The organism is Catalinimonas alkaloidigena (assembly GCF_900100765.1).
GTDB lineage: Bacteria > Bacteroidota > Bacteroidia > Cytophagales > Flexibacteraceae > Mooreia > Mooreia alkaloidigena.
This window is the reverse complement of sequence record NZ_FNFO01000018.1, coordinates 1-57671: the sequence shown is the minus strand read 5'-3', so window position 1 is coordinate 57671 and position 57671 is coordinate 1. Positions and strand designations below refer to the sequence as shown.

Annotated in this window: 31 protein-coding genes, 1 pseudogene and 1 CRISPR repeat array; of the genes and pseudogenes, 13 read left to right on the top strand and 19 right to left on the bottom strand. The window is 54.5% G+C overall.

The genetic code is table 11. The features are described 5' to 3' along the window. Window positions 1–142 precede the first annotated feature (142 nt). Complete coding sequence (locus BLR44_RS27365) at window positions 143–565, bottom strand: hypothetical protein (protein WP_089688506.1); 423 nt, start codon at window positions 563–565, stop codon at window positions 143–145. Between the two features lie 669 nt (window positions 566–1234). Between BLR44_RS27365 and BLR44_RS27360 the strand changes: the two genes are divergently transcribed. Then, the gene (locus tag BLR44_RS27360; protein ID WP_143017509.1) at window positions 1235–1651 is read left to right on the top strand and encodes a hypothetical protein; all 417 of its coding nucleotides are present in this window, start codon (window positions 1235–1237) and stop codon (window positions 1649–1651) included. Here the strand turns inward: BLR44_RS27360 and BLR44_RS27355 are convergent. Continuing rightward, window positions 1648–2070: a hypothetical protein gene (locus BLR44_RS27355; RefSeq protein WP_089688502.1), complete on the bottom strand. Its 423-nt coding sequence runs from the start codon at window positions 2068–2070 to the stop codon at window positions 1648–1650. The two genes, BLR44_RS27360 and BLR44_RS27355, sit on opposite strands and share 4 nt — an antisense overlap. A gap of 721 nt (window positions 2071–2791) precedes the next feature. On the opposite strand from BLR44_RS27355, the gene BLR44_RS27350 reads away from it, so the two are divergent. Beyond that, window positions 2792–4072: a T9SS type A sorting domain-containing protein gene (locus BLR44_RS27350; RefSeq protein ID WP_176956241.1), complete on the top strand. Its 1281-nt coding sequence runs from the start codon at window positions 2792–2794 to the stop codon at window positions 4070–4072. A gap of 3110 nt (window positions 4073–7182) precedes the next feature. Here BLR44_RS27350 and BLR44_RS27345 read toward each other — a convergent pair. Continuing rightward, entirely contained in the window at window positions 7183–8328 is a 1146-nt protein-coding gene (locus BLR44_RS27345) for a tail fiber domain-containing protein (RefSeq protein WP_176956240.1), read from the bottom strand. 986 nt (window positions 8329–9314) lie between these two features. Here BLR44_RS27345 and BLR44_RS29460 point away from each other — a divergent pair. Together BLR44_RS29460 and BLR44_RS27335 are read left to right on the top strand one after the other, a co-directional pair. Next, window positions 9315–9725 carry a transposase gene (locus BLR44_RS29460; RefSeq protein WP_089688496.1) on the top strand — a complete coding sequence of 137 codons (411 nt, stop codon included), beginning with the start codon at window positions 9315–9317 and terminating at the stop codon, window positions 9723–9725. Window positions 9726–9758: 33 nt separating this feature from the next. After that, window positions 9759–11429 (top strand): sulfatase family protein, encoded by a 1671-nt coding sequence (locus tag BLR44_RS27335; RefSeq protein ID WP_089688494.1) that lies wholly within the window; start codon window positions 9759–9761, stop codon window positions 11427–11429. A 144-nt stretch (window positions 11430–11573) separates the two neighbouring features. Here the strand turns inward: BLR44_RS27335 and BLR44_RS27330 are convergent, their stop codons facing one another. The 12 genes and pseudogenes from BLR44_RS27330 to BLR44_RS27275 all read right to left on the bottom strand — a co-directional run bounded on the left by BLR44_RS27330 (window position 11574) and on the right by BLR44_RS27275 (window position 32247). Further along, window positions 11574–14012, bottom strand: a complete 2439-nt coding sequence (locus BLR44_RS27330) for an ABC transporter permease (RefSeq protein ID WP_089688492.1) — start codon at window positions 14010–14012, stop codon at window positions 11574–11576. A gap of 381 nt (window positions 14013–14393) precedes the next feature. After that, entirely contained in the window at window positions 14394–14666 is a 273-nt protein-coding gene (locus BLR44_RS27325; protein WP_089688489.1) for a hypothetical protein, read from the bottom strand. Continuing rightward, window positions 14653–15507, bottom strand: a complete 855-nt coding sequence (locus BLR44_RS27320; protein WP_089688488.1) for a ParA family protein — start codon at window positions 15505–15507, stop codon at window positions 14653–14655. The genes BLR44_RS27325 and BLR44_RS27320 overlap by 14 nt, the downstream gene beginning before the upstream one ends. A gap of 547 nt (window positions 15508–16054) precedes the next feature. Further along, window positions 16055–17137 carry a replication initiation protein gene (locus BLR44_RS27315; RefSeq protein WP_143017508.1) on the bottom strand — a complete coding sequence of 361 codons (1083 nt, stop codon included), beginning with the start codon at window positions 17135–17137 and terminating at the stop codon, window positions 16055–16057. A 3624-nt stretch (window positions 17138–20761) separates the two neighbouring features. After that, entirely contained in the window at window positions 20762–21565 is an 804-nt protein-coding gene (locus BLR44_RS27310) for an oxygenase MpaB family protein (protein ID WP_089688484.1), read from the bottom strand. 1 nt (window position 21566) lies between these two features. Then, window positions 21567–21797 (bottom strand): hypothetical protein, encoded by a 231-nt coding sequence (locus BLR44_RS27305; protein WP_089688482.1) that lies wholly within the window; start codon window positions 21795–21797, stop codon window positions 21567–21569. Then, entirely contained in the window at window positions 21794–25414 is a 3621-nt protein-coding gene (locus BLR44_RS27300; RefSeq protein ID WP_089688480.1) for an ABC transporter permease/M1 family aminopeptidase, read from the bottom strand. Before BLR44_RS27300 ends, BLR44_RS27305 begins: the two co-directional genes overlap by 4 nt. Beyond that, window positions 25411–26241: pseudogene (locus BLR44_RS27295) on the bottom strand (ABC transporter ATP-binding protein); the annotation flags it as partial. The pseudogene BLR44_RS27295 and the gene BLR44_RS27300, both read right to left, overlap by 4 nt. A gap of 300 nt (window positions 26242–26541) precedes the next feature. After that, entirely contained in the window at window positions 26542–26790 is a 249-nt protein-coding gene (locus BLR44_RS27290; RefSeq protein ID WP_089688531.1) for a winged helix-turn-helix domain-containing protein, read from the bottom strand. A gap of 84 nt (window positions 26791–26874) precedes the next feature. Next, window positions 26875–27531, bottom strand: coding sequence for a hypothetical protein (locus BLR44_RS27285; protein ID WP_218127209.1), 657 nt, complete (start codon window positions 27529–27531; stop codon window positions 26875–26877). A gap of 112 nt (window positions 27532–27643) precedes the next feature. Beyond that, a complete protein-coding gene (locus BLR44_RS27280; RefSeq protein WP_089688473.1) occupies window positions 27644–31261 on the bottom strand; it encodes an ABC transporter permease/M1 family aminopeptidase in 3618 nt (1205 codons plus the stop codon). Continuing rightward, window positions 31258–32247: an ABC transporter ATP-binding protein gene (locus BLR44_RS27275; protein WP_089688471.1), complete on the bottom strand. Its 990-nt coding sequence runs from the start codon at window positions 32245–32247 to the stop codon at window positions 31258–31260. Before BLR44_RS27275 ends, BLR44_RS27280 begins: the two co-directional genes overlap by 4 nt. Window positions 32248–32510: 263 nt before the next feature. On the opposite strand from BLR44_RS27275, the gene BLR44_RS27270 reads away from it, so the two are divergent. The 3 genes from BLR44_RS27270 to BLR44_RS27260 all read left to right on the top strand — a co-directional run bounded on the left by BLR44_RS27270 (window position 32511) and on the right by BLR44_RS27260 (window position 37073). After that, on the top strand, window positions 32511–33551 hold the full coding sequence (locus tag BLR44_RS27270) for a sensor histidine kinase (protein WP_089688470.1): 1041 nt from the start codon (window positions 32511–32513) through the stop codon (window positions 33549–33551). Then, window positions 33520–34248 carry a LytR/AlgR family response regulator transcription factor gene (locus BLR44_RS27265; protein ID WP_089688468.1) on the top strand — a complete coding sequence of 243 codons (729 nt, stop codon included), beginning with the start codon at window positions 33520–33522 and terminating at the stop codon, window positions 34246–34248. Before BLR44_RS27270 ends, BLR44_RS27265 begins: the two co-directional genes overlap by 32 nt. 410 nt (window positions 34249–34658) lie before the next feature. Next, window positions 34659–37073, top strand: coding sequence for an ABC transporter permease (locus BLR44_RS27260; RefSeq protein WP_089688467.1), 2415 nt, complete (start codon window positions 34659–34661; stop codon window positions 37071–37073). 1133 nt (window positions 37074–38206) lie between these two features. On the opposite strand, the gene BLR44_RS27255 is transcribed toward BLR44_RS27260, so the two are convergent. Beyond that, window positions 38207–38764, bottom strand: coding sequence for a hypothetical protein (locus tag BLR44_RS27255; protein WP_089688465.1), 558 nt, complete (start codon window positions 38762–38764; stop codon window positions 38207–38209). 667 nt (window positions 38765–39431) lie between these two features. Here BLR44_RS27255 and BLR44_RS27250 point away from each other — a divergent pair. After that, complete coding sequence (locus tag BLR44_RS27250; protein ID WP_089688464.1) at window positions 39432–39791, top strand: DUF4010 domain-containing protein; 360 nt, start codon at window positions 39432–39434, stop codon at window positions 39789–39791. 403 nt (window positions 39792–40194) lie between these two features. On the opposite strand, the gene BLR44_RS27245 is transcribed toward BLR44_RS27250, so the two are convergent. The 3 genes from BLR44_RS27245 to BLR44_RS27235 all read right to left on the bottom strand — a co-directional run bounded on the left by BLR44_RS27245 (window position 40195) and on the right by BLR44_RS27235 (window position 46420). Continuing rightward, complete coding sequence (locus BLR44_RS27245; RefSeq protein ID WP_089688462.1) at window positions 40195–42303, bottom strand: T9SS type A sorting domain-containing protein; 2109 nt, start codon at window positions 42301–42303, stop codon at window positions 40195–40197. A gap of 1046 nt (window positions 42304–43349) precedes the next feature. Continuing rightward, window positions 43350–44618, bottom strand: a complete 1269-nt coding sequence (locus BLR44_RS27240) for an alginate export family protein (protein ID WP_089688460.1) — start codon at window positions 44616–44618, stop codon at window positions 43350–43352. Beyond that, window positions 44615–46420 carry a cache domain-containing protein gene (locus tag BLR44_RS27235; protein ID WP_089688459.1) on the bottom strand — a complete coding sequence of 602 codons (1806 nt, stop codon included), beginning with the start codon at window positions 46418–46420 and terminating at the stop codon, window positions 44615–44617. Before BLR44_RS27235 ends, BLR44_RS27240 begins: the two co-directional genes overlap by 4 nt. 819 nt (window positions 46421–47239) lie before the next feature. Between BLR44_RS27235 and BLR44_RS27230 the strand changes: the two genes are divergently transcribed. The 5 genes from BLR44_RS27230 (at window position 47240) to BLR44_RS27210 (ending at window position 55031) form a co-directional block, all read left to right on the top strand. Beyond that, window positions 47240–48115: a hypothetical protein gene (locus BLR44_RS27230; protein WP_089688457.1), complete on the top strand. Its 876-nt coding sequence runs from the start codon at window positions 47240–47242 to the stop codon at window positions 48113–48115. 214 nt (window positions 48116–48329) lie between these two features. After that, window positions 48330–50885 carry a PAS domain S-box protein gene (locus BLR44_RS27225; protein WP_089688455.1) on the top strand — a complete coding sequence of 852 codons (2556 nt, stop codon included), beginning with the start codon at window positions 48330–48332 and terminating at the stop codon, window positions 50883–50885. Between the two features lie 149 nt (window positions 50886–51034). Further along, window positions 51035–51595 (top strand): HPP family protein, encoded by a 561-nt coding sequence (locus tag BLR44_RS27220; protein WP_089688453.1) that lies wholly within the window; start codon window positions 51035–51037, stop codon window positions 51593–51595. A 1045-nt stretch (window positions 51596–52640) separates the two neighbouring features. Beyond that, a complete protein-coding gene (locus tag BLR44_RS27215; protein WP_089688451.1) occupies window positions 52641–53057 on the top strand; it encodes a hypothetical protein in 417 nt (138 codons plus the stop codon). A gap of 1407 nt (window positions 53058–54464) precedes the next feature. Continuing rightward, a complete protein-coding gene (locus tag BLR44_RS27210; RefSeq protein WP_089688449.1) occupies window positions 54465–55031 on the top strand; it encodes a recombinase family protein in 567 nt (188 codons plus the stop codon). A gap of 76 nt (window positions 55032–55107) precedes the next feature. Further along, window positions 55108–57426: direct repeats of the CRISPR family, unit length 29 nt; unit sequence CTTTCAATACCAACAGGTGCGATTAATGC. Between the last annotated feature and the right edge of the window lie 245 nt (window positions 57427–57671).

The following is a 57671-nucleotide window of genomic DNA, read 5'->3' as shown; positions in this document are numbered from 1 at the left end:
CCCTGGCAGGTGGATAGTCCAGCCGCAGATCGTCTATACAGAAATCAGCTACATACAACGCCCCCGGATCCACCTCGTAGAACCGGAACAGAATCCGGTCGATCACTTCCTCATCGCTCATCTTTTCTCCCCCTTGGCAAGGTCACCAACGTGATGGTGACTCTTTCTCCGCTTCTATTCTTTGTTTGGCGGCCAGGTACAACTGCCCTGCCCACATTTTGGCTTCGATCAATCGATACTGAATGCGGCCAAGCTCATCGAGCTGGTCAGCGCGTAGGTCATGAACTAGCCCCGTGTGGGTTACCAACACAAAAAGGTCATTGCAATAGCCTACCAAATCGACCGGCGAGGCCACGGCTAAGGCCTGACCCTGCAGGGTATACCAGCGCACCTCTTCGGCGTAAAGCCGAATCTCAAAGTCTTCTACATCGAGGTCTCCCCAGATGAGAGGGCGATTTCCGGGCGAGACGACAAAGGGGCCCACCGCCTGGTAAGCATCCCGATCTTCGCTGAACAGCGCCTTGCGGTTCTGCTCGATTTCTGCCTTCATTTCCAGGAATAGCATAGGTCACATTGCTTACACAGAAGGGGCTCAATAGCCCTAGTTAGTATATCCGATACGTGGAAAAGTGTATAGAGACGGACAGTCCCGTTTTCAGCTTTTTCTTATCGCTTATCCTAGTCATCCGGAGGCTCAGAAGCAAGTCTCTCTTTTGACGTACGGCGCTGTTAGTGTACGTCAGGTACCAAATCTAAAAATCTTTCACTTGGAAATCCAAGCAACCAAGCGCTAAACTTCACCAAGGCTACAGAGAAGAACCAAGTGGCCGGAGTCAGCGAAGGACGGCGGACATAGAAGCATCCCAAACAAAACGTCTGAAGGAACTGGAAGCGGAGAATACCCAAATCTAGAAGGTTTTTGCCAACTTGAGTCAAACCCTAGCGTGCAGAGCCTTTTCACAACCCGGAAGAAGTACTGCTCGGGCGGAGATCCTCCAGTCCGAGCGATTTCCGCTGGGCGGCTTCCGCGTCCCACCTCCAGAAATGCCGAAGGGCGGCAGATTTCCCGCTTGCTTCAAGCCGCAGGCACGGGCTCGCTCCAGCAAGCCGCCCGCGTGCGGACGTCCGGTCATTTTTTACCCTCACTTCCGCAACTTCTGCCTCCGGAGCGAGTTGCCTCCTAGCCAGGACTCCCTTATTTTAGGGCGTCGCGCTACCTCCTCCCGACCTGATGATGCCTCCCCGCCACTGCCTCCACCTCCGCCATGCCCACGTCTACCACGCCGGCGTCCTGTGTGAAATTATCGACGTGCAGGGCGATCGCCTCCTGGCCCGTGACGGGACCGGGCGGCGCTACACCCTCAGCCGCTTCCTGCTGGAAGGCATTCCCCTCACCACCGCCTGGCTGCACCGGCTCGGCCTGCAGGAAGGCGAACGCCTCCGCAACTGGCGGAGCGGCATCGCCTGGGTACTTCGCCGCACTCCACAGGGCTACTGCCTCGTGCCGGAAGGGGACGCCGGAGCGGTGCGGGTGCAAGGGGCCTTGCCCTATGTGCATGACCTGCAGCGCTGGCACCGCGGGCTGACCGGCCGCTACCTCACCCTGATTAATGACCCTGGGCCGGAAACGCCCCCGCCGCCGACCCCTTAGGGCAGGCTTTCTACGACCCGGGACGGGTCTAGGGTCATGTACACCACCCGCCCCAGCGTATCGATGTCCACATAAAAGGTGCTCTTGACCGTTTCCCCGGAGGCCAGCCGGTGGCGGGCCACGTGCTGGTAGTGCACCAGCAACACCCGGGGGTCGCGTTGCTGGCCAACGTAGTGCTGGCGGCGGTGCCCCAGCCCGGCGGGCAGCTGCGCCAGCTGCCGCCGGGCATTTTCGCCGACGGTGAGCGTGTCGACCACCGCCGTGCTCAGGGGCTCGTAGACGCTCGTGTCGCCGGCCGACCGGCAAAAGGCCCGATAGAGGCTGTCGGCCAACTGCGTGGTCGCCCGCTCCTGGGGGGAGGCGCACGCCCCTGCCAGCAGCAGGCACCCCCCGATGATCAGGCTAGAAGTCTTACGCATCCTGCGAAGAAACAAAAGCGGAAGGCCGTTTCCAAGCCCTGTACGGCAGCGACGTGCCCTCTTAGGCTGACCCTCTTTGCGACTAGCTTCTTTTCTCGTGGGTAACGTTACCCCGAACGCCTGCCTCCGTTTCGTCGGATCCTGGGTCAGCGTAGTTCTACGCCCGGGGCGCAGGGATTTTTCACCGGCCCATCTGTTTGCTTTTTGTCCTAAATACCAGGTTCTTGGTGGAACCAAACCTACTCCTTATGGATACACCACCCCTTTCGTAATCTCTTCTCTCGTCTGAGCAAGCCTCTTTGCTCAGACACTTTGCTTCTGATGACGCGCCCCGCGCACTTTCTAGCCCAGAAGCGGTCAAGGCTAAGAAGCGATATCCTCTTAGCATGCTTGCTTTGCTAGGGAGTGTCATCCCAGGCGCTGTATACTGTCCCTTACCCCAGGGAGTCGGCTCCGAAGACAACGTGCACCCGCGCGTTCAAGGAGCTCCTTTTGGGGTCTGCAACGGCCCGGTATGCCATGGCAAACCGGAGGACGCTCTTTTTGGCTGCTTTTTTCCTCGTTTCTGCGGCACCGTGGTCCCAGTCGGACCTTCTGGTGACTCAGGCGGGGCTAGAGCCGCCTGCACAACGAGCCGTATCCCTTTCTTCTAGTTTCTCACGCTTCTTGATTGCGCTTTATGAAACATCTTGTATCCTTCTTCTTCTTGATCTGCTTTCTTTTGGCAGGATCCCTTCTGGCAGCCCGGGGCATCAACGGCCCGGCGACCACGTGTCCGGGCACGCCTTCCACCTACGCTTATGATGATGACAATCCCGACTGCAGCTATGTTGAGTGGCAGGTGAAAGAAAACGGGAACGCCAAAAGTTATACGGTGAATCCCGACGGCACCATCACGGTGAACTGGTCTACCGGCTTCACCAGCGGGGAGGTCAAAGCCCGGGGCAAGTATGCCAATCTGGTCTACAATTCCGGCTGTGCTTGCTATCTCTACGAGGGATGTGCCGCGCTGACCGGATGGTCAACCCGAAGCGTAGCACTAGGCTCGGCCACGCCCTTCTTTACGGCCCCGGTCTACGTGTTTTGCACCAGTGATCGGGTCCTTTCCGTCACCGTTTCTGCCTGTGCCCAGACCCGGTTTTTATGGGCCGTACCCTCGGGGTGGGAGATTGAAACCTCCCCCGGCGTGTGGCAATCCCGCACGACGAGTAACCCCTTTGAAAAGACCGGCCTCAACACTTCGACGGTCAATGTCCGCGCTCCTAGCACCGGGCAGGGGGCGGCCACGCTGTCGGTGAAAGCCAAAACCACCTCAGGCACCTACCCCACGGCCTGGACGACCCGCACCGTGCAATTGGGCACGCCCGCCTCGGCGCAGTTGAACATGTACCGTGGCGATGCGGGCAGCAACTGGTATTACCTCTGTCCGGGCAGTTCCTACTTCATCCTGGTCAGTGGCCCTCCCGGCACCTGGTGGGACAACTGGTCCTTTATGGGCAACTTTTCCTCGGCCACCGGTTATAACGGAAGTGCCGGCATTACGACGGCCTCTACGTTTAACGGCGGGTCGATTAACGTGCAGTCCTTTAACCGCTGCGGGACGGGGGCCAGCATCGGCCGCACGCTGATCAGTTGTTGCAACTGTACAAGCGGATACGCCGCCCGCCACGCCACTGACGCGGCGGACAGTTTACACGCAGCCACGATGCACGCCGCCTATGAGACGCTTGCGCGTCGCGAGACGCTACGTACGGATGCCGAGGGGAAAGTGAGTCTATATCCGAACCCTGCGCTCACCGATGAAGTGGTCCTGGAATGGGACGCTTCGTTAGGGGTCACAGCCATTGAGGTGATTACCCTGCAGGGCGAAGTGCTCACCACCCTGGTTCCCGCTACGCCCACCCGCACGACCTTCTCCTCCTCCTCGCTGCCGGTCGGCCAGTATGTCCTGCATCTGAAGACGGCGTCGGGGAGCGTGCAGAAACGACTCCTCAAACTGTAACCGCCAACCGGCACGCGCCTCAAGGTAGCCCGCGGGCTTGTCTGCCGAGTCGTGGTGTAAAGGTTAAGAAAGCCCGGTCGAAACGCCGGGCTTTTGTGCGTCCGGAGGGGAGAGGGCTGTGCAAAACGGGCGCGCTAGAAGCCTTGTCTCAACGGGGTGTAACCTGCCAACAGGGAGTAGATAAGGGCAGGGTGCTCTAGCCTCATGATGGGATAGATGCTCGAACATGACGGTGCTTTACCGAAAGGCCCTTATGGAATAAACTTCTGTCGATAAAACGGCTCGTGCCGGAACTGCTCGAAAAGCTACAGTTCCACCCGCTCAGCCCTGACAGAGCGCGACAGGGCCCTCCCTGTTCTTCCCAGGCGCCTGTGCTGCCCCCCCTCTACCGGGGAACTGACGCGTTGCTGTCAGGCACTGATCCGGACCGCCCTTGCAGGATTCCTCGGAATAGAGGATCTGTGGACAGAACGGGGGTTGCCGTGCATTGTTCCCACATCATGTTCCTTAGAGACACACTCCCTAGGTTGCGTCGATCTTGCAGTTCTCTTTCGCTCGCCACAGCGGAGGGTGACGCAGAACCAACCCGACGGGGACCGTTCCCGTGCCAGCATGGTCCTATTTCGCTCAGTTCCGTGCCAAGCCCTGTACTGGAAGGGTCGGCCTCTGCGCCGTTCCGCCTCTCCCCCGCCTGGAATCCCGGACGCCTGGGGAGAAAGGTCATGGGCGGTAACCTAGAGCTCTCTCTGGCCATAGCCCGCTCACACGCTGCTTTGCCGAGTGCAGGGGGCCACCCGGTAGCACGCACGCCTCTGTCAGCCGTGCTAAGCCCTGTACTACGCGTGTTCTGGCCTGCCTTGTGAACTAGGGTGTTTTCAGCTTACGCGGCGGAGGCGTCAAGGGAACAGTCCCTGACGAGCAGTTCCCTCGACCTCCAAATCCGTACTCCTAGCTACCGCTACTGGGCCACCGACGAGTTCCTGCTTATAGCCAACCGACGTTAAAGGAAGGAAAGCACCCGACTGACACGTGGAACGGATGTAACACGTTAATCTCGCCCCCTTGCTGCGTTGCTTCCCTTGCCACCGCCCAGGCGCCGAACGGAACGGAACAAAGGGACACTGTTCCGGGGGAGGACCTGCCCCCTCCTTCCGCGTTTCTGCCGTGGCGGCATCGGTCCGCGTAGGTGTTGAGCACGGTTCCTGCGCTGGACGGCTCCTGCCCATTCAGCAACACGGCGGTGCATTTCTGTGCGGACTCCCTACGAGCCGAGTACGACTCGTAGGGAGTCCACACGGAACCCCTGCTTTTGCGCAGTTCCGCCACCGACTAAGCGTAAATCCGATGGTTTTCCAGTATTTTATTTCGCCGGGTTGATCGACCTAGAGGCCTGGGCAACTCGACCTTCTTCGCAAGGCCTCTAGGACCGAAGGCCTCCCGGCATTCGTGTAGGACTTAGACCCGTGGCTTTCCCGTAGGCGAGGTGGCTACCTCACGTTAGGCCGCAGCCGAAAATAGTTGCGGTAGGAAGACTCCTGAACCTGGCGACGTCAACCTCCAAGTAGCAGTTCCTCCCGTCAGAAGACCGCGCTTACGTTCCGATCAGGCCATGAGGATGACCGTTCCCTCCTATCGTGGCGTAGACCTGTACACCCCGAACCATACGGTGTGTCTCTACAGGATATAGGTTATCTGCTTAGGGTTGTATCAGAGGTGCCCCCTAGGAACGGTCCGTTTGCGACAGTTCCCCCACGCTTTGCTTGAGGCACTTTGGTAACGGGAAGCGGACCAGAACGAACAAACTCTACCGCTGCATCTCGCTTTTTCGCAGGCCCTTTCCCCCCTTACTAACAGGGTTATGGCCGGTCATCATTCCTGCAGGGGGCACACGACACCCCGACCGGCGGTACAGGCTCACGAACCATGGAGTGCGGTGTCCCCTAGAAACGGTTCGGCAAGCTCAGTTCCGCCGCAGTTGGCTCCTCTCCTGTACGTACTCCTTCTAGCAGGAGGTGGGCCTGAGTCGGACCGCCCGGTTTAACTCCGGTCTGGTACCTGGCGCAACCCTTCCGCAGCGGCGCGACAGCAGGCTTTACTGCGGAACGGTGAAAAAACCGCAGTTCCGCAACCAAACTTAACAGCACGGGTTTATGCGTAGCAGGGGAGACGCCACCGGTCTGGACCGCTGTAGGCCGGGGGGCGGCGCAAACCCTCGACGCGCGCGTTCCTCATGAGGCATATCGTCTTGCCTGCAGGCTTCAGCGAAGTGTACCCTGAACCCCGAAGGCAGGGCCAGCGGCAAAAGGTTGGTCCTCCCTCCGTTGCGGTACAGTTCCGCCGGCTCCGACCCATAATGAAGCAGGGAGAAAGGAGCCGGCCCTGTCTCTGAAGCAAGGGGCCGCGGGCTTGCCTCGCTGGAAATGACCCGCCGCCGGGTACGGCCCTGTTCTAGCGGCTTCGTTCCCCTCCGCAAGAAGGCTGGCTTGACTCCCCGACGCCAGCTCGGGCGGCCGGTCGCCAGGCGGAACTGGACGCACCCTGGCGTTCCCTACCACGTTTCGTCCGGTCGGTCTGGTTCCGCTGACTCATCACCCTCCTACCGCAGACGGCAGCGTTTCGGCATTAGCATTTGCCGTTCGTTCCTCGGCGGGAACTGACGGTTTAGGACAGGGCTGGACGCGCAAGCGAGAAACCGATCCCGCTCCGTACGGGAAAGACTGAAGGCCCTGGTTCAGCCCCCAGTTGTAGACTTATTGCTCAGCGAGCGAAGGGAACTGATCGGCTTGTGACAATTCCTCTTGCCGACGGTACTCACCCGAGGGGCTCTGTGTCGCGTTACTGGTGCCGGAAGTGAAGCGATTACCCAGGAACTCCCGCCTGCAGCGCTGGCGAAGAATCCATGGATCTAGCGAGGAACCGACGTCTCTCGTCAAGCGCAATCCCCCTTGAATCAGCACGCTCGATTCGCCGTTTTTACGCCGAGCGGAACGGAGCGGAATCCTTGGACTTCCCTCGTTTCAGTGGGGAAACCCAAACTCATGCAAGCACCTTGAAAAGGGTCACTCAACAAAGTAGGGGCTAAGACAACATAACGTGCGCTAAAGATCGTGCTAACGCTCCAAGATCATTTTTTGCGACGCCACCGCTTTGCCATCGACTTTCAAGGTATAAAAGTAGATGCCACTCGGCAGACTGCCGGCGGTGAGTTCGACGAGCCCTTCTCCGGCCGGAAGGTGATCAAAGCGTTGTAGCTCCCTGCCTTGCAGGTTGGTAATCAACAACTCGACGTGTTGCGCCTGAACCGGTGCTTGATACCCAATGAAGGTGCTTTGACGAAAAGGATTGGGATAATTGGGCTCCAGCCAGATCCCGATGTTTCCTTTCGGAGTGGGCGTCGGATACCGGCCTGTTCCCTCCAGGGCGGCTTCTAACGTCACGATGCGGTTTTCTAAGGTCGTGATGTACGCTTGCAGCTCCTGGATGGCTTTGATGGCAATCACGCCAAAGCCACTGTAATCCAGGGTATAAGCATCCAGGCCTCGCGTGGCATCGACCTGATGGAAAACCAGGTGCGGAAAAACGTCCATCACTTCCTGGGCCACGAAACCATACGAAGCAGTGCTCGCCTTTGCAGCGGCATTTTTCTCGTGGAAATGATACGTGGACGGCTTGAGCTGATTCACCTTCTCCAACACCGAAGGCATGGGCTGAATCTCCGTTTTGAATCGCCGGTCTGATGCCGACGCGTAGACCCCGTTGGTAGGATTAAAAATGCCTCTAAAACTGCCATTGGCATACAAGGCCAATCCATCGGCGCTAGACCAGAACTCCCAGTCATCCAACGTAGCGGCGTTTTCGATGTCCAAGCCAAAGGTAGAATGCGTTATTTTCATTTTATACGCGCCAGGAACGGACCCAATGCCGGTGCTCCCGGAAACAAAGAGACCGTTGGCGGAAGGGATGATCGTTGGGGTACCGATCGCCACACCACCACCTGCATGCACCCTGAATCTAACGTCGCTATCGATTTGTACATTTAAGGCATCCTGGCCCGCGATACTTTTAATGTGCACGCGGGCAGTAGGTGCATTGGTGCCAAATCCCCATAAACCTCCTTTGGTTAAACGCCCGCGCTCCCTATTATTGGTCTCAAAAACAAGCGGGTGGAAATTGTTGGTACCCAGGCGACCGTCGCCCGACAGGGTGTTGCCTCCCAGTATCCAGCTTTGTGCCTGAAGCGTAAGGTTGCTGACCATCAGCCATCCTAAAGCAAAATAGTGTAGCCTTTTCATGGGTGTAGTAGGTAGAAGGATTTTAGTTGAGTGTAGGACTATTTTTGCGAGCATCGCCTTTTGAGCGATTTCCTGAGAAGACTTGAATTTTCAGCTTGTACAGCCCAAAGACTAGGAGCTGTTTCTATAGGAGCATGCGCTCACACCACATCCTATGCCGTGTGGGGTGAAACCGCTACCTGACTTGGCTCTTCTTTCTAGGGTACTTTTCTTTTTTGCAGGGCTGGATAAGCTCTGAAATGAGTCAGATCGCTAGCAGGCAAAGGAGGGCGGCATGAACCTGTACACCTGTACAACCGTTGCCCTCGGCCCTAGAGACTTGGTTTCGTTACCAGGCTAGAAGAGTACGAGAGAAATGTATGGATATTCGTGGGTGAGCAGGGAAAGCCAGGAAATGAGTAGAGTCAACCCTGCCATTAAAGCTTTCCCGCGTATACCATCTGCAAGTCATGGCTCGTAGGCCTTCCAACGCGTGCCGTTTAGCGGAGCCTTTTCACGGTAAGGGTACTTGGCAAGCGTGCTGCCTGCGGGTGTATAAATGCTACGCCCAAGGGTCGGGCGCAGATAACCTTTTATCACCAACCTATATACACCGATAAGGTAAGAAACATTTTATAAATCTATGCAGCCAAGACCTGGTTCTAAGAAAAAAATATATGTGCCGTAAAAACTACTACTCTCTCTACTAGCCTTTGTCGCGAAAGTTCATAATCGCGTCTTTTGTAGGCTTTATGAGAGGTGAAAGAAGCGTCCCCGAATTGCTTACTTTCCCCTTTAGGTAAGATACATACTCTAAACCACGGCGGGCGTTGCCTAGAAACCTATGACGTAAAGTGGTCTTCCCCTCAGAAGATAGCTCTTTTCTAACTATCTTCTGAGGGGAAGACTACTCTAATGCTATGGTGATGTAGGTGAGCCGCTAAATCGCGCTTTAGCCGGGCCGCCCGGCGGTGCGTATTTCGCAATCCAGCGGCCGCCCCAGAACACGACCAGAGCAAGTGGTGGCCGACCGGAGTTTTGATGCTGATCGGGTACGGAAGGCCCTACGGCGACGCAAGCATCCGGGGCATGAGTCCAAAAAAGCGTTTACCCAAGGGACGAAAACGCAGGAAAAGCGATCCGTGATACGGTGGCCTCATCACCGTTTTGACCGACAAGTCTACCGGAAAAGAGGCGGCATTGAACAGAACATGGGATGCTTGAAAGAGAACCGACCCCTAGCCACCCGGTACGAGAAAACCGCTAGTAGTTGCAATGCTATGATCCTGTTAGGGAGTATCACGTTGTGCCTTAAAAAGTCTAGCTGTCCCGTAGGTAGCCATTGTGCATACGTCATTGCTAGGTGCCACAGAAGTTCATAATCTTCTTACCTTGGCTTTGCCAAAAGTAAATCTATGAAGTCAACCCCTACTCTCACCCATTTTTTGATTCTCTTCGCTGGCCTTTCAATGGTTTTGAGCTCCTGTAAAAAAGATGCCGATCAGCAGGAAACCCCCACAAGGCCGAACATCATTTTCATCATGAGCGATGACCATGCCTATCAGGCGATTAGTGCCTATGGCGGCAGGCTGGCCGAATTGGCGCCCACCCCTAACATAGACCGCATTGCGGAAGCTGGCATGCGCTTTACCAATTGCCTGGTGACCAACTCCATCTGTGGACCTTCCCGGGCCACCATCCTTACCGGAAAATACAGCCACTTGAATGGGTTTGTGGACAACACCATCGGCTCCGAATTCGATTTCGCGCAACAGTCGTACGCCAAGGTTCTTCAACAAGCCGGCTATAAAACCGCGACCATCGGGAAGTTACACCTGGGCGGGACCCCCACCGGCTTCGACTACTACGATATCTTACCGGGACAAGGCAAGTATTACAACCCTGTGTTTATCAACCAGGAGGGAGAATACACCGAGCAAGGATATGCTACGGAAATTATCACCGAAAAATCGCTGGCCTGGCTGGATTCGGTCAAGGACGGTGAACAGCCTTTCATGCTGATGATGTGGCACAAAGCCCCACACCGGGGATGGCAACCTGGTCCGAATGAACTTGGGCTGTACGAAAACGTGACCTTCCCTGAACCGGAGACCCTCTTCGATGACTACGGAGGCCATCGGGAAGCGGCCGCCGCGAATTACATGTCGATTGCCGAGGCGATGCGGCTGGAGGACGATCTGAAGCTTAGTGAAGAGGCACCCGCAGACCTGACCGAAGCGCAGAAGGCCCGGTGGAAAGAGGTCTATGACCCGATCCTCGAAGACTTCCGCAAAACCAATCCGCAGGGAAAAGACTTGGTCCGTTACAAGTACCAGCGGTACATGCGGGATTATCTGGCCTGTGTCGCGGCGGTGGACAAGAGTGTGGGCGCCTTGCTCGACTATTTGAAAGAATCCGGACTGGATAAAAATACCCTTGTTATGTACTCTTCGGATCAGGGATTTTATTTAGGCGAACATGGCTGGTTTGACAAACGCTGGATGTACGATCAGTCCTTAAAAACGCCCCTCCTGGTGAGTTGGCCAGGGGTGACCAAATCCGGATCCGTGAATACTGAATTGGTCTCGAATCTGGATTTTGCGGAAACGTTCATTGACATCGCCGGGGGACAGATTCCGGCCGAGATGCAGGGGAAAAGTCTTGTGCCAATTCTGAAGGGAGAAACCCCTGAGGACTGGAGGAAAGCCCACTATTACCATTATTACGAGCATCCCTCAGAGCATGTGGTGCAACGACATTACGGCATCACCACCGACCAGTATAAACTGATCCATTTCTATTTCGAGATGAATACTTGGGAACTTTACGACCTAACAAAGGACCCGCAGGAAATCAACAATGTGTACGGCGATCCGGCCTATGCGGAGGTGCAGGCCCAATTGCATCAAGAATTGGAAGCCCTGCGAAAACAATACGGGGACACGGATGCACTTAATCAGCATTTCATAGACGAGTACAACGAGAAAGTGAAAAAAAATCCCTACGTCGAATACTGGAAATTTCCCAGGGCAGAATTGATGAAAATATTCGGAACGCAATCGGAAGCAAACGATTCAACCCCATGATGATGGATATTTTCAATGTGAAATACACGGCCAGGTGCGACTCTTGAGCGTTTATGGTTGATAGCGCTTGACTTGACGCAAGGGGGTTTGCCCCTTGCGTCAAGTCAAGCGCCCTGCACCAGACGCCATGCCCTCTTGCGTTGCTCATTCTTGTCGCAGGGTTTCGACTGGATTCAGGTACGCGGCCCGCATCGATTGAGCACTGACGGTCAGCAGTGCCACCAGCAATACGCCGAAGCCCGGCAGGGCGAACAGCCACCCGCTGCGCGGAACCTGGTAAGGATAGCCCTGCAGCCACTCGGTGATACAATAGTTGGCGACGGGCACCGCCATCACGAAGGCGATGAGCAGCAGGCGCAGATAATCTCTGGACAGCATTATTAGGATGCCCGTAACGGAAGCGCCCAACACCTTGCGAATGCCGATTTCCTTGGTGCGTTGCAGCGCCGTGTAGGAGGCCAGCCCTAACAGTCCTAGGCAGGCGATGAACAAGGCTACGCCCGTGAACAGGTTGAATAGGATCGACAAGCGGGTTTCTTCCTGGTAGTAAGCTTCGATGGTTTCATCAAGAAACGAAAAATCGAACACAGCTTCGGGAAAGGCCTCTGTCCAGGTCGATTTGACCTGCGCAACCGTCTCCTGGATCGTCTCATAACGACTGCCCGGGGCGAGCTTCAGGCTGGCGGTGTGAAAGCGGGGATCCGGGGCCAGGGCCAACAAAGGCGCTTCCTCGTGCAGAGAGGCACTCTGGTAATTCTGCATCACGCCGATGATCGTCGCGCGCTGCGGACCTACGCCATGCAGCACGGTCTGCCCTACCGCCTCGGTCAGTGAGCGGAAGCCCAGTGATTGAGCCAGCGACTCGCTGACCAGGAGCTTATCGCTAGAATCGGTCGGGAGCAAGTTGCGACCGGCCCGTAACGGAATCTGGTAAAGCGAAAGATACTGGTCGTCGACGTAGTTGATCTGAAAGACGAGGGGTTCTTCTGGCTCGGCTTCCGGGCGACGCATGTCTTCCCAGTTTCCGATGCCTCCCACCCCGGCAGGCGAACTCAGCGAAAAGCTGACCGCTTCCACCGACGCTAGTGCTTCCCATTGGTTGCGCAAGGTGGTTAGCGTCTCGGGTGTACTGGTGGGGAGAGGAATCAATAAAACTGACTCCTGGTCGAATCCCAGGTCGTAGTCTCGCAGGTAGTGCCGCTGTTGAACGACGGCCCCTGTGCCCATGACCAATACCAATGCCAGAAAAAACTGAAGCACCACCAGGCTGCGGCGCAGGGTAATTTCTTCAGGGTGGGTTGCAACCCGCTGTTTTTTCAATGCCCGCAGAGGCGAGAATCCCGACAGCACCAGCGCCGGATAAAAACCAGCCAGCAGGGTGACACCCACGACCAGTCCGACCAAAACCATCCAGGTTGCCGGTTCCAGGAACAGCGAGCGTGTGTCTTCGACATGCGTCAGGTCGCCTGCTTGCTGAAGAAAGAACGCGCTGGACAGAATCGCCAGCAGGGCGGCCGGGAGCACCAGCAGAAAGGTTTCCCCCAGAAGCTGCTCCACCAACTGCAGCTGGGCGCTGCCCAGCACTTTACGCAACCCGACTTCACGGGCGCGGGTAAGCGCCCGCGCGGTGGAGAGGTTGATGAAGTTGATGCAAGCCATCAGCAAAATGAATCCGCCGACGAGGGTGAGCGTCCCCAGCATCTCGGGCGAAATGGTGCGGTGGTGGTAGTTGCCGAAGCGCCGGTCGGTATGCAGTTCCGCCAGCGGCTGCAGTCGGTACGTGCGACGCTGGGCCAACTCGGCGGGGACATGGGCCGTATGTGCGGCCTGGATCTGTGCCTCGGCCATCGCAGGCATAGTGCCTTCCCGCAGACGCACGAAACAGGTGTATTCGTCGTCAACCGCTACCCAGTTTGTTTTGTATTCTTGCACAAAGTTATCCAAGGTAGCGTGTGAAACCAGGAGCGTGAAGGGTAGGTCGGTGTGGGCCGGAAAATCCGTCACGATACCCGTAACCGTCGCGTCGAAGGTACGACCGTAGATGACCAAGTGCAGCGATTGGCCCAGGGCGTCCCGCTCGGAAAAATACTTGGCCGCCATCGTCTGCGTCAGGACGACCGTGTAGGGCTCCTGCAGCGCGGTAGCTGAATCCCCGGCAAGCCAGTACATGCCGGTTCCCGCAAAATCAAACAGGTGAAAAAAGGCCGTATCGACGTAGGCGCAGCCCATTTCCTGAAACCGCTGAGTAATGGTGCCCGCCGGACCGTACACCCCGACTTGTGCTTCGCTCACGCCATCAATCGCCGTGACCGCTTCCAGCGCCGGTACTTCCCGGGACAGGGTAGCGGGCATAGAAAACGGAACGCCTGGATGGAACGCGGTGGCGTCAGACGCTACCCGTACGACCCGATAGATCCGATCGGCATGCGTGTGAAACCGGTCAAAGCTCCGCTCGTAGCGGACTACCATGCCAATCACCAGTGCGAAGGTCAGCCCCAGCGTCAGGCCCACCAGAAGGATGAGCGAGAACGACGGGTGTTTGCACAGGGTGCGAAAGGCGACTTTCAGGGAATGGCGGAGCATCGGGAAGCAGAAATGGTGTGTGCGGAAGATCCTTAGTTTTTGACAAAGATCCCAGCGTTTTGCAGCGAAGCGAGTCGTAGGTGCAGGCAGTCGGTAGGCCGCCTCTGTAGAAAGGAGAGCGGGGCGTACGCTTCAACCGCGACGCGTACGCCCCGTCCCTAGACGAGAAAACCGGGCAGACGGTGCGGCCATCGTGTGTCGGCTACGCATTGAGGCAACAACCGCTTCTTTTATGACTTCTTCCCTTTGGATGCTAAGCCGGAAGTTTACGAGGAGATTAATCCAGCCTTTGGCTTCTTCCGTTTCTACTTAACAGTCAGGAAGTTATTGAACATGCTGCATTTGTGTACAGCGAGATGTAACCGACTTTGTAGAAAAAACTCACTGGTTGTATTCCTTCCCTCGAAAATACTGTTCAAAAATATGCTCGACAAACTCCGCCTGACTGTCAAATTTCTCCTCTCGCTTTCCTATTTTAATTAGTTGTTTGTAGCGGGCATGTAGAAATAAGTTCACTTTCACCCTTTCTGATGATGCCGCCGCCCGTGCAGATACCACGGGGCTTTCTTTTTGCTTCTCTTCATCAGCCTTATCGGTTTGTTTGTCAGGCGTATAGAGCTCATTAAGTGCGAATGCTTTCTTAACTTTCTTCATTTTCAAGAATTTCTTTACAGATTTTCATATAGTCCTTTGCCCCTGCACTTTCGCCATCGTATTCGAAAATGGTTTGATGTGCGGAAACACATTCCACCAGCGCCACATTGTCACGGATGACATTTTGAAAAACATGGTCTTTAATTGCCTGTCGTGTGCTTTCCACAATCTGACGTCCAATCAAGGTACGTCCTGCCTTACTATGCCGCGTGAAAAGGACCCCCGCTAGTTGCAAGTCTGGATTTGCTCCTCGACTTCTTAACTTATCTACTGAACGAATCATTTTATCAAGTGCCAAATGACTATAAAACTCTGCCATCATTGGTACAATATAGGCGTCAGCAGCGGTCAATGCGTTCAGTGTCAAGATATCTAGTGAAGGCGGACAGTCGATCAGAATTCGATCGTAACGTTTTCGCATGGGTTTCAACGCATTATCCAGCAAAAGATTAGCTCCTACTTCATTCTTTATCCGGTCTACCTGATTGACTAATTCAAAAGCTGATGGCAAAATATCGACACTACCTCTGGTCTGTATCACATCTTGAATTCGTGCTTCTTCTAGCATAACATGGCCTACATGAGGATGCAGATCAGGGGGAACCCCTAATGAAGATGACAAATTTGCCTGGCCGTCTAGATCGATCAAAAGCACTTTTAATCCCAAATGCGCGAATCCACCACCAATGTTAAGCGCTGTGGTGGTCTTCCCTACCCCTCCCTTATTATTTGAAATAGCGATAACTTGATTTTTACGCATAGCCACTTTTTCAACGTTTTTCAGATTGATACTGTCTCTGTTCGAAACAATATTACCTTCATTTTCTTTAATATCAACCATTTCATCACTTTCTTCATTAGCTTCATAATCAAGAAATTCTTCTTTTTCAAGAACATAAAGAAATTCAGTAAACTGAATTCAAACACTCATGTAGAGTAAAGAGCTCATATTGACATAGAATAATCTCCTTACTTTCTTCTACATCTTGATATTCATCACTTTCTTGAAAATGATGAATATCAAGATGTACATACAGGGCTCACATCATGTAAGCAAGAGGAGGGAAGTTTGCCGATAAGTCAATCGTACGCAAACTTCCTTGTATTGATAATTACGACCGACTTGTCAGATTAGCCCTATGCGCATGGAAATGACTAATCAGAACCACACCCTATTTAGTTATCCAAAGCGTAATACAGCATTGTTCTAGTCTTACAACGCTTAGTTCAAAGACTCCTTGCGTACATTCTTTATTTTCTTTAAAGTCAAGAAAATAAAGAATGTACGTCAGTTAAGAATCCCTAGGCTCTTTCAATTCACAAGAACACAAGCCTAGTTTTCTACACAAGCCCTTCTACTTACAGTCGTAAGTAGAGGGGGACTAGTACTACTTAGGATCACCCAATAGTAGAAAATCTGAAAATTGTTTATGAATCCAGCCTCCCCGCTTGCGCAACGTAGCCATAGTCAGTTTCCCACTCCTTTGAGGCACGGCTTCCTGAGCCTGTTTACAGATACTGATCACATATTTAGGAGTGAGTTTGTGTAGTATCATTGCTTGATACCATCGTTCACACCCTTGGGGATCTACACCGTTGGTTACCAACATCCTGGAAGCTCTGTATAGGTCAATGGCGACAAAGCGCTCATCTGGTGCAAACTTCGAATCGTAGCTTGGATCCCAAATTGGGTTTTCGGGAGACCAGAGCACCTCCTTTTCGTGATTAAGCTGAGGAGGTGGTCCTTGAACAGCAAACAAGTCAAGTTGATCTGATTTATGTTTAAGTAGTTTGAATCGAATTGCTACAGCCCGACGCTTATGCGTGATAGTTTCGTAATCAAAAGCCATTTCAGTGTCGGCCAACTCGGCCTGTGCCTGATCAATTACGTTTTTACGAAAATCTACGTAGCGATCATACTTTCCTTCAAGACGAAACATAGACTTGAGCTCATCGATCTGGATATCACGTGTGGCTCGAAATGACGCAAACTGCTTTAGCAGCCAGTAAATGCGATACGAATAATGGCTATCTAGCTCCATCAGCTCGTCCAGCTCCGCTTTAGTGAATTTTGATTTCAGCTGTAAGAGAAACGGCATGATTTCCGGAGATAACCGCGCTTTGATAGTATTTGTCCCCTCTACATACTGTACCGTGGTAAACAACACATATCCTCGGTAGCGTCGACGAGTGCTTTGGCGTAATTCAACATCATCTTCCATCTCAATCTTCTTTCCCAAAAGAGAACTACAGGTATCACGGATCATCTGATATGCTGTCCCACCGAGTTCATACCCTAGCATATCGCGAATGTCAATATCTACATCTCGGAACTCATTGTCATCACGTCGGATTGATGCGATAGTCTGTAAAAAAATCCGCTGTTCAAGACGTTGGAATGTAAATCGTGCATTTACCAACTCGTTGGATTGCCAGACATAGTCTCTCTTCTTTTTTTCCGAACTCGCCATACCCAAACATAGGAAAATAGGTAGAAAAGTGAAAATATTTTTCTACCTATATCCTGTTGTTGGTAATGACCTCCACCGTATCAGAAATGACCTCCACCGATCACTGGTAATAACCTCCACCGATCACTGGTAATAACCTCCACCGATCACTGGTAATAACCTCCACCGATCACTGGTAATAACCTCCACCATACTCATTGTAATAAACTGAAAATCAATCACATAAGGCGAGTGTAAAGGTATAAAGGATTAAAAATTTATAAAGAAGTAAAGGACGCGCACAACTGTGCGCTATTTCCTTGGATTTTAAAAAAGAAGAGAAAAACGCAAAAAGGACGATGTCCATAAGACAGGTCAAAGGACTTTTACACTCTAATGCTGCTGAAAAATGGTAATGCCCCCTTTAACTAATTGATTAGTTAAAGGGTAAAGTTTGCAATTTTGCACTCGTTCCCACAAAATGATCTAAGATCGGTGGAGGTCATTACCGGATATTTGCACATGTGTCCAAGCAGCAAGTGAACCTGTAAACAAAGACAAGCTTTAGCTTTGCGGGTTGCTGATGGGTTATAAAAAAGTGCGTTTAAATGAAAGTTTTCATGGTTTCACGGTGCAGTGTATTAATCAAGCGAACTGTGAAATGGTTTGGAATTATGAATTTTCTGCATTTGACCACCTCTTTCGTTTAAATGGTTGCATGATGCACTACAACTATGGGAAAATCGCATCGGTACATTAGTGCCAAAGTGGGCTTAAGCCAGTATGATATCATTGTTTTTCTATTATTGATATGCCATCTTCTATTACACGGATCGGCGCACGCCCTGCCTCCGAATTATAAATAGAATGACAAACAGCAAGCGATCTGGTAAAAGTGCATTTGTGCCATTGGTGGTGAGCTTTTACAGTATTGCCCTACTTATGCCCAGTGAGTTGTTTCTGTCTTTACCTTAAAGGCAAAATGACTAGATAGCGGACGACCAACACACAAATTCATTTGCTGTATTATGGTCAAGTTGTCCTATTAATTCTGTATCAAGAACGGCTCATCAGAATTAGCCCAATTAATATCGCTATACAGACGAGTAACGAACTGTAGCTTTATGCGGGTTTGAGACTGTGGAAGTGCACAAATAGCACTTTGGAGTTGGGTAATCACTATCTGGATCATTCTGCGCAGAGAGAGAATTTCGCAGTTTACGATTACGTTTCTAACCACCCACCTATCTGGAATATCTATCGCCTTGTATTGAAATGCATTTTCGGGAGCTAGACTAAGGGAGCTAATTTACCTTTTGGGAAAAGACGCAGGTGTAAATATGTACATTTTGCATTTCATACAGGTTTCGTTCCTGAAACGAGGAGAATGGAAAGTAGACACTCGCTTAGCGGCTACTAACCAAGATGGAAAATCTTCAGCCTCGTGCCAAACAGCGGTATTTCCTTAGAAAGAGATGTGCCCTTCGCGAGAGAAATCACCTAGAGAAAATCCCCATTGCCGTACAGGTATTTATGCTAATTCCCCAATACACATATATCTCTGAGTAGTTTCATCCTTACACACAGAAAATGTCCAGGTCGTCAAGCTATGGACACCGTGTGATTTTTCCATAATTACTAGGGAGATAAAGGAATTGAATCACGGCCCGAAAGGACGGCCCTGGCTTGTAGCTCTCTCAGCTAGTCGCCACGCTTTGTGGGATATCCCCACCTGTAAAGGAGCCGCTTGTCAAGCGTTTGCTAAAGGCTAGCTAGTTACTGGGCAAACAGAAACGAAACCTCCTGTCCTTATGCTAGGAAATTAAGTCATCTCTACTCTTTTTTACCACTATGGTATTTTGGCCCATCTGTATTTTTGCCATCCTCTCAGAGACGTAAGTTGTGAAATAACTAGGGCGTGTATGCAAACTCCCAATACGGTCAGAAATCTGAGCAAAATGCATTGCAAAATCCCTCTTCATTCCGAGGAAATGAACTTAATCATAAAGGTTAATTGTCGCCAAACTGAGTTTGCATACACGCCCTAGCTATAAATACTTCGGATCCCTACCGGGAAAGCAAAAGCCCATGGCTTTAGATAAAACTCTTCTAAATGCATGTCGATGGTCAGGCGGCAAGCTGGAACTTTATCATCCGAACCGTGTAACCATCTGTAGTTAGGCCAGATTGGCACGACAAGAAATGTTGGGCGGAGGAAGTAAAAATAGGTAAGCTGGGAAATCTCAGAAGGGCCCCGGGTCGCTTTATGGTCGCATCTCCACTGGGAGACTTATATTGGCCCAACTACTCTTTCAGGTGATGTGAGTCATTGGAATCGAGATATGTACTCCGCACCCCGTGGGTTAGCAACGACTGGTATTTTCCCACTATCACCAAAGCGATTGTGAAGAAGTATGCTTCCATATCTGAGACTATCTTCATAAAGCATATTTTCCGTCACCTCACTGCAATGTGCTCACTGCAAAAAGACCATACCGCGCTCTTCGAACTACATTATACAGATGAAATATTTCAGGTAGGTATTTGGCCTCAGGTCAATTTGAAGACTACTTCTACAGAAGGTAGTGTCGATCCTTGACTTTCCATTCTAGATGTTAAACTGACTTTTCCCAGAACGCTTAGTTCATTTTTTCGAAGTACACTGTCCGGAGGGAAAGGTGAAAATTATGTAGCATGGCAGATGCTTCATCCCTTATGCATTTCTTTCATGCGTTAAATTCGGTCCGCCGATATTACCTCACGAACGGAAAAGATTGCCTTAGCCAATACCCCTGCCAAAATGGAGTTTTTCCAGTTGAAGCGTGGCGCTCCTTGGCCTTTTCACGAGTATACACAGCTTACATGATAAATGATTGATCAGCATGAGGAATCATCACAAGTATACAGCGGACAAAAGTGGAGAAAATACAAAGGAGCATAGTAAAAAAAGGTAAATGAACGCAGCAGAACAAACTTTTACACGCGTGCTCATAAAACGTTAGGAGGAATACAAGCCCAGTTCGCTTGCAAACTGCGAAAATTCATCTTGACAGTGCACTGATATCTATGGAGCTTTTTCGCGTAGGGGGAAATATGCTAGTCTCCACACGATGTAGATTGAAACAACAGGAAATGTATAGAGTAAACAGTGATTCGCCGTTGGTGCTTACTGAGGAAAAGTGAAGATATATCACAGCACGCCTAAGCCTGCCTCTTTACTTGCAGATTGAAATGGGAGAACTACTCCTAATTGAAAGCGAAAGAGGTATGTCCTGAGGCGTTGCTTCCTGTGGGAAAAGTGGAGAAAGTGCTTGAATGCCTAACCAGCGACTAGTTCCATCCTCATAGAGTTTCGTGAGTAGATCTATGTATTGGCAAACTTCCTGTTCCTGCGGTGGGTAAACAGAAAAAAGACCAACTGTTAACCATCCACTTCCGTTACCCTTGAGGTACTCGGACGCTAAGGCGTGTATGCAAACTGCCACCACCGAAAGAAACCCCAACAAAAAGCTTTGACAAAACCTTTTCAACGCAAGGAAACAAACCTGATAATCAAGTCCAATAGTCGCCAAACTGAGTTTGCATACACGCCCTATCATGACCTTCTAAGATATATCAAGAGGGGATTTATCACTAGTAGCTGACCTAATGCTCCTTATGAAAACCCATGGTCGGATCATGAGCAGTCATGCTGTCTAACCCCTTGATCTCTGTTTGATACTGCCTCGGCAGAAAAAGCGCTTTTACAACTACATCCAGCTTCAGATGTCGACTCCATTTGTAGAAATCAAGTAAAGGAGAGATAAAAGCGTAGTCTCGAAAACCGAGCAATGCACGCACGTGCTGCGGCACCAGTAGTGTCTGGGTTTCCCGCAGAAACCAATAACGCATCCTTCCCACGCTTTTTTTATACTGACGGAATAAATCTTCTGTATAGGGACTACCCTGAAGATTCTGGTGCAGGTGTTGTTGCCGCATGGTTGCCCACGTATCAAAATCGTCAGGCAACCCTGGCACGCCCATCCGACGGCCAACCTGATGGAAAACCTGGAATACGTCCTCTTTTTCCGCTCTACTTAGCTTGCGTTCCAGCCGCTCATAGGAGCGGATCGAGTAGTCGATCAGCATGAAGAGGACATCCCGGTAAGCCCAGTCGGGAATGCGTATCCCCCGTTTCGCTTCTACCTGAGCGTGGATCGACGCCATCGCATCAATCGCGCGGAGAGCTGACGCCCGCTCTGAAAAGACGATGGTGCGGGCGAAGGCCACCGTGGAGAAAAGCCTGGCCAGCGGATCGGCCGGAAGGCGTCCGGTAAAATACAGCCAGTCTACCGCTTTGCTGAGCGCAAACTCGGCGGACGCGCCCGCAAAGATGAACAGGATGGTGTCCGCTTTTCCCCAGATCTGCCGTACCACCGAGTGTGGATCTACAAAATACGCGCTACTCATGTTAGATGCATTCATTTTCAAGCTCTACTGGTTCGTTGTGATCTTCCGGGTCCAGGTCGATCAACAGGTGACGAGGAGCGATGCCGGCCTGTCTCAGGTAGATGTCATCACCCGGTGCTACCACCCGCAGGATCATAAAAACGAAGAGAAGCAGGATACCTGGCAGGAACCACGTCGTCACATGCCGCCCCTGATACCGAAACTCAAACCGAACGATTTTCCTGAAGTTCATGGCATTAGCGCCTGAATGTTCTCGATGTTATCGCCTTCCTGCCAGTCGAGGAGGTGGTAGGGGTCAAGGCCGCCATGGGTCGGCCGGTGAGGCACCGTAACCTGGATCGTTTGCGTGCCGGAGCGGATGAAATGCTTCTGCACGTACAGCGGCTTGCCCAGCCGTTCGCCGGGAGTCGCCACGCCCGGCGCAGGGGCGGCGAAGATCCCGACCTCGACCCACTGATCGACGGGCCGCTCGGTTTCCCGGCCGGCGCTGTCGACCACGACCTTACGGGCCTCTACCTCGAACTGCACCTGCCAGGCACCCGCCGCCGTCGGCTGCGCCGTCGCCTGCTTCGTGTCGAAGGTCCAGAACGTAGTTGCCGCAAACAGGTCGTGCAGCAGGGGGCGGAGCGAATCCGGCGTCACCGCTTGCAGCTCCCGGTACAGGTCGAGGGTCGTGGCCAGGGAGGACTTCTTTTTCTGCAGCAGCGTACAAAGGGCCCCGTTCACCCGGGCCTCGCCCACGTACTCGCTGAGGGCGTGCATGGCGTAGGGCCCTTTGCGGTAGTTGGCCCAGGGGTCCATGGCGCGGAGCAGGGGCAGGCCCGTCCGCATCGGGGGCCAGGGGTTCGGCTGGCGCATTACCCGCACAAACCGCCGTAGCGCTTCCCGGCCCTTCTCGTGCTTCACCAGCTGCATGGCGGAGTACCAGGCCAGGCTTTCGGAAAGGACGCCTCCTCCCTCGGCGAAAGCAGGCTTGAGCTGCATGCCCCACCACTGGTGCCCCATTTCGTGTGCCACAATCTCGAAGATCGCGTCGAACCCGTAGCCCCGCGGGTCCAGGAGGAAGAAGCCCTCGCCGGCGGTGAGCACGCCGCTGCCGTCGACACCCATGCCGAGAAAGTTGCCGGGCTGTTCGATGAGCTGTAAAAAACGGTAGGGATAGGGGCCGAACTGAGTCGTGTAGTAGTCCAACGACGCGCGGGCACTGCGGAGCAGGCGCTCGAGGTGTTCCGCGTGACCGGGGTGCACATAGACCTGGACGTCCACGCCCCGCCACTGCTCCCGGTGGAAAGTGTAGTCGGCGGAAAAAAAGACCTCCATGCCTCCGATCGGCACCTCGCTGACGTAGTGGAAATAGCGTCGTCCCGCCTTGCGCCACGTGCGTCGCAGCTCGCCCGGGGCCACAGCGATCTGATCGGTGGCGGTGCTGACGATCGCCTCAAAGGTACCCGCGCTGCCCGCCGCCTGATGCGGATCAAGGTCGCCGGGTGGGGGCAGGGTGAGTTGTCGTGGCAGGCCGTGCTGGCGGCGGTCGTCGGCACTCCATAGCTCGCGCTGCGGCTGGTAGCCGATGACGGGGAACGCGCTGCCCGTGAGGTAGGTGCCGTTCTCCAGGATCGCCTGGCCCGCGCCGTTGTGGCGGAGGCCACCGGTGCCGAACCCCTGGGGGGCGAACTGCACCTCAAAACAAAGGGTCAGGGAGTCGCCGGGCAGGAGCGGCTCGTCCAGCGCGTAGATGAAGTGACCGAGGAGTTCATCGGCAACCACGGCGCGCGCCGGTCGGTCAAACGTGACGTGGGTCTTCACGTAGAACGCCGGCTCCAGGTGCACGGAATCAATGGGTACCTGATGGCGGTTCACGAGGCGGTAGCGGCCGCGGATCGTGGCCGCTCTCCGGTCAGGGTGAAGGTCGACCTGCAGCCGGGTGGCGGTCCGTTGCGGCTGGGGAATGCCTTCGTACTGCCCGTACCTGCGCTCGTAGTCGGCGCGGCGTTGCACCAACGCGTCCTCGGTGAGGTATTCGTGCAGCACGTTCGTGTGGTAAAAAAGGAACCCTCCCAGCAGGAGGATGCTTCCGAGCGCCACCGCCGCGACGCCGGCCGTTGCCTGCGTAAAGCGTAGGCGCACCAGGTGCAAACGCTGTTTAAATCCAGACACCTGGCCCCGCACCCACAGCAGCCGGGTGAGCAGCGCGAGCAACAGCGCCCACGCTGCCCAGTACCCTCGGAACCACAGCCAGGGACCCACTGACCCTCCCCAGCCGCGCAGGTCCGTCAGCGACCAGTCCGGCCCCGAGGCGTAGACGAGCAGGGGGTGCTCGATGCCGAGAAACGAGGAAAAGACCATGAGCAGGTAGGCGACCAGGGCCACGATGTGCCCAAGGTATTTTTGTGACACCACGGCCTGCACGGTGAAGGCAAGTGCGGCAAAAAGGAGGTAGTCGGTGAGTTGCAGCCCTAGCAGCACTTGCACGTACCGCCCGAGCTGGAACGTGTAGTAGCCCCGGATCACCTGCACTGTGACCCCAACCACGACGACGATCGCCATCAGCAGGGCGAGGACTAGCCCCAGGCCTAGGAACTTGCCGAGGAAAAACACCCATTCCGGTACCGGCATCGCGTCTACCTGCTCGTTGAGTCCCGCGTCGCGTTCCCGCCAGACCAGTTCGCCCGCGTAGTAAAGGGTGAAAAGCGGCACCATCACCCAGTAGTTCGTCGGCGAGGTAAGCGCGCCGGTGAGGTACTTGGTCAGGAGATGAGGCGTCCGCGGCAGCAGGGGCACGCCCCAGTGCTGTAGCTCCACCAGCATCATGGCGGTCAGCAGCAGCGGAAACGCCACGAGCAGAAAGAGTCCGCCCGGACTCGTGACGATCCACCGGAAGGAGCTGCGTAGGATCGCCCCGGTTTGATGCAGGTGGCCAGCGAAACCCAGCGAGGGCTGGACCTGTGGGACGGAGGGTGCGGGTCGAGAAGGAGAGCCGGTTTCCGGTGCGGGCAGGCCGGGCACCATCCACCGCCGCCACGGGCTCCACTGCGGGGCGGTCGCCCGGTGCGCAAAGCGAAAGCGCAGGTAGACCAGACCGAGCGTGCCCAGCGCGATGCCGAGCCAGAGCACCCGGTTCCCGAGCATGGCGCCTTCGAGGGTGAAGAGGCGCTTATTCTTTTCCACCAGGGTCCAGTTGGACATCATCTCATTCATGATTGCCATGACGCCAATGGGGTCCGCCAGCAGTGCCCGCTCGTGCAACCCAGAGAAATACAGGGTGAACGTTACGGGATACGAGAGAAAAAAGAGCATCAGACTGCCGAAATAGCTGGCCATGGACCGGCCGGTGAACAGCGCCAGGGAGAACTGGAACGCCGTCGCGATGAGTGCGTTGGTCAGCGCCACGAAGCCGTAGGCAGCCAGGTAGGCCGCTGGACGGAACGGGCCGACAAGGTCGGGGTTCGCGCCGGGGCCATAGACGGCGAGGAGACTGCCCACCTGTACGCCGAACAGGATGAGGGCCTGTAGGGCCAGGGCGGCAAAGAAACGTCCCCCGAAGTAAGCGGCTTTGCTGATCGGACTCGTGTAGAGGAGCGGATGCATGCGGGTTTGCACGTCCCGCGCCGCGACTTCACCCGCCACGACCGGGGCGAGCAGCAACCAGATCTGACAGCTGAATACGGAGACGGACGTGATGATGAACGGTGAATTGAGAATAAAATCCTGGGGAAGCGTCACGGGCAGGATCGCGACCCTCGTGGCAAAGAGCGCAAAGACCATCATCACCGCCATCGAAAGCCAGGTCCACGGCCGCTGGAGTTGGTAGGCGAACTCAAAGCGAAAAATTTCCCAGCCTTTTCTCATCGCACCTCGGGATAAGCGTGGTCTACATGGCCCGCCATGGTGCTGAAGTACACATCTTCTAGGTCGGGTTCAGTGCCCTCGAAGCCGGGGCCGGGTGAGGTCTCGCTGTAGACGTGCACCAGGGTGCGGCCGCTCCGAAGTTTGGTGGAGATCAGGTGATGATCCCGCTCCAGCGCAGGCAGGACACTCTTCTCTACCTGCTTGCGCCAGATGCGCCCCCGCAACCCCGCCACGGCCTGGAGCGGTTCGGCCTCCAGAAGGATTTTCCCCTGGTGGATGATGGCCATGCGGGTACAGAGTTCGCTCACGTCCTCCACGATGTGGGTGGAAAGGAGTACGATACTGTGTTCGCCCAGCTCACTTAGCAGGTTCAGAAAGCGTACCCGTTCGGCGGGGTCCAGTCCTGCGGTGGGTTCGTCCACAATCACCAGTTGAGGGTCGCCCAGGAGTGCGACGGCCACGCCGAACCGTTGTCGCATGCCCCCCGAATAGCTGCCCAGTTTTTGTCGCCGCACGTCCCACAGGTTTACTTTCCGGAGCAGGGCTTCCACCACCTCCCGCCGCGAACGGCGCTGGGTAAACCCCTTGAGGATGGCGAAATGGGCGAGCAACTCCTCTGCCCGGGCTTTGGGGTAGACACCGAACTCCTGTGGCAGGTAGCCCAGGGTCTGGCGCACCTGGTCCTTCTGGCGCAGCACGTCCAGGTCACCCAGGTGCACTGAGCCTTCATCCGGCTCCTGTAGGGTAGCCAGAATCCGCATCAGGGTGGATTTGCCGGCGCCGTTCGGGCCCAGCAGGCCGAACATGCCCGGTGGAATGGTAAGGGTGACATCTTGGAGGGCCTGCACCCGTTCGGCAGGCTGGCCGACGCGGGAGGTGCCGGAGTAGGATTTGGAGATGCCGTTGAGGTGTAGCTTCATCAGGAGAACGGGTTTGAAAAAAGGAAGTGGAGCGGTGCTGTAGCGTGTAGAAAGGACCCTGGTGCGGATCTTTTTCCCTGTGAGGAGGGAAGGTTTCTTCGGGAACGCGAAAGGGGCGGGAATAGGAGGGGGCCTAGGCATTGGCTCAAGGGATATGTTGTAGTTAAGAGTACTCTGAATTTCAGAGTATGTGAGTAAAATTTTTTATCACTCGGCGTTTCTGCTTTTTAAAATCAGGTTTTCTAGTGCGTCCAGGTGCTGTTGGAAAGCCGCTTTTCCGGCCGGCGTGGCTTTGTAGCGCGTATTGGGTCTGCGTCCCACAAAACGTTTCTCTACCTGCAGGTAAGAGGCCTCCTCCAGTGCTCGCAGATGACTGCCCAGGTTGCCATCAGTCAGCTGCAAAGCCTCCTTCAGGTATCCAAAGTCCACGTGCTCTTCCATCACCAGGATCGCCATAATGCCGAGGCGCGCCCGGCTTTCGAAGGCTTTGTTGATGCGTTCTAGATACGTTTTGACGTCTTCCACCTTCGTAAATACCTCCTAGGATAAATACAGGTTACCGTGCCCGGTCTCCCTGCCGAGCTGCGCTCGTTCCGTGGTGTAAAAGAGCGTCCCGCCGTATAGGATGTGCAAAACACCAAACCCCAACGTCCAGCACCAGGGAGCCTGCTCGATCCAAAAACAGCTAGCGAGACCTAACAGAACTTCTCCCCAGCCCAGGTAGCGGATGCCTCGAAACGTATACCGACTACTGTGGAGGAGGGCGAGTCCGTAAAAGAGGAGGGAAGCGGGAGCGAGTAAAGCGAACAGGCCGTGGTAGACCAGGGCTCCACAGAAGGCTCCCCCTATGGTCAGGGGAAGGGCTAGGCTCAGCCAAAAACGTTGTCCTTGACGTTGCCAGAGGGATTGCCCCGTCCCTTGCGCGTTACGGAAGGTAAAGTAGAAAGTGGATGCTACTGCGCAGATGAATACGCCGCTCATAACCCCAACGACCCACCTTACAGATGCCGCGGGCAGTTCTCCCTGCATGAATTGCGTGTAAGAGAGGTGATGGGAGCGAAAGTGCCACCCGAGGACGGCCATCCCGACCAGGGCACACACGCCTACTCCCATGCCCGCCCGCCCACTCAGGGAGGTGAAGCGAGTGGTGCGCTCCATGAGTTGCCGGATTTCGTGCAGGGTGTCGAGAGGGTCCATGTCCTGTGCTGTGTAAAGTACTCTGTGATTCAAAGTTAATAGGGTTTTTGAAATAAACAAGTCAGTCGGCAAAACATCGTCAACCCCATAGCCTGGCCCTTTCTGGCTCAGGCTATGGGGTTGACTCCACGCGTTTGTGGTTGTCTGTTACCTGCCACTCAATGAGCAACTGGCGTGGATCTATACAAACCTGAGCGGGTCGGTCAGGCACTGTCAACACAATCGTCTGCTGGCCGGATGAGATCAGGTGCTTCTGCAGATAGAGTGGCCTGCCTGCCTCCTGTCCCCCCTCGGCCGGGGCGAAGACCCCGAGTTCCACCCACTCCTTCATGGGTCGTTCCGTCTCGGTGCCGGCGCTGTCCACGACCCGTTTGCCGGCCTGTAGGGTAAGCGTTACCTGCCAGGTGCCCCCTGGACCCGGTTTGGCAGTGGCGCTTTCCATCGCCAGCTCCCAGAAGGTGTTGGCCGCGAACAGGTCGTGCAGCAGCGGCTGAAGCGAATCCGGCGTGACCGCCTGCAGCTCCCGGTAGAGATCCAGCGACGTGGGATGGGGAACTCTTCCCGGGCGGTGGTTCGCCAGCAACGTTCGGAGGGCTCCGTTTACCCGGTCCCGGCCTATGTACTGGCTCAACGCGTACAGCGCTAAGGGCCCTTTGCGGTACATCTGGTACCCGTCCTGGGCCTGCAGCAGCGGCAGGGCGGCCCGGGTACGCGGCGTTTCGTTTGCTTCCCGCAGGTACTTCAGGAGCCGCTGCAAGTGCTCGGTACCATAATGGTCTTCCAGTACGCCCATGGCCGAGTACCACGCCAGGCTTTCGGTAATCAGGCCGGCGCCTTCTACATACGCTTGTTTGAGTTGGTTGCCCCACCACTGGTGCGCCACCTCGTGCGCTACCACGGCTGTCACCAGATCAAAGCCCCGCTCATCCTGCTTCGGGTTCAGTAGGAAAAAGCCTTCCGCCGCCGAGATGTCAATGGGGGCGGCGTGGTGGCCGAAGTGATAGCTCGGATGGGCCACAAAGCGGAGTTGGCGGTGCGGGTAGGGACCAAACTGCTTGGTATAGTAATCCAGTGAGGCCTGTGCACTCCGAACCATTCGCGCCGGGTTGTCCGTCCCCCCGGGGGGATAGTAGATCTGGAGGGCCACCGCCTGCACCGGGCGTGCTGAGGTGGGTTGCCAGGTCCCTTCCTGCACGGCATAACGGGCCGAGAAAATGGAGAATTCGTTGCGGATGGGCGTATCCGTCGCGTACTGAACGTAGCGGCGGCCCGCCTGGGTCCAGGTCCGGCGTAACGTGCCCGGTGCCACCACCTGCTGGTCGGCTTCCGTTCCCACAATGGCCTCAAAGCGGATCTGCTCGGCAAACGGGGCGTACCGACGGGCCGCCGTGTCGTAGAGCGAGGCGGTGGCGGGCCGGGGGGGCAGGCCATGCGCCTGTCGGGCGCCGGCCTCGTCCAGCTCCCGATACGGCTGGTACCCGATGACGGGAAGCCACTCTATATTCCGGAAGTGGGTGCCATTTTCCACCACCTGCGCGTCGGCGCCCTGGTTGGAGAAGCCCTGCGCCTGGTAGGTAACCCGAAAACGGAGGTGCAACGAATCTCCGGGGGTGAGAGAATTGGTCAGGGCGTAGATGCGGTGGCGCAGCTCCTTGTCCACCCGCACCTCCTGAAAGGGCCGATCAAAGTCGAGCGCGCTAGTTTCCACATCCGCCCCCGTTCCTAAGTGAATCGAGTCGATAGAGATGTGTTGGTGATTCACCAGCAGGTACGTGCCCTGGATCACGACCCTCCGCTGCTGAGGATAGATTTCTACCTGGAGGTTCACGCCGGTCAGCAGGGGTTGGGGGACGTGCAGGTATTGGCGGTAGAGCTGCTCGTAGGCTGCCCGTTGCGCCGCGGCAGCGGAGGCGTTGGTGTAGTTGCGCCGCACGTTCGTGTGGTAGAAAACAAAACCACCCGCCACCAGGAGGCCACCGGTCGCCACCGCCGCTACCCCGGCCACAGTACCCGTGAACCGCCGATGGGCCAGCCGAAGCCGCGAGGCACTATTTCCTTCGCGGCCCCGCACCCAGAACAGAACCGCTACCACTGCCAGCCACCCGGCCCACGCGACCCAGTAGGCTTTAAACCACAGCCAGGGCGCCAGCGTCGGGCCAAAGCCGGCCATGTCGGTATACGTCCAGCGGGGGCTGGCCCCGTAAATCAGCAGCTTGTGTTCCATGCCCAGGATAGGTGCGAAGGCAATACATCCGTAAACCAGCAGCGACACCAGGTACCCTACAAACTTCTGGTTTACCAGCACCTGCACGACGAAGGCCAGCAGGGCCATGAGCAGGCAATCGACGAACTGCAGTCCGAATAGGACTTGCACGTACAGGCCTATCTCCGCCCTGACGCCGCCAATGGTCGCCTGCGCCACCAGTCCGGCCAGCATCAGGAACGCCAGCCATACCCCTAGCATCCCCGCCAGCGCCAGCAACCGACCCAGGAACAGTACTCCTTCCGGTACAGGTGCCGCGTGGGCGATCTCGCTCAGGCCGGTTTCGCGCTCTCGCCACACCAGCTCCCCGGCGTAGAAAAGGGTGAGCAGGGTGATGATGATCCAGAACGGCTCCGGCTGCGTCAGGGGTGCGGTCAGATTCTCGAGGAGAAAGTCGGTGCGGGGCAGGAGGGGGACCCCTTGGCCTTTCAGGTTGTTGGGCAGGGTCAAGCCTGCCATCAGGGCCAGGACGGCCAGCAGGGGAAGACCGGTCCAGTGTTTAGCAAGCTGAAGAAAGCTCTTCCAGGTGATCAAACGCAATTGGCGCCGTTGCGTGGCCCATCCAAACGTTCCCTTGACTCGCGGCAGCGTCTCCGCAGTTTCCCAAGCCAAGGACGCCCGAATCACGACCACTGGTTGTCCCCCGGTGGCCGGTTGCTGTTGCGGGCGGGATGCAGGTACCTCGAACCGAAACCGAAAATACGTTAACAGCAGGAGGCTCAGCGAAATGCCGAGCCACAGAAGGCGGTTGGTGAGAAAGGTGCCCTCCAGCCGGAGCAGGCGTGTGTTCAGTTCCAGTGGGCTCCACGTGAGCTGATTGCCCATCACCTGCGTGAAGCCCATGGGGTCGATCAGGTTTCCCCATTCCCCCGCGTCCTGCAGCCCCTGTCCCAGCACAAAGGCCGCCGCGAACAGGACCGCCCCCCCCAGGTAGCTGCCGATGGCCCGACGGCTGAGCGCCGCCCACGCGAACTGAATGGCGGTGGCAAAAAAGATGTTGGGCAACACCAGAAAGAAGAAGCTGGTCAGGTAGGCCGTCGCTCGGAACGGACCCAGCAGTTCGGCCTCCACCTCCGCAACGTACAGGGCCAGCAGGAGACCCGCCGGGATGGCCAGGACCACGAGCCCGTTGAGGGCGAGGGCGGCGGTAAACCGCCCGCCCAGGTAGGCTGCTTTGCTGACGGGTGCAGTGTAGGTAAGCGCATGCATGCGCGTCTGCACGTCGCGGGCCGCCGCGTCGCCCGCCACTGAGGCGCCGATCAACAGCCACAGCACGCAGCAGATCACCGTGACCGAGTAAATCACGATGGGCGCGTTGAGCAAGAAATACCCGTCTTGTGCGTCGTAACGGTAGTTGCCCAAAACAACCAGATACGCCAACCCCAGCACCACCCCGAAGTAGAGCCAGGTCGAGACCTGCCGGAACTGGTACCCGAATTCCAGTGCAAAAATCCGTTGCAACTTCATCGCACGATCCCTTCTGATGTCGGTTGTTGATGGGTCGGGCCGATGCAGCCCGCCAGAGCACTGAAATAGACATCCTCCAGCTCCGGCTCCACCGCTTCAAACCCGTTACAGGGTCTTTGCGGGCTGTACACATGCACCAAGGTGCGACCACTCAGTCGCTTGGCCGAAATGATCCGGTGCTCCTGCGCCAGCGCAGGGAACGCCGTTTGTTCGATCACTTGCCGCCAGATCCGGCCTTTGAGGGCACCCCTCGCGTCCTGTGGCCGGGCCTTCAACAGAATTTGTCCTCTGTTGATGATGGCCATGTTCGTACACAATTCTGCCACATCCGCCACCAGGTGCGTGGAGAGAATCACGACACTCCTTTCCCCTAATTCGCTCAGCAGATTGAGGAAGCGCACGCGTTCGGCCGGGTCCAGGCCCGCCGTGGGTTCGTCGACAATCAACAATCGGGGGTTGCCCAGCAAGGCCACCGCCACTCCGAAGCGTTGCCGCATGCCGCCGGAGTAGCCGCCCAGCTTCTGCTTGCGCTGGTCCCACAAATTCGTTTGTTTGAGTAAGGCCGCGGTGGTTTCTCGCCGTGCTGCCCGGTGGGTAATGCCTTTCAGCACCGCGAAGTAGTCGAGCAATTCCTCCGCACTGGACTTGGGGTACACCCCGAACTCCTGAGGAAGGTAGCCCAAGGTCTGGCGTACCGCTGCCTTCTGGTGCACGATGTCAATGTCACCCAAAAAGAGTTGTCCCTCGTCGGGTTCCTGCAGCGTAGCGAGCGTGCGCATGAGGGTCGATTTACCGGCGCCGTTCGGCCCCAGCAGCCCAAATAGGCCCGGCGGAATCTCAAGCGATACCTGGTGCAAGGCGTGCACCCCACCGGCCGGTCCGTCAGTGCGGTGCCGGCCGGTTCGGGATGTACCGGTTGGGAATCGATTGGTTCTATAGGTTTTGGAGACCTGGCGGATCACCAGGCCCCACGGGGGATTTTCCATGTTAGCGGGTCGGCTTAATTTTTCCTTTAGGAATGAGTGCAGGGGAGCTCCTCAGATCAAGCTCTCCTGGCTAGTTCAGCACGAAGCAAGCCGTACCAGCCTGGAAAGCGAAACACGATAGTCGACCGCTAAAAAGGAGTCGATCAATCAGGCGTTTGCCTCTTCCAAGGCACTGGCAGACCCGATTGGCCGATTGGTAGATCCAATTGGTCCAACCGGTAAACGGATTGTTAAAAAGTGACAGGAAAAAATATCTTTGTTTGATGGAGCGCATCAAGAAAATCTTCCGGCTGATTCACCTCTCTCTCTGGGGCTTGTTCACCCTGTTGGTAGGCCTGCAACTGGGGGGAGAAGGCGAGGCGCACTGGCTAGCCAAAACGACGGGATTTGTTGCCACCTGTATCTATGTGTTTTACAGCCATTTCCATCTCCTGACCCGGTATACCGGGAAGAAGAAAAGCGAGCGCTACGTTCGCAGCTTGGTGGCCATCCTATTGACAGGGCCTCTTCCTTTTCTGCTCACCCACCACGAAGCGCTGAATTCGGGGAGCCTGTTTATGGAGTACTACCTGATGACGCTGATTTCGATCGTCGTCATCTTTATTTTCTTAGGCTGGCTGGCCCGGGTCACCGAGACGCTGGTACTCAACACGATCCGGAAAGAGCAGCTGGAAAAACAGGCCGCGGAGGCCGAATTGCAATCTCTAAAAGCGCAGATCCATCCGCACTTCCTCTTCAATACTCTGAATAACATTCACACCCTGGTGTACAAGCAAGCGCCTACCGCCCCGGAGGCGGTGCAGCAACTGGCCTCGCTGATGCGCTACATGATTTATGAATCCAATGCGCCCACGGTTCCGCTGGCCCGGGAGATGGACTATGTGCGGGATTACGTGAGTTTGCAGCAGCTCCGCTACAAGCAACGTCCGGTGGTCGATCTCCAGATCGAGGGGGAGACCGAAGCCTACGCCATTGCTCCCTTGCTGTTCATTCACCTGCTGGAAAATGCCTACAAACACAGCCCCGCCCGGCTGGAGCCCGGCGACCTGAAGGTGAGGGTGTCGATCCACGAAGGGACCCTGCTCTTCCGCGTGCAGAACCCTATCGGCAAAAGAACAGCCCAGTCGCTGGAAGAACCCGGGGGTATCGGGCTGCCCAACGTCCGGAAACGGCTGGCGTTACTTTACCCTGACCAGCATACACTCACCCTTCAGCACACCGGCGAAACCTTTACGGTTCTGCTGACCATCCACCTGCATCCTGCACAGGCACATGAAAGAAAAGCTGACCTGCTGTATCATTGAGGACGAACCTCTGGCCCAGGAAATTCTGGAAGAGTACATCGGCAAAGTTCCGTTTCTGGAATGGAAAGGGTCTTACATGAGTCCGTTGGAGGCGGCCGAGCCTCTGGCGAGAGACCCACCCAATCTCTTGTTTCTTGACATCAATCTGCCAGACCTGGATGGGCTCAGTTTCATCCCGATGTTACACCACCAACCCCTGATTATCCTCACGACCGCCTACGATCAGTATGCGCTGAAGGCGTATGAATTGGAAGTGAAGGACTACTTGTTAAAGCCCTTTACGTTCCAACGGTTTTACAAAGGCGTATTACGCCTCTACCAGGAACACCCCCCCCGGCATCCCCCGGAAAAGCGGGACGAAATCGCGGAAGCCAGGCAGGACCAGACGTATCTTTTTCTCAAGGTGGGCCACCGAATCCAGAAGGTGGCGACGCGCGAGATTCTCTTTGTGGAGGGAATGAAAGACTACCTACGGATTCATACCGCGAAAGAGAAGCTAATGACGCTGTTGAGCTTTGCTCAGCTGGAAGCACTGCTGCCTTCCCCAAATTTTGTCCGTGTGCATCGGTCCTTTCTGGTCGCCATTGACAAAATCGATTACATCGAGCGAAACCGGATCAAGATGGCCGATCACATCATTCCCATCAGTGATACCTATGCCGAGGGTTTTTTTCAGAGGCTAAAGGGATTCCCGTAAGGCGAGTCGAAGGGTTTGCTCTGTTTATCCAACAAAGACCCCGCGCGAAATTGAGTCACGAAGAAAGCCCAGAGCTTCTATGCGCAGTCTGGACAGTTGTTAGGTAGCGCGGTTCTCTGTGTATTCTGGCAGTTTCTGATAGGGCTGATGATGCACCAGCGGGGTAGCCAGATCCTTACGTGATAGGTCTAGTGATAAGTGGTAAGGCATTGAAACTCGTTCCACAGCTTTACTCCGCTTAACGTTCACATTTCTTAAGCGGATCGACCTATGTAGTGTATCATTCTGATACACGAGGCTGTTCCAATCTGAAACACAGCGGACGCTTTTCGGGTCCAAAAAAGGCCCGGATCAAGGGTGGTCGCGCTGGCACGTTTTTCTCCAGGGTGAGGAAGTTAACTCCACCTCCTATGCTTCGTAACTACCTTCTCATCGCCTGGCGCAACCTCCTCAGCAACAAGGTGTTTTCCCTCATTAACATCTTGGGACTGGCCTTTGGGATCGCTGCTTGTCTGCTCATTGCCTTTTTCGTGTGGGATGAACTCGCCTACGACGCCTACCACCCGGAAGGCGAGCGGGTGTTTCGGGTCTACAACGAATCGACGGAGGAGGAAAGCGGCACGGTGAAATTTCACGTGACCGTACCCCCCATGTTTGCGCCCACCCTTGACGAGTTTGCGGAAGTAGAAAGCACCTGCCGCGTGCTGATGGCCCTGAACTATCTGCCCCTGTTCAGTCAGGGGAAACGGCAAATTTACGAGCCCAACGGCCTGTTTGTCGATTCCACATTTTTGGAACTACTCGCCCTGCCCTTGCGGTACGGAGATGCGGCAACCGCTTTAACGGAGCCCAACACGCTGGTGCTCTCCCGACCCCTCGCCGAGAAGTATTTTGGCCCAGCGAATCCGGTAGGAAACACGCTGTTGCTGGATGGCGTAACCATGCGCGTTACGGGCGTGCTGACCGACCTGCCGGCGCGGATGCACCTTGCCCCCAGCTTCCTGTTGCCGATGGCAACCTTCGTCACATACGTCGAACCGGAGCGGATGGAGAGTTGGAGATGGCAGCAGTTCTTCACCTACATCAAGCTTCGGAAGGGCGTCGAGGCCCAAGCGGTGGAAGCTAGGCTTCAGTCGGTGGTCAAAGCGCAGGCCTGGCCTCAAACGCAGTCGTCAGGATCGCACTACCTGCCCTTCCTGCAACCGCTGCGGCAGATTCACCTCCACTCTTCCCAGTTTGTCTGGGAGATCGCCGAGCGCGGCAACATTGCCCACGTGCGTGCCTTGACGCTGGTCGGCTTGTTTCTCTTGCTCATCGCTGGTATCAACTTTGTTAACCTCTCCACCGCCCGCGCCACCCGCCGAGCCCGCGAAGTCGGGGTTCGCAAGACAAATGGCGCCCTGCGCAGCCAACTGATTTTGCAATTTACCAGCGAAGCGCTGCTGGTGGCCGGGTTGGCCTTCTCTGTGGCCATGGCGATGGTACAGGGGACACTGCCCTGGTTACGAAATTTTACGGAGAAGAACCTGGGGGCCGAGCTCTTGCGTCAGCCGCTGTTCTGGGTTCTTCTCCTGGGGAGCGTATTGGTGCTGGGCGTGCTGGCGGGCTTCTACCCGGCCTGGGTGCTGTCGGCCTACCAACCCATCCGGGTGCTGAAAGGAAAGCTGGAATCCTCGGGCCGACAGTCCGTCTTCCTGCGACAGGGGCTGGTGGTGACGCAATTTGCGCTCTCGGCCCTGCTCATTCTCAGTACGCTCATTATCCAGCGGCAAGTAGATTATTTACAGCATAGCGATCTGGGCTTTCAAAAAGAGCAGTTGCTGGTGCTGCCCCTGCGGGGTGCGCTTGGCGCTCAGCTCGAATCCGTAAAGGAAGAGTTGCTGCGTCGTCCGCACATCCTGGCCGCTACGGCCGGCTACGGCTTGCCCGGAGATGCGCTGGCCACCGATGCCGTCAAGCTACCGGGGCGTGAAGGCGAGCTGACCGCGGCCGTCTTTACCGTAGATCACGACTATGTAAAGACGTTAGGGCTGGAGGTGGCGGCGGGACGCGACCTCTCGCGGGAGTATCCCTCCGACGAGCACAGCGCCTTCCTGCTCAACGAAACGGCGGTGAAAAGTTTCGGCTTTGGCACCCCGAAAGAGGCCCTCGGCCAGCGCCTCGACTGGGACATGTGGGGCAAGGATTCGCTCAAGCAAGGCACCGTGGTGGGGGTGGTGCGCGACTTCCACTTCAAGAGCTTGCGAGAGAAAGTAGCCCCGGCCGTGTTGCACATCTATCCTGAGGCCTACGCCACGCTCTCGCTTCGGCTCGAAGCGAAAGGCCTGTCCCAAACCCTAGCTTTTCTGGAGGAAAAATGGCACGAATGGGTGCCTGACCAACCGTTCACGTATAAGTTTCTGGACGAAAATTTCGAGGCCATGTACCGGTCAGAACGCCGGGTGGGCACACTTTTTCGCGGCTTTACGGCCCTGGCCCTCTTTGTGGCCCTGCTGGGGTTAGTGGGCCTGGTGATCTTCACCACGGAACAGCGTATCCGCGAAATCGGGATCCGCAAGGTATTTGGCGCTTCGGTCCTGCAAGTCGTGACGACCCTTGCCCGTGACTTTGTGGGGGTAATTGTATTGGGCGTGGGCCTTGGCCTTCCCATCGCCTATTTCGCCACGCAAAACTGGCTCGGCGAGTTCGCTTACCGCATCCAGCCGGGGTGGGAACTCTTTGTGGGCACGGGCATACTGATCCTGTCAGTGGCACTGCTCACCATGGTCTATCAATTCAGGAAGGCGGCACTTGCCAATCCGGTCGATACCCTGCGGTACGAATAGAGCACGAGGGGTAAAGTATGAGTAGGCGCAACAGAACAGACTTCCTGAAAAAAGTGAGAGTATGCGGAGCCCCTTTGCGTACCGTAACCCAAGAACAGATCGTAGTTCGTTCCGAAGCACAATTCCAACGGTTGACAAAAGTCCAGCGGATGGGGAGCTACACCAGAATAGAAGTTAACATCTACCAAGAGAAGCTTCTCATAGGCAATTTCTAAGCCACCTCTGCTGTGTACTTTCATTCTGATAGCAGCACCGCAGTAGTCAGTCCTGCCAGATGATGAGCACCCTGGACTTGGAAAAGCGCTGAAATCTGCAAAGAGGCTTAGCGCCTGGGAGCGCGTGCTAGGAAAACCCGTGCGAGGTACCTAACAGGAGTTGAATCAGCTTCTTTAAGAGTGGTCTGAGCTCAGTATGGTGGGAAATGCCTGCAAAAATAGGAAGGTAAAGTAACCGCGAGGTGCGGAACAAGAGAAGGGTAAGCAGGAGAGTCAACCTTACTGCGTCATGATATAAGCCCTTGAGGCCGGATCACCGCACGACTAACCCACTGATGAACAGCGCTACTGACAAAGCATGTTTACGACAAAGGCCCCGTAAAATCCACAGGGCTCCGCCGCAAGCGATAGGGGTTGAGCAGTGAGCATGTATTCTGGTGAATTTGTTATAACAAACAATAGGAGAGGTGCTCACCGATTGTTCCCACACGGCACCGAGGGCGGGGTTTTTGGCACTGGGGCAATGTTTTAAAGTTCTGCAGAAGTCGATATGATCCGTGCGTGTAAGGCTTCACTAAATTGTAGGAGGCTTACCCAAACAGTTTCGCTACACTATGTGTACATGACTTCGTGCCTCATAGGATTTGTGGTTCCCACAGGAGTTATTAATTGGTTCGTTTGATAATTGACTTTATGGAAAGCTATAAAACTATATAGATACGAGAGCTTGACCACTTCGCATGCTTTGCTTGGAGAGTACGTACCATCGGTATACCACCCGTATTCTCTATCAGGCTCGGAAGTAAATCTAGTGAGCTCACTAACTTATCCACACCAGGCCGCTACAAAAAAATCCGTTTTTCTTGTAGGATTTTCAAAGAAGTAGCTTAGTCCCCCGGAAGCTGAAAACGAAAGCCGCTATACCGATACGGTTCGTTTCCTCCGTCCCAGTGCCTCCCCACCCACCCAGATCAACAGCAGGCTACCCACGAACAAGGCAATCATTACTCCAGGTCTGGCGGGCCATTCAATGATCGTCCAGATGTGACGATGGAAAAAACCAATCACGACTGCACCCCACCAGCCGAGTTGGGAGATACTCAAACACAAAATGAGTCGAAATAGGAAGAGCTTCGGTACTTGATCCCCATCCTTAAATCGTTTGAGCTGCTGATGAAGCAGATGCAGGGGGAGGCCGTTGAGCCCGACCAGGCCAACGAAGAATAGTTTGATGACCATCAGCTGGTCCAGCTCGCCTTTCAGCACTAGCAGCGGCACGCCTGCCGCCACCATGAGGGCCCATCCTGCCCAGATAAAATATTCGGTGATGCCACTCACTTTTATAACCTGGGTGAATCGGACGCGGTTCCAGATCCAGAGGAGACCAAATAGATCGGTAGTGATGACTGAGCCGAAGCCGATAATCAGACCCGTCAGGTGGAAGAATAGGAAAATAAAAAATGGGGTCGTTTCCATAAGACGGTGGTTAGTTAGAAATGCAATGAAAGGACTACGTCAGTGCTCAAAATGAATGTCATCCAATTGGATTATTTCTTGACCCAGTGTTACTAACCACGCGTCCTATCGCGCAGAGCAGTACGGCACGCTATTGCTCGTGCAATAAGGAATAAACAAGGCTTACTGGATCTAGTGAAGATATCTGTTCTTTATATTGATTGACGTATGTGGCCAGAAAGGGTTAAAAAAATACGGCCCTATTTACCCGTTTCTCATCAAATTCTAATCTGCGGGAAAACGTACAGATTTGATCTCTAACCTTACCTCAGCTTTTACCTCTTTGGGACACCTATGGCCCTTATCAAGTGCTCAATCCCCGAAACTTTGGCTGATTGTGGTGCTCATCGTCAGGGTAAGTGTTGGGGGGTATTTTATCTTACAAACTGGTAGGAGATAAAGCAGGTACGTTCTTGAATGGGTTGTTGAGCGGCATGATTTCCAGCCTGCCACGACCATTTCCTACGCACGACTCAGCCAGGGAGCCGAGGGCAATGCCCGTTCCGCCGCATTGATCATTCTGGTTGCCTCTGGCGTTTCGATGCGTGTGCTGATCGAAGTCGTGGCCATCCTACCCCAAAGACTGCCTGAGGAAACCCCCCGCTGTTGCTTATGGTAGGCGTCTTCCTTGTCCTTATTGGTTTTCTCTCTTTTTTCGTCCCCAATCACAAAAGCCGATGCCGGAACCGGAAAACCCCGCCCAACGAAAAGTGCAGTGGTTTTCGGCCTCGTTTTCGCCTTGGTGTTGCTGGCCACCGCCGCGGCGCGGGAGTATCTGGGAAATAAAGGGTTGTACGGCGTCGCGTTGATTTCCGGTCTGACGGATGTGGACGACTATCACCATTTCCATCGCCCAGATGGCCGGTGGAGGACAGGAAGGGGTTTCTTATACGGACGCCTGGCGGCTGATTTTGTTGGGGCGCTAGCCAACATAGCGTTTAAAAGAGGAGCCGTCGCGATCCTGGGTGGTCTTTCCCTGCTCAAATGAATCGTCCCGCTTTGGGAAATCCTGCTGGCCGTAGGGGTTCTGTTACTTCTGCTCCGGCCGAAAGAGGCGGCTTGGAGTTTCCTCCAAATTACTCCTTAGAAAGTATGCTCTATGCTTAACGAGGGGGAAGCCCAATCGTATAAAAGCTGTATCCGAGGGGAGCTAAGCCGGATAGGTTAGGTTACTACAAGAGGCCGTGTTCCACCATCTAGGGAGGTGCTCAATGAACGAATGAAACACTTGCCTATTAACTGTGTTCAAAAAATATTCCGATGGCGCCGCAAAAAACAGGAAGGAATTAGGTTCAGCGAAAAAAAGGCTACTTGGGCTGCCAATCCAAGTACGGGAAGCTGGCCATAACAACCGTTCTCGGATCAAACGATCTGAGAACGGTTCCCTGCATCTACTGCTTAACAATTCGCTGCGCAGACTGGCCTTCTACGTGTAAAAAATAAATGCCTTTCGGGAGCTGATGCACCGGCATCTGCGTCTGACCTTCTATCTGACCGGAAAGGACTTCTACGCCCAACGCGTTGTAAATTCGCACGTGTGTAGGCGCATCCGTTTCTATAATCAACCGATCCTGCACCGGATTAGGATACACTTGCACCCTTAAACCGATGTCCACGGCGCTTTCGGCCGCGACGGTGCGTAATGGGGAGACTCCACAATTGCTGGCCATCTCACCAAAGCCCACGGGAATACCGGGTTCAGTGCTAATATAGAGCTTGTCAAGTTGCGTGTTGGGTTCCCGGTAAGCGACGTCAATCAGATGCGTACCGAAATTCAGGTTCCTAGGGGTAAGTGGCAAGGTGCTCCACACGTACCCTTGTCCGTAAGGCAAGTTCCATACCTGCCAGTCGCCCCCATCGATGCGGACCCAGAAAGAATTGCTATTACTGGTGAGACTTTTGGTGCGTGCATAGAAATAGAACGAGTCGGCTGGATAGATATCTACCGCGAAGCTTACATAATCGGCAGGTTGGAATGCATACGTATAGCCATAGCTCCCGCGTCTGACCACAAAACTACCGTTGGAGGCCTGGTTACTCCCCGTCTGGGTTTGCCAGTGATTGCCGACTAGGGCACATTCGGCTTCCAGCCAGAAGGTTTGCGTCGTGGGAAGTGGTGTGCCGTCCTGCGTATAGTTGAGGAGTACGCCTTGTGCCCGCTGAAAATTGTTCGTATATCCCCCTCCAGCTACGTAGATCTGCCCGTCCGCACGTACCACCAGGGCGGTCGCCCGATGAAAGTTGGTAAGATGGCTCCCGGCGTAACTCTGCACCCAGCGCGGTGATCCCTCGGGGCCGTAGGAAAAGGTCATGATATCATCCGTGGTGCCATAAGGCGTTTCCTGATACCCCGTGATGTACACATTTCCGGCTGCATCCAGCACCAGCTCGGACGGCGTTGCACTAGAGGAATATATCTTTTTATACAGGGGACCGCCGTAGGTTCTGGACCAGAGCGGATTGCCCTGAGAAGTGTATTTGTAAGTGACGAGGCCGTTCTCCTGATCACTGGGGGGAGCGTTTTGCTGTGAACCCGCGTTGCTTCCTGAGACAACGACATTCCCCATCCCGTCGACGGCTGCCAGACTGAGACTGGCCTCAACATACCTCTTCCACACTTGGGAACCTGCTGCGGTATACTTCAGCGTAAAACCGCCTTGATCTTGAATCCCACCGACGAGGATGACATTTCCCTGGTGATCCAGCGCTATATCAATAATCCAACTACCTTGGTAGGGACTCTCTCCCTTCATTTCATGCCGCCAGACTAAGGTGCCCTCGGAATCGTATTTGAAAACCAGGCCGTAGGAACTACAACAGTTCGGTGTTACTTGCCCTGCGAGGTACAGGTTACCGGATGCATCTATTTTCATGGCTCGCGGCTCGTCGTAGGCATTTTCCTGGTCGGCATAAGTACGTCGCCAGCGCTCGGTGCCATCCGGAGCATACGAGATGGTAACCAGATCGTAATAAACGTTGAAATAGTCGCCTGAACTGATGCCCGTTACGTAGACGTTGCCCGTGCCATCCACGCCGATGTGTGAAATGCGCTCTAGACTGGGCTCAAGAGCGCCAGGGGCGGTGCCATCGAAGGTTCTCACCCATTGTTGGTTGCCCTGGAGATCATATTTGAGGGTGAGGTAATCTTCGTTAAAAAACGAATTGGGAAACTCTGTAGACGTTGCCCCAGCCACGTAGAGCGCTCCCTGACTTTCGTCAAGTACCAGGGCGACGGGACGATTATTGGGACTAGGGACACTGTAAAAAAGTTTTTGCCACACCAACGAGCCGTTGGGAGCTAATTTTACGGTCATCACAAAGATCGAGTCGTTGGTTTCGAAATTCCCCGTGGCATAGACATTTCCTGCGGCATCGGTCGCCAGGTCCGTGAACTGACCAAACGCATATCTCTTTACCCAGTCGAGGGAGACTTGAGCGGAGAGGGGGTGGCTCAGCAATAGACTGAGTAAGGAGATACCATAGCATAGAAGATTTTTCATGAGAATAAAGGGAGAAATAGGGTGAACTGAAGAGGAGAAAGGAAAAGAAGGGGAACAGGTTAGTGTTCCCTATAGATACAGCGGTTCTGGGTCATGCTCCCTTGCCCACGCCCACAGAGAGTAGCCACTGAATGGAGGGCTGCAAGGTGTTCGTAACGAGTTTACTACGCATCCGAGGATGCATCAAGAGGGCTGTCCCTGATCGCATTGAGGCCCACGATCTAAACTACTTATCAAGGATTAAGAGGTGAAGTACTGCCTGAGAAGCCTGAATGCAGACGCACGGGTGTCTGCTTACGCTTGAAATAACCTGGCCAGAAAAATTCCAGGAGCGGGAAGCGTACTCAAAAGACTCCTGTTTGCACTGCTCGGAGGCACACGCGGTGTAAACAAGTACTGCGAGAAAGAGCAATGTCAGCACACCACAGCCCACAAATCCACCGTTCTGCGCTCGCTCTCCCTGAAAAAGACACTGAAGTAAATGTATATTTTCCTAAAACGACTTACAACAATTGCAGAAAATATAATTTCATACTGGGCTGATGGCGAGGCAATTAAATCACTTCACAGGGAGCTAAAAAGATGAGGTGGCGAACCGTGATCCGTAGCGGGAACCCTGCCTTACAAGAGAACGCCTCGTCGTGCTCGTCTTCAGGAAAGGCATTTAGGGAAAAGCTTCCATAACGTGGTGATAAGGCAGCTATTTTCCAAAATGTCTTAGCCCCCAGACTAAACTGTTTGGACAAAGTTGTCCAAACAGTTTAGTCTGGGGGCCCCCGTCCCTTATATTCAGGAAATCACGAGCACCGTAAAACGAAAATTTATCCCCGTGCGGCGGCCGCAGAAGACCGGTATTCGATCGTGCAGGAGTCGTTACGAGAGGGGCAAGCGGTGATCTGCCCAACTAATCGGGGGCTAAGACACGCACTATATTGTTTGGAAATCGGCGAAATGATGGCATGAGTTCATTTGATCAGTTGCAGGTCTGCTCATAGATTGCTATTCCTCTTGCGTCTCATGCCTGCTGCAAGATTATTTTACCGGCTTCATGGCGCTTCGGTTTGCAGGAATGTCGGGGTGATGCCGATCGTAAACCAAGCCCAATGGTTCAGCCGCTGGTAGTCTCCGCCCCCTTTGACTACGGCCAAGGTGCGGGTTGCCACCAGACCGGAAAGCCCTCCGGAAAGGGTAATCATCGGATCGGGTTTGTGGGAAAAGGACAGGTCGGCTTCCAGGCCCAGGTGGCGAGGCAACGGCTGGGGCAGGCGTTCTGGATCGGCTACCCAGGCTTGCGTGTAGAACGAATGCAGGTCCAGCTGGGTCTTCCATTTCGGAGCCGGCCGGTAGCTGGTTTTGAACATGACGTCGCGCAGACCCGCCTGTGGGGTAAAGCCCAGGTAGAAGTAGTCCATGTGGCCAAAATGGCGATGGCGAAAACCATAGAGAATGTCGAACGTATGGGACACTTCGCCTTCGCCGAGGGCTGTACCTGTCATGGCCGTGCCGGACAGGACATCCATGCCCGCCAGCAGGGTGAGTCGGTCTAGGGGAGTGAATTCTCCTTTCAAGGACCAGAAATAGGCCTGATGCTCCCTGCCGCTGCGCTCGGTTCCTCGTTGGTAGTATCCGATCGCTTTAGCCCGAAGCCTGCCTTCCGTGCGGGAGACTTGTCCTCCCAGCGTCTGGTCGTAGACGATTGTGGAGTCGGTGGTTTGTAATCCTCGGGCGACGCCCATCACCGAGGTTTGCCACTGTCGCCACTTGTTCTCCAGCCACAGGACCTGCAGCTGCTGGTAGTAATCTTTGTGATAAGGCGTCTTGACCAGGGTCGCTTTGTCTTGATTGTAGGCCAGCACCAAATGGGCCGCCAAGGTCGAGTCCTGGTACTTGAGTACCGCCGCGTCGTGACTGCGGCCCGCCTCCCGCCAGTTGAGGGTCCCGAACAAGTACCCATCATCGTACATCAGCTCCTGGCGTCCGAATTTGAGCGCCACGCGCGGATGTAACGCCACTTCCCCCCAGGCCTGGAAAACCCCCACGCTGGGCTCATCCGTCAGTTGGCTCTGATCTCCCCACACCCGTACGTCCTGCAGGGAGAGGTACGTCTTAACACGTTCGGGTCGCTCGTAAGCCAGGTTCAGGCGGGTGCGTTGGGCAATGAAGGCCTCGGGTTTATCGTCGGTTTGGGGTAGGGTAAGGTAGCCATTCCGATACTGGAAACGACTCCGAAGTTCGCCATCAAGGGTTAGTTGCGCCTGGCTAGGGTTAACCAGGCTCATGCCCCACAGGAAAAGTCCGAGTACTCTTTTCTTCATACTTCCGGAGTCGTAGTGGCAGCCGGTTTGGTAGTCAGTTGGGCGATTTCAGCCCGCAAGTGCTGATTCTCTTCCTGTAGTTCGCGTTGGATGCGCTGCATTTCTTCGTTGGTCGCGACCATCTCTTCCTGGTTCTGGCGCAATTCTTCTTCTTGTGCCTGGAGTTCTTCGGCCAGCGTGCGGCTTTCCTCCAGCAGGGCTTTGGTCTGCGCATTGATGCGTACCGAACTGATGGTGGCACCGATGCTGGTGCTGATCTGTTCCAGAAACTCTATCTCGTGTGGCAGCAACGCACGGAAGCTGGCCAGTTCCAAAACACCCAACACCGCCTCGTTGTACAAGAGGGGTAAGATGACAATGTTTCGGGGCAAAGCCTGTCCGGTTCCTGAGGTAATGGCGACGTAGTCTTCCGGAATTTCCGACAAAACGAGGGCTTGCTTTTCAAACCAGCATTGCCCCACCAATCCCTCGCCCAGGGCAATGGACCCTTTCGTGAATTTCTTGCGACCGTACGCATAGCAGGAAAGTAGCTGCATCCGTGGCTCTTCCTCTTGGTCGGCCACAAGGTATAACACGCCCTGATTGATCTTCAGGTAGGTGGCCAGGTGCCGGAGCAAGTGATCGCCCAGGGGGGCCAGATCGCTTTCCTGCTTTCGTAGGATTTCACTAAGGTCCGCCAGGCCGGTTGAGGCCCAGGTTCTTCGTTCGGCTTCTTCGGCGTTCTGCTGAAGCTTGTCACGCATTTGCAGCAATTCGTTGCCCAAGACATCTTCTTCGCTCAGGGGCTGAAAGACTTCCCCCATGTTTCCTTCGCCAATCTGTTTGGCAAACCCGCTGTACTGATTAAAGCCGGTAATCAGGTCGTTGACCGATCCGGTAATGAGGTGGAGTTCGTCGGTACGGTCCAGGCAGAGGGGTTCTACGATTTTGCCCAGAGCCAGTTCTTTCAGGGTGCGTTGAATGCTGCTGATGTCGCGCGACAGCCGATGGCTAAACCGGTAGATCAGGAAGGCCGCCAAGCTCACGACGCTTAGGGTCAGCAGTACCAGCATAACCGTGATGCGTTTAAGTTCCTGATTGACCTCCCGCTGTTTGAGGGCCACCATGGCTTCAATCTGATCGATGTAGATACCGGTAGAAACCACCCAACCCAGCGGTGGGTACAGCCGCGAAAACGAAAGTTTGCTGAATTTTTGCGTTATTCCTGGCTTTTCGATGTAGTATTCAACAAATCCCTCTCCTGAGGCCTGACACAACGCGACGCGTTTCTGGTAGATGTTGAGTCCCTGCGTTTTTTCCACGTTGTATTGGGAATCGCTCATGACTTTTCCTGCATTGGCCGGTTTTTCGGCATGCATCAACATCGTAGGATAGGGTAGCTGGTTGTCGGTCACCCAAAAATAGCCTTCCTCTCCATCGAAACGCAGCGCAGCCAGGGTGGCTAACGCACGTTGCAAGAGGGCTTCGCGCCCCTGCTCCCCGTACATAGCCAGCAGCGTCGCGTCGTCGAGGGTGGCGGCAGTGCTGTCTTGTGTGTACGCCGGCAGTTGGCGGATGGCCGCCAAAACCTGGGTTGGATCCTCGCTTTGCTGGTGATGAAGTTGAATAAGGTCATAGGCCGTTGAGACTAGGTCACGGAGGCTTTGGCGCGTTACTTCCAATTGTGCCTCCTGAAAGGAGTCAATTTCTTTTTGACCACGTACTCGAATGCTGTATAGAGCAGTAAGGCTGATGGCGAGCGCCGACAGCAACAGCATAGAAGTGACCAGAAGCGCGATTTTGGTTCCAATTCTTCGATTCATTGACAAGCTAGGTTCAAACTGACCCGCAAGCTAAAATGGGGAACTGCGAAAGAAGGGTTGCTTCCGAAAGAGTACTTACATGTGTGTTAAAGTAAGCAAGACCGTACAGAGGGAGCAGGGTTGGACGGGAGCTCCGAGGATACGCCGGACCATTTTTAGACCTACAACACGAGGATAAGCAAATGGGATACGTCTCGAGGTGTTCAAACCCAATCCGGGCACCTACGGTGGCAAGGGATAAGTCGCTTTACCAGGGGCTTGTGCCAGAAGGTGCGAGCGATGGCCCCGTTTCTAGGATTCTGCGTATCCTTCGAGGAACTGACGCTAGGATAAACCTCTCCATTTGTGTAACGGAAGACAGCACACCAACGCCTGATGCCCACGAATCCGTTGGGTATTGGGACGGGGACAGTCCGCCCCGCAGACGACGTTCCTCTTGCGGAAAACATCAGGACACCTAGTGACTCGATTGCCTCCTCGCCGCTAAAGCGGGGGAAATCCAGGTCATGTGTCCCTACTTTTGAGTAGGGCCGACCCTGCGTAGGGCGTGCCGCAGGAACCCTTTTACACAGCGAAGGAAGGAATGCCAGGAAGTGGTAGCCCTACTAAAACCAATTCCCTATGATTAGTAAGATGTTGGTTAAGTGATTTTCATTATCTTGTAAAAAGCGGTAACGCCTTATCCATCATAGGCTAAAGTACAAGAAGAGGCATCTTCTGGGCGTGCATAGCTCTACGCTCTGCCCAAAACGGATATGGAGACCGGGATCAATCAGTTAAAGGACTGGTAGGCAAGTATCTTCTAAAAACCGCTTTGCTGTGAATGCAACCTCCGAACGGCACTTTGAACGACAGCTTACTCGGTACGTGCTGATTGGCAATTTGGTGTACGTTTCCTACGGATTAGTGCATCCTCTCCTCTATGGCGGCAAGCCGCTTACGACTCTCCTCATCGGCGCAGCTTGGCTAAGCTTTGCCTTCTTCTTTTACCTCTATCAGGTAAAGAGAAAGTTTGAAACGCTTCTGCTACCCTTGCTAGGCGTAACGCTGCTTTTTCTCATCATCCATTGGCTTCGTATCGGAGGACTCGGCTCCTCAATACCCTATGGTTTTTTGATTAGTATGCTGACCGCCATTTTGCTGGTACGGCCCGCCGCTCGTCTGCCCACAGCCGCTATGTTTTTGCTGGCCCAGCTGGTCTTGGTCGTCGCCGAGGTGGTGTTCCACGTCAACTGGATCGCCCGTCCTACGCTTTCGGCGCGGGTCGGCGTTCCGATTACTTATCTGCTCTCGGCCCTGATCTTAGCGTACTTGGCCTACCATCCGAAACAAAGCTTTGACGCAGAACGTCAGTTGCTGCATCGCCACTCCCAGCTCTTGATGAAGCAAAATCAGCTCATTACCCATCTCAATCAGGCGCTGGAAGCACGCGTAGCGGAACGCACGCATCGTCTGTCAAGAACCAATCAGCAGCTCAAGGAGTATGCTGCCTATAATTCACATCAGGTACGTGGGCCGCTGTGTCGCCTTTTGGGTTTGGGTGAAGTGATCAAGCAGACCGGAAGGGCGGACCCGGAGGTAGTGGCGATGTTGCTTACCACGACTCATGAACTGGATGAGGTAATTCAAGCCATTAATCAGACTTTGCAAGAAGAGCGAGGAAATTCGCGAGATAGCTTACCACCTGATACCTGAATCTGTTAATTAACATAAAGAATTTAAACAAGCGTCATCCGGCAACAGGAGTATACAGCACACGTTGCATGCTGTCGCTTAACCAACCCATCTCGAACGTGAAAGCCAACCTTGTTGGGTTCAGCCTCCTTACGCTTTTACCAAACATTGCGAGGCCTTCGCAGCAGCGGCTGGCCAGTGAAGCACAGGGACGCGTTTCCCTTCTCTACCACTTATGAACACACGAAGCGATTCTCCGCACAGCTTTTTTACAGAAGACTTTTTTCACCAGCTTTTCCAACAGGCACACGACGGCATTTTTGTGACCGATCGGGCGGGCCGATACGTGGAAGTCAATCCCAGGGGCTGCCAGTTGTTAGGCTATACCCGGGAGGAGCTGCTGAGGATGACCCTCCAAGACGTCGTGCGGGCAGAAGAAACCATCACCCTACCGCTGTCTTGGGAGCAGCTGCTTGGTGACAAGGTGATCTACCGCGAACGCTACCTGCGCCGAAAAGACGGAACGCTGGTACCGGTGGAGATCAGTGCCTTTGCCCTGGAGGGAGGTTATCTGGTCGGGCTGGTGCGTGATGCATCGGTACAGAAAGCGACCGAATCCCAGTTGAAGGCTCGCTTACACCAACAGGCCGTCGTAGTGGAACTGGGACAACAGGCCTTGCAAGGGCTTCCCGTACAGGCTTTGTTGGAGCAAGCCACCCGCTTGATATCCCACACCTTACAGGCCAGTTGGAGTCTCGTACTGGCTTTACTTCCCGATGAGCAGGGGCTGCGTTTCCAGGCGGGCGTAGGCTGGAACCACGACGACCAGGACAAACGCATGGCAGCCACACCCGATACCCCGGCCGGCTATGTGCTCCAGACCCGTCAGCCCCTTTTGGTGGAGGATTGGCGACAGGACACCCGCGTACCCTGCCCTGCGTCCTGGGCAGACCATGACGTGGTCAGCGGCATCTCGGTCGTCGTCGAAGGCCGTGATCGCCCTTTTGGCGTGTTGGGCGTATACGATAATCGCCCTCGTACCTTTCACGAGGAAGATGTCCATTTTGTCCAGGCCATTGCCAACGTACTGGCCATTGCCCTGGAACGAAAGCGCGTGGAGGAGGCCTTGCAAGCGAGTGAGGATCGGTTGCAACAGGTTATCTCCCAACATCCGGAAGGGTTGGTGCTCTCTGATCAGCAAGGCCGCATGGTCTACTGGAATCCCGCCGCCCTTACGCTTCATGGCTATGCGCGTTGGGAGGACTGTGCGCGGGACCTACCAGCCTTTGAGGCGCTCTATGAACTTTCTGACCTGGAGGGGAGGGTAGTTCCTGTGGAGCAATGGCCCTTGTCGCGCTTGTTTCGTGGAGAAGCCGTACAGGAGCTGGAACTCCAGGTCCTGCACCGACAGCAGCAGTGGAAACGTATCTTCCGCTACGGGGGCGGTCACTTCCAGGATGCGAGTGGGCAGCCGCTTTATTTTCTGGCCATCACGGAGGTCACCCGGCAGCGGCAGGCCGAGCGGGCGCTACAGCGGTTAAACGGAGAACTAGAACAGCGTGTCCAGGACCGCACGCAGGCCTTGGTGCACGTCAACCAACAGTTGGCGAGTGCTCATCATGCGCTTTCTGCAAGCCATGCCCAATTGCGTCAGACGACCCAACTGTTGCAAGAGGCTCAGCGGGCCGCCCATTTGGGCAATTGGGAGGTAACGCTGGTCGGCCAGGAAGAACGGATCCTCTACTGGTCTGAAGAAATGAGCCGCCTGTTTGGCTTGCCGGCCGATCCACCGCCGAGCCTGGCCGCCGTCGCGGCACGCGTGCTGCCGCCCTATAGGTCCACTTTTCGTAAAAAGTTGGCCCAGGCCCTACGGCACGGTACGGCCTACCACCATACCTGTCGGGTCAAATTGCCCGATGGCACGCAACGGTACCTGGAAAGCAGAGGCGAACCTGTGCCCGACCCCCAAGGCCATACGGTGAAGTTACGGGGGTTTTCTCAGGACATTACGGTGCGTAAACAGCTCGAAGATCAACTTAAGCAGGCCAATGCACAACTGGAGGAAAAAGTGGCGCAGCGTACGGCCGAACTTGTGCAGCGCAACCAGGATTTAGTCCGGATCAATCAGGACCTGGATAATTTTCTCTACATGTCTTCTCACGACCTGCGGCTACCCATTACCAACCTGGAGGGCCTGCTGGCCATTCGGGAGCTGCTGGAGGAGGGTATGGGGCCGCAGCGACACTGGGAAGCGATGATGCATCAGGCCATCGCGCGGTTGAAAACCGTCATAGGTCACATTACCGAGATTGTGAAGGTACAGCGGGGATTAGAAAAGGAGGTAGCAACGGTGGATCTGATGGAGGTGATCGAAGGGGTACAGCAGGATCTGGCGACTCTCATCCGTACCCATCAGGTCCGGATTGAGGTAGCGTTGCAGGTAAGACAGCTCCGCTTTATTCCCACCTACCTGTATAGCATTGTACAGAACCTGGTGAGCAATGCCATCAAATACCACCATCCGGAGCGTCCGGCGCACGTGCGCATCAGCACGCATCCAGAGGGGACCGGTGTGGTGCTCACGGTGCAGGACAATGGCTTAGGGCTCTCGGCCGCGCAGCAGGAAAAGCTCTTCAAGATGTTTCAGCGGCTGCACACCCATGTAGAAGGAACGGGCATCGGGCTTTACATGATCAAACGCATGTTGGAAAATTACGGGGGGCGTATTGAGGTGGAAAGCCAGGTCGAAGTAGGGACCACTTTCCGGATTTTTTTTCAGCCTTCCCCGTAACCAGGTTCGTGAATGTCTTCTGGCTTAACAATTGGCTGGAACACATGTACGTAATGCGCCCTTCCGCCTCCGTATATTCTACGATGGTGGCCCAGCAAAACCCTACGTAGGTTTGTGGCTTTGCACCCGCACGCCGTTTTCATAGTAACATGAAACAAAGGAAAGCTTTTCGGAAGGCCCGCTACATTGTGTATCGTCAGACGATCCTCGACCCCTGGGACCACCTGTGGACGTTCTTAGGCGCTTTGATCGGCATCGGCCTCATCGGCTTGTTGCAGCACTACTTTTTGTCACAGACCGAAAATTTATTCCTGATCGGTTCTTTTGGTGCCTCGGCCGTATTGATTTACGGCGCCACCAACAGCCCCCTGGCCCAACCTCGCAATCTGGTGGGTGGGCATCTGATCAGTGCGCTCCTCGGCGTAACGGTCGCCTGGCTGTTTCAGAGCATGGAACTGGCCTGGCTGGCGTGTGCGCTGGCCGTGGCACTGTCGATCGTCGCGATGCAGATTACCAAAACCATGCACCCGCCGGGAGGCGCTACCGCCCTGATTGCCAACCTGGGCAGCGAAAAGATTGCAAGCCTGGGCTTTGGCTACGTGCTGATGCCGGTCCTGAGTGGGGTAGTGATTCTGTTGGGCGTCGCGTTGGTGTGCAACAACTTGCCTAAAAACCGCCGTTACCCGTACCGCCCTCCCAAACGATCTTGATTTTCGGTAGGTGATAGGGCTGTGCGTTTCTCACGGTTAGTGCGTTTTAGCCTAACTAGGATAGAACCGAAGGTACTGTTCAAAGTAAGCGACGCGTGGGGCGCAAATCAGGTAGAGATCAGTTATGAAAGGGCCGCTTGATCAAGCGGCCCCACGAACCTACTTTTATCTTTACCTATGCGGAGTGCAAATTAGCTTGGTGAGTCGACCGGCAATGCACTCAGATTCAGTTTTTTACCTGCTTGGTTTCTGAGTACAAGTGTTCGTTTGGGGAGAGAGGAATATTCTTGTAAGTCTAGGGATTGAAAGCTTCCCATTCAGGACGACTTAGTGATGAATAATTTCCGTTATCGAAATAAAGTAGTATTATCGCTTCTTCTCTTGAGTCTTCTGAGAAAGTAGGTAAAGGACATGCACCAACAGGCGTTTGCTTCTACTACGCTAAAGCTGAGTACATGCCTGCCACCCAACAAAAATGTGAGCGTCGAACCACCTTGCGCTGAAACACCACGAGGTTGGGGGAAGTAGGCGAAAGCAGAATTGAGCGAAACCGAAGCATCATCTCCAGTACCCTTAAAGGCTGTTACATCGTCGGACCCTTGCCGGTCGCACTCGAAAACCGAATAAATAGTTGTTTGGGGCAATAGCCAGCGCTGCCCTTGCACAGAACCGTCGCGTTGTTTTTGGCAACAGAGGTGTATTTCGCCATCTGCCCCGTCGCACTGGCTCCGCAGCTTGGCCTGAGGTGTAGAGTACCCGCGAGTGTGAGGATTTTAAAGTAGGACGCTATCCGGTGGGTTACGCTAGCGGGACAGGAAACGGCCTGGCTTCCTCTAGCTGCATTTGTACAATACAGTGAAAACGTCATTCAATTCTTGACCTACAAAGCACTTTCGCAAACGATCTCTAGTCAACTCTTGATCGCGTTGGCTCGTGCTCAGGCACTTTTACGCGAGACCATACGATGGATGGGAAAGCTTACAAGGTTATACAGGAATAACCTGACAAAGAAAGCTTTTAAATCACCAAATTAGGAAGATAGCACATGCCGGACACAGCATCGGATATCGCCCGGAATCGGGAGCTTATTTTTGGCGGCGGAAAACCGTATCTCGCCATCGGGCCCTTTGTTGGTTCCGCTGCCAGCAAACAAGCCTTGTGGAACGATCCCGCGGCAGACGATTTTGAAATCCGTTTTTATCCAGAAGAAGTTGTCTGGTACTCCCTGGATGGGCAAGAACTCACCCGTTCCTCTCCGGTCCAGTTAGTGCACTTTTGTGAGGATACGATCCAACTCCTCACCCGTTACGCCATCATTACCCGGGGGCTATCAACCACTCAATTTAAAGAGCTTTACCAGATCCAGCTTAAACTGTTGGAAGCCAAAGTGTGGGCCGGAAAATTGTATCCGTCCGCTCGAAAAGAAATGGAAGAGCAACTAGACAAGTATAAACGCAAATAAAACGAAACCACTACTTTTTACTGTATATAGTCAACACAGAAAAAATTATTTTACTACAAGCTAACTAACTCCTAAAAGCCCTCCTTCCTTTCTTACCCCCTTTTGTCCACGTTGTGCTGACGACATGCACCCGTTACCAGAGTGCCCCACAAAAAAGGGATGGCCTCTGTCAAAGCGCACCCCCCTTTTAGTTCCAACCTACCATAAGGTAGTACGACTACATGACCCTCTATTTTCTTAACAAGGCAAAAAGAAAGGGATCGCCTTCTAACTCGATCCCTTAACACTCCTTAAAACTCTACGCGTCAGCAAGTTGCTAGGGAATTCCACGCCCTGCAACGCATTACGTAACAGTTTCTTACCCACCTGATTTCTCGCCTTAAGGCACAAAAAAACCAGCGTGTGTGATGCGCTTGCCTGGAAGCTTGCCTACATCTGCGGATGACATGCGACTGGTAACACATAGCTATCCGAGATAGCTGGGGGCAATGCACCTCAAAGTTAGTGTACTTCTTTTGGATTTATATAGACACAAACGACAGTGCTTTACTACCCCTCTCCGCTACCCCAGTAATATTTAGCTCCTTATATTAATGCCAGTATCGCCTGCCACTCGTCTACAACGCATTCACGCATATTTGCTCGAATCAGAGCTCCCCCATGTGCTGCAAGATTTCATGTAATTCGCACTAAGATTTAACAAAAACAAGCATCTCCCAGGTGGGATTTCCCTTCCGCAGCCGCGTAGAGGCGTGGATAAACCCTGCGATCTTCTACCATTGGTTACGCCTTGGGCGGGGAGTCACTCCTCGCGCGCCGAAACTTTTCTTCGGTGCCTGGTGAAAGGTATCGATCAAGCCCGACCCGCTCACCAGGCTCATCCTACCGCAATCGGTATGAATCCGCTTTTCGAATCTTTGCCACGGCTACGCCCACAGTGGCCACTGCTGCAGGCGTGGCCGCCAAGAGACACGCCAGTCGATATCGTCAGCACTTCCGCCCCTGCCTATGATCAGCGCGACTTCAGCAATTCCCCGCGGTGGACTACCTAGACATGCCGCCGGGATTGCAGGTGCTGGAGGAATGTCTCGACTAGTAGCGGGGAAGGCTTCCGCTCGTCGGCGCACGGCGGCCAGCGGCACCTAGCGCAAATTCGAGCCTCCTGGGAACAGTATCGACAGCAAGAGCAGGAGGATTAATCGCATCCGGGCCCCTAGTGGAAGCAACGTGCGTCTAAAAAGCCAGTAATGGAGCAAGGTAATTGGACGTTGATTCGTGGACCGGGTTATTGGACCGGATTTGCACGGAAATAAAGCATCCGAAGGGTAGGGGAGTGGGGTGGTCCAAAAAAGGAGGGTATTCTGGGCTTTTATTCGTAACTTATTATCAGGCAGAATCTTACGAGCCATGCTCATCGGTTACGCACGTGTTTCTACGGTTGACCAGCACCTCGACTTGCAGCGGGATGCCTTGCAACGAGCAGGGTGTCAGAAAATCATTACTGATCAGCTGAGTGGTGCGCTTGCGCATCGACCGGGCCTGCAACAGCTTAAAGACCTATTGCGGACGGGTGATACCCTCGTAATCTGGCGGTTGGACCGACTGGGCCGATCGCTACGCAATCTAATTGAGTGGATGACCTATCTGGAAGGGGAAGGCATTGCGCTGAAGAGTTTGCAGGAGAACATCGATACGTCCACTTCCACCGGTAAGTTGGTGTTTCACATCTTTGGAGCTCTAGCCGAGTTCGAACGGAATTTGATCAGAGAACGGACGAAGGCGGGCTTGCAAGCGGCACGGGCACGCGGTCGGTTAGGAGGGCGTCCTCGCTCCCTCGGTGTGCAGAAGCGAAAACTCATTGCTCAGCTATACCAACAAAGGCAACATACCCTGAAGCAAATCAGCGAGATGTTCGGGATCAGTAAGCAGACCATATACAACATCGTTTCGGAACAGGTGCAGCCACTGAGGTGAAACCTTATTTCTGCTTCAATATCAGTAGGTGCGATTGATACAAATCGCCGTATCCGTACAATTCTTCTGCCATGCGCTTTCAATACCAGTAGGTGCGATTAATGCCACGTAGAAGTGGCCATTCAGCCGACCGGCGTACTCCTTTCAATACCAACAGGTGCGATTAATGATCGGCGAAGGTGTGCCGTGCCAGGTGCGTCGACAGCTTCTTTCAATACCAACAGGTGCGATTAATGCATGTTGGCGATCTGCACGGGGTCCACGATCATCACCGACTTTCAATACCAACAGGTGCGATTAATGCGCGCGCGAAGCTTTCGTTTACAACCCTTGCACTTCACGTCTTTCAATACCAACAGGTGCGATTAATGCCCGCCCACGTGTACGCGGAAACCTACGAGGATTCGCCTTTCAATACCAACAGGTGCGATTAATGCACCCAATTTCTACAAAATGAGACAGCTACAACACTATCTTTCAATACCAACAGGTGCGATTAATGCCGGCACGTCTAGCTCGTTTGCAGTAATCGTATACACCCCCTTTCAATACCAACAGGTGCGATTAATGCGGAGAAGAATTGGGCACTGTTCGCACAGCGCTACAACTTTCAATACCAACAGGTGCGATTAATGCTCATCAGGTTCAGGGCCCACGGCCGCTGCGAGAGATGCTTTCAATACCAACAGGTGCGATTAATGCATCCGGCCGTATCCGACTGCGGTGCAAGTCCATGTGCTTTCAATACCAACAGGTGCGATTAATGCGACGTCTCGTAATCGACCGCTACCGCGCCGACTTCCTTTCAATACCAACAGGTGCGATTAATGCATATACCCCCTTGGGTCCACCCGAGGGCCAGTATAGACTTTCAATACCAACAGGTGCGATTAATGCGAGATGCGGTTTTGGCATCGGCCCTATTATCACAACTTTCAATACCAACAGGTGCGATTAATGCCAGCGCAGGGTGGTGTTGTTGGGCGGTGGCACCCCTCTTTCAATACCAACAGGTGCGATTAATGCCGCGCGCCAGGCGTCGGCCACCTGAATGGAATAAAACTTTCAATACCAACAGGTGCGATTAATGCCATCGGGCAAGGCCAGCGCCGCCTCGCGGAATTGCGCTTTCAATACCAACAGGTGCGATTAATGCCCGCCCTTCGCGTCGTCCTGGTGGTCCTGGTCAGGCTCTTTCAATACCAACAGGTGCGATTAATGCTCGATCCCGACATCGTTGTGGACCTGTACCGCAACAAACTTTCAATACCAACAGGTGCGATTAATGCACCCGGACGCACAAAAGCCCGACCTGTTGTAGCGAACTTTCAATACCAACAGGTGCGATTAATGCTCGCATACCGAACTGCAAAAAAGCAGTACGCCCACTCCTTTCAATACCAACAGGTGCGATTAATGCGCTTGTGCTGTTTGTCCCTGGTCGTCCTTGTAGTTTCTTTCAATACCAACAGGTGCGATTAATGCCGGCATTGTATTGAGTGGTGATGGTGTGATGATAATCTTTCAATACCAACAGGTGCGATTAATGCGTTTCGATGGCGGTACTTTTCCACCAACCAACCCAACTTTCAATACCAACAGGTGCGATTAATGCCCAGCACCTCGATTTCGGGCTGCACCTCGGGTGGCTCTTTCAATACCAACAGGTGCGATTAATGCCGCGCCACCGCCTCGCGTGTGGTGTCGGTGATCGATCTTTCAATACCAACAGGTGCGATTAATGCCCGCGTTGGTTGTAGACGTAGAGGCCCAGCTTCCCACTTTCAATACCAACAGGTGCGATTAATGCGCTTTCAAGGGAAGGCCACCTATTACCTGCGGTTTGCTTTCAATACCAACAGGTGCGATTAATGCGGCCGACCTGTTCAACGCGCTGGAAGCGGCCGTGAACTTTCAATACCAACAGGTGCGATTAATGCCGGCAAGGCAATGTGCATCCATCCGTTGTCCAGCGGGCTTTCAATACCAACAGGTGCGATTAATGCGGTAAAAAGCGGTCAAGTAGTCCCATATCAGGCTGCTTTCAATACCAACAGGTGCGATTAATGCCACTTGCTACGATCTGGTGGGGAATGTGAATACCCACTTTCAATACCAACAGGTGCGATTAATGCCTTCCCCGACTGGAACGACGTCTGGGACAACGTCTACTTTCAATACCAACAGGTGCGATTAATGCCCGAGGCGCTTTTGCTGCTGATGCGCAAGGTCATCCTTTCAATACCAACAGGTGCGATTAATGCCGGGAACCGTACTGGCGGACCGCGTTACGATTTCCCCCTTTCAATACCAACAGGTGCGATTAATGCGGGAACCGTACTGGCGGACCGCGTTACGATTTCCCCCTTTCAATACCAACAGGTGCGATTAATGCCCACGTGCAAAAATGGACAAAATATGGGTTCATACGTCAAAGAACGTGTATGTCCGAAGGACCAACGAATGCTGAAAAGCGTCAGCTCCTAGTTAGGTAAAATCCCTGGGCAGCCGACGACAGCCCCTCTGCGCCTGTAGACGTCATTTCGGCCGTTTTAATACGAGGGTGAGGGGTATGATGCCCGCAGAGGGTAGCCGAGAAGGGAGGAGCCGACGACTTACAGAAACCGACTTCGCTCGCCT

Bases quoted from the DNA above. Each gene is read 5' to 3' on its own strand.
- BLR44_RS27365 (WP_089688506.1), bottom strand. From the start codon at position 565: ATGCTATTCCTGGAAATGAAGGCAGAAATCGAGCAGAACCGCAAGGCG.
- BLR44_RS27360 (WP_143017509.1), top strand. From the start codon at position 1,235: ATGCCTCCCCGCCACTGCCTCCACCTCCGCCATGCCCACGTCTACCAC.
- BLR44_RS27355 (WP_089688502.1), bottom strand. From the start codon at position 2,070: ATGCGTAAGACTTCTAGCCTGATCATCGGGGGGTGCCTGCTGCTGGCA.
- BLR44_RS27345 (WP_176956240.1), bottom strand. From the start codon at position 8,328: ATGGTCAGCAACCTTACGCTTCAGGCACAAAGCTGGATACTGGGAGGC.
- BLR44_RS27335 (WP_089688494.1), top strand. From the start codon at position 9,759: ATGAAGTCAACCCCTACTCTCACCCATTTTTTGATTCTCTTCGCTGGC.
- BLR44_RS27330 (WP_089688492.1), bottom strand. From the start codon at position 14,012: ATGCTCCGCCATTCCCTGAAAGTCGCCTTTCGCACCCTGTGCAAACAC.
- BLR44_RS27325 (WP_089688489.1), bottom strand. From the start codon at position 14,666: ATGAAGAAAGTTAAGAAAGCATTCGCACTTAATGAGCTCTATACGCCT.
- BLR44_RS27320 (WP_089688488.1), bottom strand. From the start codon at position 15,507: ATGGTTGATATTAAAGAAAATGAAGGTAATATTGTTTCGAACAGAGAC.
- BLR44_RS27315 (WP_143017508.1), bottom strand. From the start codon at position 17,137: ATGGCGAGTTCGGAAAAAAAGAAGAGAGACTATGTCTGGCAATCCAAC.
- BLR44_RS27310 (WP_089688484.1), bottom strand. From the start codon at position 21,565: ATGAGTAGCGCGTATTTTGTAGATCCACACTCGGTGGTACGGCAGATC.
- BLR44_RS27305 (WP_089688482.1), bottom strand. From the start codon at position 21,797: ATGAACTTCAGGAAAATCGTTCGGTTTGAGTTTCGGTATCAGGGGCGG.
- BLR44_RS27300 (WP_089688480.1), bottom strand. From the start codon at position 25,414: ATGAGAAAAGGCTGGGAAATTTTTCGCTTTGAGTTCGCCTACCAACTC.
- BLR44_RS27290 (WP_089688531.1), bottom strand. From the start codon at position 26,790: ATGGCGATCCTGGTGATGGAAGAGCACGTGGACTTTGGATACCTGAAG.
- BLR44_RS27285 (WP_218127209.1), bottom strand. From the start codon at position 27,531: ATGGACCCTCTCGACACCCTGCACGAAATCCGGCAACTCATGGAGCGC.
- BLR44_RS27280 (WP_089688473.1), bottom strand. From the start codon at position 31,261: ATGAAGTTGCAACGGATTTTTGCACTGGAATTCGGGTACCAGTTCCGG.
- BLR44_RS27275 (WP_089688471.1), bottom strand. From the start codon at position 32,247: ATGGAAAATCCCCCGTGGGGCCTGGTGATCCGCCAGGTCTCCAAAACC.
- BLR44_RS27270 (WP_089688470.1), top strand. From the start codon at position 32,511: ATGGAGCGCATCAAGAAAATCTTCCGGCTGATTCACCTCTCTCTCTGG.
- BLR44_RS27265 (WP_089688468.1), top strand. From the start codon at position 33,520: ATGAAAGAAAAGCTGACCTGCTGTATCATTGAGGACGAACCTCTGGCC.
- BLR44_RS27260 (WP_089688467.1), top strand. From the start codon at position 34,659: ATGCTTCGTAACTACCTTCTCATCGCCTGGCGCAACCTCCTCAGCAAC.
- BLR44_RS27255 (WP_089688465.1), bottom strand. From the start codon at position 38,764: ATGGAAACGACCCCATTTTTTATTTTCCTATTCTTCCACCTGACGGGT.
- BLR44_RS27245 (WP_089688462.1), bottom strand. From the start codon at position 42,303: ATGAAAAATCTTCTATGCTATGGTATCTCCTTACTCAGTCTATTGCTG.
- BLR44_RS27240 (WP_089688460.1), bottom strand. From the start codon at position 44,618: ATGAAGAAAAGAGTACTCGGACTTTTCCTGTGGGGCATGAGCCTGGTT.
- BLR44_RS27235 (WP_089688459.1), bottom strand. From the start codon at position 46,420: ATGAATCGAAGAATTGGAACCAAAATCGCGCTTCTGGTCACTTCTATG.
- BLR44_RS27225 (WP_089688455.1), top strand. From the start codon at position 48,330: ATGAACACACGAAGCGATTCTCCGCACAGCTTTTTTACAGAAGACTTT.
- BLR44_RS27220 (WP_089688453.1), top strand. From the start codon at position 51,035: ATGAAACAAAGGAAAGCTTTTCGGAAGGCCCGCTACATTGTGTATCGT.
- BLR44_RS27215 (WP_089688451.1), top strand. From the start codon at position 52,641: ATGCCGGACACAGCATCGGATATCGCCCGGAATCGGGAGCTTATTTTT.
- BLR44_RS27210 (WP_089688449.1), top strand. From the start codon at position 54,465: ATGCTCATCGGTTACGCACGTGTTTCTACGGTTGACCAGCACCTCGAC.